The sequence below is a fragment of the Mesorhizobium loti genome, assembly GCF_013170705.1.
GTDB classification, from domain to species: Bacteria; Pseudomonadota; Alphaproteobacteria; order Rhizobiales; family Rhizobiaceae; genus Mesorhizobium; species Mesorhizobium loti_D.
The window spans coordinates 114,147-171,053 of record NZ_CP033334.1 but is presented as its reverse complement, the minus strand read 5'-3'; the positions used below and the strand labels follow the sequence as shown (position 1 = coordinate 171,053).

Below are 56,907 nucleotides of genomic sequence, written 5' to 3'. Positions count from 1 at the left end.
GAACCGATGAACCTTATCTAGGCCTTTACCCTCTCCGCCGCTGGATCGTACATCGGCTCGAGATGGATCTTGGCCGGCGTCCGCTCCATAGCGACCACCAGTTCATAGTCGCCCGAGGCGAGGAAATCGTCGCTCACCCCGTCGCCGTTGCGCACATAGCCGTAGCCGATATTCCTGCCGATCGTGTAGCCATAGCCGCCGCTGGTCAGGTAACCGACCGGCTCGCCATCGCGCAGGATGGTCTCCCGGCCGAGCAGCACGATCTCCGGATTGTCGACCGTGAAGCCGGCAAAGCGCTTCTTCAAAGGCATGCCATCGAGTTTCTCGAGCGCGCGCCGTCCGACGAAATCGGTGTTCTTGCGCAGCTTGACCGCCCAGCCGAGCCCGGCTTCCTGCGGCGTGTCGTTGGGCGTGATGTCGGAGCCCCAGGCGCGGTAGCCCTTTTCCAGGCGCAGCGATTCCAGCGCCCGGTAGCCGACCGGGCGGATGCGGTGCTTCTCGCCCGCCGCCGTCAATGCGTCGAAGACTTCACCAGTGGCCGCGATCGGCACATGCAATTCCCAGCCGAGTTCGCCCACATAAGTGACGCGCAGCGCCCGCACCGTGTGGCCGGCAATGGCGATCTCGCGCACATGGCCGAACGGGAATGCCGTGTTCGACACATCGGCCTCGGTCACCGCGGAAAGCACATCGCGGGCGCGCGGTCCCATCAGCGACAGCGTGCCGAATTCCTCGGTGACATCGGTCAGGTTGGCATCGAGGCCCTCGTCGATATGGTCGCGGATCCAGGAGGCGTCATGCGTGCGGAAACCGGTGCCGGTGACGATATAGAATTTGTCCTCGGCCAGCCGCGCCACGGTCAGGTCGGCCTCTATGCCGCCGCGCGTGTTGAGAAGCTGGGTGTAGGTCAGCCGGCCGACCGGCTTGCTGACATCGTTGGCGCAGATCCAGTCCAGCGCCTTGGCCGCATCGGGTCCGCTCAGCTCGTATTTGGCGAAGGACGACTGGTCGAAGATGCCGACATGCTCGCGCACATGCCGGTGTTCGTCGCCGACCGCCGCGAACCAGTTCTGCCGGCCCATGGAATAGATGTCGTGTGGCTCGACGCCTTCGGGCGCGAACCAGTTCGGCCGCTCCCAGCCGAGCTTGGAGCCGAATACCGCGCGCCGCTGCTTCAGCCTGTCGTAGAGCGGCGAGATGATGCGCGGCCGGCCGCTGGCATATTCCTCGTGCGGGAAGCCGATCGTATAGTGCTTGCCATAGGCCTCCAGCGTGCGCTCGCACACCCATTGCCGGTCGCGGTGCAGGGCGGAAAACCGTCTGATGTCGACCACCCACAGGTCGAGCGGCGCCTCGCCGTCGACCACCCACTGCGCCAGCACCCAGCCGGCGCCGCCGCCGGACGCGATGCCGAAGGCGTTGAAGCCGGCGCCGACGAACATGTTGGCGCATTCGGGTGCCGTGCCGAGAATGAAATTGCCGTCCGGCGTAAAGCTTTCCGGTCCGTTGATCATCTGCTTGACGCCGACGGTTTCCAGCGCCGGCACCCGCGCGATCGCCTGTGTCATGTGCTGTTCGAAATGGTCGTAGTCGTCGTCGAACAGCCGGAATTCCCAGTCGTCGGGCACGTCACCCGTCGTCCATGCCTGCGGGTTGGGCTCATAGCCGCCCATCACCAGCCCGCCGACCTCCTCCTTGAAATAGGTGCGCCGGTCGGGGTCGCGCAGCGTCGGCGCGTCGGTCGCCAGTCCATCGATCTTCTCGGTGATGATGTATTGGTGCTTCACCGGCTGTAGCGGGACATTGATGCCGGCCATGGCGCCCACCTGCCGCGCCCATTGGCCGGCGCAGTTCACCACCTTGTCGCAGGCGATGTCGCCTTGATTGGTCTTAACGGCCGTGATGCGGCCGCCCTTCATCTCGAAACCGGTGACGCGGACATCCTCCAACAGCTTCGCGCCATGCATGCGCGCGCCCTTGGCCAGCGACTGCGTGATGTCGGAAGGGCTCGCCTGACCGTCGGTCGGCAGCCAGGAGGCGCCGACGAGATCGCCGGTTTCCATCAGCGGCCACATCGCCTTGACCTCGTCCGGCGACAAAAGATGCATGTCCATGCCGAAGCTCTTCGCCGTCGTCGCCAGCCTTTTGTATTCGGTCCAGCGGTCGGCATTGGTGGCGAGCCTCAGGCAGCCGGTCATCTTCCAGCCGGTGGCAAGACCGGTTTCAGCTTCCAGTCCCTTGTAGAGGTCGACCGAATATTTGAGCACCCGGGTGATCGATGCCGACGAGCGCAATTGCCCGACCAGACCGGCGGCGTGCCAGGTCGAGCCCGAGGTCAGCTTGCCCTGTTCGAGCAGCACGACGTCGGCCTTGTGATCGCGCGCGAGATGATAGGCCGTCGAGCAGCCGATGATGCCGCCGCCGATGACGACGATGGCGGCCTGGCTGGGCAAGGTCATGATTTCAGGATCCCGTATTTTGTCTGGTAGTTTTCCAGCGCCGCGTCGAGCCGCACCAGGTTTTCTTCGGTGTACGCGACGTAGTCGATGCCTGGCGCGTCGAGATAGAGTTCCGACACCATGCTCCACATCGCCTCGCGCAACAGCGAGGCGCATTGCATGGCGGCGTGCGAGCGGCGGATCGCATCGTCTGGTTCCTTCATGAAATAGGCGGTCAGGAAGGCGAAGGATTCCTCGTCGCTCATGCCCGCGTTCGAAGCGACGCCGGCAAGGTCGAACATCGCCGTGTTAAAGCCGGCATATTCGAAATCGATCAGCCACAGCCTGCTGCCGTCGTCGAGAATGTTTGCCGGCAAAAGGTCGTTGTGGCCGAAGACGATCGGCAGCAATTTCTGCGCCCGCTCCAACTCGTCTGCCAGCGTCAGCAGCCGTGGCAAGTCACCGCGCTTGCGGCTGCCGCCTTCCTCGAGCGTGCGCGCGTAGTCGCGAATGACGTGGAAGACCCAGAACATGAAGCCGGCGCCGGAAATATGGTTGGGCATCTCCCGATGGAAGCCGCGCATCAAGGCCGCGACGCGGCCGAGATTGGCGCGCACGTCCTCGGCAAGATAGGTCCTGGCGCCAAGGAACGCCGTCACCATGATGCCCGGTTCGGCGTAATGGACCGCCGGCGCGAAACCGGCGGCGTGGGCCGCGCGCGCGGTCATCACCTCGCGTTCGCGGAAGACATGGTGGAATGGGTAGTCCTGACCGAACCGCACGACATGCCGTCCGGCACCGTCGCTGACTACATAATTGGCGTTGCTCAGGCCGCCGGGCAGCGGGGCGATCTCGATGGCGCCGGTCCAGCAGGGCAGGGCACGGATGCGGTCTTCGGCAATCACGGGATCATCCCTGGTTTGCTGGGCTTCGACAAGGCGCCATGGACAGCGCAGCGACGGCGGGGAGAAGCGCAAATAATCTCGCCGGTGCGGGACGCCAGGATCGGTATCCCGCACCGCACCGACGAGCCCCTTGGCCAGGTTTTTGATCCCGGCATCCGCCCCCGCGGATCTGAAAATTCCTTGCGCCAGGCACGTTCGAGACTGCCCGGCCAGTGAGTTGCGGCTCTGCCATCGCCCTCCCGTTGCAGCTCCGAAACGCCTGTCGATCAACGGATTTCACGCCAAGGTTGCCCGGTTGTCAACAAAAAGATGTGACTTTTTTTGGGTATTTTGCCCGAAACCAGAAGTCGATCCCTTTAAAAGCGCTTGAATTACCTTAAAACCGGTCAAAAGCCTAAGTCTGGGAAACCCAATGGTCCATTCCAAACGCCACGGCGAGATCCTTCGGCTGCTGCAGGAAGAGGGAACCGTCACCATTGCCAGCCTCGCCGACCGGCTGGGTGTTTCGCTCGAAACCGTGCGCCGCGACGTCAAGCCGCTCACCGCTGATGGGTCGGTGCTGAAGATGCATGGCGCGATAGGCCTGCCGTCGATGATCGGCGAAGCGCCGTTCGAGCGACGCATGCGTGAGAATGCCGATGCCAAGCGCGTCATCGCCCGCATGGTCGCCGCCACCATCCGCGATGGCGAGTCCATCATGCTCGATACCGGCACCACGACCTCTTTCCTGGCGCGGGAACTGCTCGGCCACCGGCGGCTGACGGTCGTCACCAATTCGTCTGATATCGCCCGCACGCTGGCCACGATCAACGGCAACAAGGTCTATATGGCCGGCGGCGAACTGCGCAGTGATTCCGGGGCCGCGTTCGGGATTTCGGCCATCGAGTTCGTCAGCCGCTTCTCCGTCAGCCATGCCATCATCTCCACCGGTGCCGTCGATGCCGTGACGGGTGTCATGGACTATGATCTGGAGGAGGCGGAATTCGCCCGCATGGTGCTGTCACGCGGCCAGCGCTCGCTCGTCGTCACCGACCACACGAAATTCGGCCGCCAGGGCCTGGTCCAGGTCTGCGGCTTCGACGGCTTTTCCGAACTCGCCACCGACCGCGCGCCGCCGCACGATGTAGCCGCGGCGCTGGCGCAGGCGGGCGCGCGGCTCAGCATTGCCGGCGGCGAAGTCGCTTTTTAGCCGAACACCAAGGATTGGTGGGCGCACACGCCAGCGAAAGTCCCGCCCGATACGGCAAAGGCGATGTTGTGCATGGCGCGCGCCGCGTCGCCGGCAGCGTAGACGCCGGCGACTGTCGTCTGCTGCCGGTCATCGACCGTGATTATCGGGCCGAGGAAGCCGTCGGTGAAGCCGCAGCCGAGTTGTTCGGCCAGCGGGCTCGCCATCGTGTTGCGCGGTGCGGTGAACATCGCCCTGACACCAACCTGTCGGCCGCCGTCGAGGTGGACGATCAGGCCGCCGGAGCGGTCCTCGCTGAGTTCGCTGACCGTGGCGGGTTCGAACCTGATGGTCTTGGCCTCCATGGCGTGCATCTGCTCGGTGTCGGGCTCCATCTGGCCGTTGCCGAACAGCGTGACGTCGCCCCAGTCGGCAATCAATTGCGCCTGATGCATGGACATCGGGCCGGTTGCGAGCACGCCAAGTGGCCCGCCGGAAACCTCGAAGCCATGGCAATAGGGGCAGTGCAGCACGGTCTTGCCCCATTGCCCGGCAAGCCCGGGAACCTCCGGCAGGATGTCGCGCACGCCGGTGGCCAGAACCAGTCGCGCGGCGCCGAATGCCTCGCCGCCATCGGTGGTGATGTCGAAATCGCTGCTGCTGTTGGCGACGGCGTTGTTTGCCCGCGCCTGGATGAGCTTGGCTGTCGGATAGGCCAGCAATTGCCGCCTTGCATCGTCGAGTATGGCGCCGGGTGCGCGCCCGTCCTGGCCGAAAAAGCCATGCGAATGCGCGGCAAAGCGGTTGCGCGGCTGGCCGGCGTCGATCACCAGGACGTTGCGCCGGGCCCGCGCCGCCTGGATCGCGGCGGACAGGCCGGCAAAGCTGCCGCCGACGACGGCAAGGTCATATTGCATGGCTGGAGGCTCCGGTGAGGTCGTAACGACGGCGGAAATCGGCGGTCAGGTCGGCCAGCGTGATGCGGCTGAGCTTCTCCGCCAGCAGCCTCTCCGCCGCGATGCGGAAATCGTCGAGCACGGCGATCACGGCTTGCTCGACGAGACAGCCGGGGCTTTCCGGCTCGGTGCTGAACGGCAGCAGCGTCTCGCCAAGTGCCGCGCTGATCTCGGCCAGCGAGATTTCTTCGGGCGTGCGCCCGAGCAGCCAGCCGCCGCCATGCCCACGTGACGAGGTGACGATACCGGCGTCACGCAAGCCGGCGATGGTGCGGCGCACCACCACCGGATTGGTGTGGATGAAGGTGGCAAGCTGCTCGGAAGTCAGCGCCTGTTCGGGCTTCTCGGCCATGTGGACGAGAATGTGCAAGATGGATGAGAGCCGGCTGTTGCGTTTCATGCAACTTAATTAGTTACGATTTCGGCGATGTCAAACCCGCCAACGCTTTTTTTCGTCAAGGCAAAGCTATGTCGGCGAGGCGCGAAAACTCATCCGGAAGCAGGCGCCGCTCGGCTTGCCATCGAAAATCTCGATGTGCCCGCCATGTAGTTGCATGATTTCCTGCACGAGGTTGAGGCCGAGCCCCGCGCCGTGATCTTGAGGGCGCAGCCGGTAGAACGGCTCGAAGATGCGTTCGCGCTCGGCTGGCGGCACTCCGACGCCTTCGTCCCGCACCTCGATGACGGCCGGAGCGGTGACGCTGACGGTGATCTTGCCCGCGCGGCCGCCATGCTCGATGGCGTTCAGGACGATGTTGGTCACCGCGCGCTCGATGGCGGTACGGTCGCCGGTCGCGAAAACCGTGTCCTTTGCCGGCTCGAACGACATTTCATACCCGGCAGAGAACGCCATCGGCGCGAGATCGACGACGACGCCGCGCGCGATTGCCACGAGATCGACTTTCTCGAAAGGCAAAGTCTGCCGGTCGAGCCGTTGCAGGTCGAGCAATTGGTCGGTCAGCGTCGAAAGCCGTGCCGCGTCCTGCAGCAGCCGGGCCCGCTCGGGTGTTGCCGGCAGCGAGGCCAGGCGCGTGTTGAGGATGGCGACCGGTGTCCTGAGTTCATGGGCGGCATCGGTCAGGAAGCGCTTGTGGCGTTCATAGCCTTTGTCCAGGCGTGCGAGGGCGGCGTTCACCGCCTTGACCAGCGGCGCGACCTCCTTTGGCACATCCTTCAGCGGCAGCTGCACACCGCGCTGGTCGATGTCGATGCGCTCGGCCTCGGCCGCCGCATGGCCAAGCCCCGACAGCGCGCCGCGCACCACCCAGGGCGTCGCGAACAGCGTGGCAAGTGCCATCAATCCGGCCAGCGGCAATATGCCTTGCAGGAAGAATTGCGGCGCCTGTCCGAGCAGGCGCGGCAGCGAAAGCCCACCCTTGGTGCCGGTGAAGATCTGGACATTGCCGGCGGCCGTCTCGGTCCAGCGGATCTTTGCATCCGGCGGTGCGCTCTCGCCGATGGAATTGTCGATACGCGCGTCGCTGATGGTGTCCAGCAGGTCGGCGAAGGGCTGGAAGATGGCCGGCACCGTGCCTTCCTGCAGCCGCTGCCCCTGCTTGTCGCGGATGATGAACCACAGGCCGGGGATATCGGATCGCAGCTTCGTCAGATCCGAAGTCTCGCGCAGCACAAGCTTGCCGCCCGTATCGCGCGCCACGGCATCCGCCAGCACGTCCATCGTGCCGTCCTCATAGTCGTGCGGAATGAGGCCGGTGGCGAGCAACGCGCCGAGAATACCGACGATGATCAGCGTCAGCATCGCGCATTGCAGCAAGGCGATGCGCAGCACCAGGCTCCATTTGAGCGAACGCGGGCGTTTGAGGCTCATCGCTCGACACTCATGGCGTTTCGCGCAGGAGATAGCCGACGCCGCGAATGCCGTTGATCGTCACGCCGCTCTCCGCGTCGGCGAGCTTGCGGCGCAGGCGCGAGACATGGGTGTCGAGCGCGTTGGACTGGATCTCGTCGTCGAGGCCGAACACCGCTTCCATCAGCGCCTCGCGCTGCACCATGCGGCCGGTGCGCCGCATCAGCGCCTCCAGCACCAGCAGTTCGCGGCGCGGCAGGCTGAGCGGCTCGCCGCGGATCGCCGCCTCGCGATGTCCGACATCGAGCACCAGATGGCCGGCACGGATGAATTGCGACTGCATCGGCGCCGGCCGCCTGAGCAAAGCGCGCAAACGGGCCAGCAATTCCTCGAAGGCGAACGGCTTTGCCAGATAGTCGTCGGCGCCCATGTCCAGCCCGTCGACCTTGTCGGACGTTTCGCCCTTGGCCGTCAGCACCAGTACGGGCGTGGTGTTGTTCGCCGCGCGCAATCTCGGCACCAGCGACAGCCCGTCGCCATCCGGCAACTGGCGGTCGAGCAGGATGGCGTCGTAGCCGTCGACGGCAACGAAGCCTTCCGCATCGAGCAACGTGCCGGCGTGATCGACCACCATGTCGTGGCGCTTCAGCGCCGCACGCAGCGCCGAGACCATTTCGGGCTCGTCTTCGACCAGCAAGATACGCATCCACACTCCCCCGGCAACGAGCACACCGTATCGGGCGCTACCGCGCCAACATTGCGTAGACATGGCAAAGCCGAATGGCCCGAGACCGGCAAGTCCTTTCTTTGCGTCCGCGCTATTGCGCAATGTCTATGCAATCCAGCCACGGCAAACAGCGCCGGCCGGCAGGAATCGCCATGCCGGCATCAAGGTGTCGGGCCCGGATATGCAACGGATTCGGGTCCGACGCTGAAACGAAATCAAGCGGCACGCCAAATTGGTTGGGGTGCTGTTGTCCGGGATTGAGGTTTGCTTATGCCTGCACATGATGCCCTGTCTTTTCTCATGGCGTGGACCTTCGCGCCGTTCCGGGTCGGCTCCGTCACGCCGTCCAGTTCCAGCCTGGCGGCCTTGATGACGCGCGATATCGGTCCCGAAACCGGCCCCGTGCTGGAACTCGGTCCCGGGACCGGCCCGTTCACACGGGCGCTGCTGTCACGCGGGGTGAGGGAAGAGGATCTGACGTTGATCGAATCCGATCCGGATTTTGCGGCACTTCTCATGCGCCGCTTTCCCGCCGCCCGAATTTTCGAGACGGATGCCGTCGGTCTGCGCCATCTGTCGCTGTTTCCCGGGCCGGTGGTTGGCGCTGCCGTCAGCGGGTTGCCCTTCCGACTGATTTCGCCGCGCAAGACGCTTGCCATTCTCGAAGGCGTTTTCGCGAACCTTCGCCCGGGCGGGGCGCTCTATCAGTTCACGCTCGGCCGGCGCTGTCCGTTCGACCAGTCGTTGCTCGACCGGCTCGATCTCGAGGTCACGCGGGTCGGTCATACCTTTCGCAATTTCCCGCCGGCAACGGTCTATCGCGTCGCCAGGATCAAGACTGCTACGTCCTATGACTGGCGCTTCGCATGACCGGGCCGCTGTCGGCCATTCTCGGCTTCGGCCTGTTCGGCGTCTTCTGCCTTGCCTTCACCGAGAAGATCCTGCCGGTTCCGCCCTCGCATGTGCTGCTGCTGTTCCTCGGCATGACGGCTGCACCGGATGGCTTCACACTGGCGATCCTGCTGGTGGTGACGACGCTTGCCTCCTTCCTTGGCTGCCTTGTCTGGTATGGGGTTGGCCGCCGGATCGGATTCGACCGTGCCGATCGCCTGATCGAACGGGTCGGCAGATATGTCTTCCTGCGCCCCGCAACCTACCGCAAGCTCGGCCAGGCCTATCGCTGCAATCATGTCCGCGTATCGCTGCTGGCGCAGTTCATCCCGACAGTGCGCAACTACCTGCCGATCGCGGCGGGCGCCCTCAGTCTGCCGGCGTTGCCCTTCGCGATCGCGACGCTGCTCGGCGCCACCATTTGGAATGCGGGCTTCCTCCTGACAGGCTATCTCTTGCGCGGCAGCAGCCAGGATTCCTTCACGGTGGGCTTGCGCATCATCGTTATTGTCGTGGCGCTGGAAACGGCGTTCATGCTGGCATTGCGCTATGGGCCCGCATGGCGGCGGCGCATCCGGCTGGTGCTCGGCTGAGCGCGCTGCCCCAGTCTCCGGTCATGGGATAAGTTCCGCCGTCGGCTTTTCTTCGCCCGGCCGCCGGTGTTTAGTCCGGCGATGGCTTTCACCATCCGACAGTTGCAATTCTTCATCGCCGTCGCCGAGCAAGGCACGGTGTCGGGCGCGGCACAGAACCTCTCCATCTCGCAATCCTCGGTCACCGAAGCGATCAAGGAACTCGAAAGCGATCTCGGCGTCGAGCTGTTCGAGCGCCATCCCCGTGGCCTCAACATCACCCACAAGGGCCATCAATTCCTGCGTCATGCGACCAAGATCCTCGCCGACGTGTCCGATGCGCGACGCTCTTTCTCTGGCGAGCAGGCCGTGGCGGGCGGCCGGCTGCAGCTCGGCGTCACCTCGCTGGTCGCCGGCTATGTGCTGTCGGACCTGCTCGCCCGCTATCGCCGCGCCTATCCGGGCGTCGAGGTTTCGGCCATCGAGGACAATGGCGACTACCTTGAACATCTGCTGATCGGCGGCAAACTCGACATCGCCGTCATGGTCACTTCCAATTTGCGCGATCGCACGGCGCTGCAGTCCGAAATCCTCGAGGTCTCGGCCTACCGCCTGTGGCTGCCGCTCGGCCATCCGCTCGCCGGCGCCGACATCATCGGCATTGGCGACATCGCCGGCGAACCGCTGATCATGCTCACCGTCGACGAGATCGAGGAGAACACCGGCAAGCTGCTGACGGCGATCGGCGCCAAGCCGCATGTCGCCTTCCGCACCCGCTCGGTCGAGGCAGTGCGCAGCCTGGTCGCCACCGGGGCCGGCGTGGCGCTGCTGCCCGATCTTGTCTACCGGCCATGGTCGCTGGAAGGCGACCGCATCGAATCGCGCGATATTTCGGGCTCCTTGCCGGTGGTTCAGGTCGGCATGGTCTGGCGGCGCGGCTCCGGCCTGCCGCAGGCGGCACGGGACTTCGTCGGCCTTGCCCAGTCGCAGCGCACGGTCCGCCAACGCCCCTGATTGAAGAGCGTTCATCTATCGGAAAAACCGATATCGCCTTTCTGATAAATGAATTTGCGAAACCGGAATTTTCCAAGCACCTTCCGTTCCACGGACCAAGCCGCCACCAGAGCGACATCAAGTCCATAGGACGAACCGGCAGTTTTTCAGTCCGCGCTTGATCTGGCGAAAACCGGAGCGGTTTCGGGATCAGGCGCCAAAATGGGAGATCGATGATGAATTCATTCCTGAAGTCATGCACTGCGCTGACGGTCGCGCTGACCTTCTCGGGTCAGGCCATTGCCCAGGTCAAGGAACTCGGCAAGGGTGAAGGCCAGGTCAACATCGTTGCCTGGCCGGGCTATATCGAGCGCGGCGAGACCGACAAGGGCTATGACTGGGTTACCGCCTTCGAGAAGGAGAGCGGCTGCAAGGTCAACGTCAAGACCGCCAACACGTCCGACGAGATGGTCTCGCTGATGAACGAAGGCGGCTTCGACCTCGTCACGGCTTCAGGCGACGCCTCGCTGCGCCTGGTCGCCGGCAAGCGCGTGCAACCGATCAACACCGATCTCATCCCGAGCTGGAAGGCGGTCGACGATCGTCTCAAGGATGCGCCCTGGTTCACCGTCGACAAGGTGCACTACGGCGTTCCCTATCAGTGGGGCCCCAACATCCTGATGTACAACACCGAGGTGTTCAAGGAAGCGCCCAAGAGCTGGAACGTCGTCTTCGAGGAGATGAAGCTGCCGGACGGCAAATCCAACAAGGGGCGCGTCCAGGCTTACGACGGGCCGATCCACATCGCGGACGCCGCCAACTATCTGATGTTCCACAAGCCGGAACTCGGCATCAAGGACCCCTACGAGCTCAACGAAGACCAGTACAAGGCCGCTCTCGACCTGCTGCGCGTCCAGCGCACGCTGGTCGGCCGCTACTGGCACGATGCCGCCATCCAGGTCGACGATTTCCAGAATGAAGGCGTCGTGGCATCCGGTTCGTGGCCTTACCAGGTCAACACACTGGTCGCCGCCAAGAAGCCGGTCGCCTCGACCGTGCCGGAAGAAGGCGTCACCGGCTGGGCCGACACCACCATGATGGAAGCCGACGCGGCTCATCCGAACTGCGCCTATATGTGGCTTGAGCATTCGCTGTCCCCGAAAGTGCAGGGCGATGTTTCGGCCTGGTTCGGTTCGCTGCCGGTCGTGCCTGCGGCCTGCAAGGGCAATGAATTGCTCGGCGAGGAAGGCTGCAAGACCAACGGCTACGACAATTTCGACAAGATCAAGTTCTGGAAGACGCCGGTCTCGAAATGCGTCACCCAGAACGACCAGTGCGTGCCTTACTACCGCTGGGTGTCGGACTATATCGGCGTCATCGGCGGACGGTGATCGTCTTTACCCTCCCCTTGTTGGGAGGGCCGACGCGCAACGTCGGGTTGGGGGCAGCGCGGGCGTTCGTGCCGGATCACCCCCACCCGCGGCTTCGCCGCGACCTCCCCCATGGATGGGGGAGGTAAAGTGGCCCGCGAATTTGCCATCCAAGCCATGATTTGCAGGCGAAGATGATTCAATAGAACAAAACCGGCAACAGACTGACAGCCCATGACCTCTGCCGTCTCCTTTCATAAAGTCTCCCGCCATTTCGGCAGCGTTCGCGCCGTCGACGCGGTCGATCTCGACATAACGCCGGGCGAGTTCTTCGCCATGCTTGGGCCGTCGGGTTCGGGCAAGACGACCTGTCTGCGCCTGATTGCCGGTTTCGAACAGCCGACCGCTGGTTCGATCTCGATCTTCGGCGAGCGTGCCGAGGGCGTGCCGCCCTACCGCCGCAACGTCAACACCGTCTTCCAGGATTATGCGCTGTTCCCGCATCTTAATGTGCTGGACAACGTCGCTTATGGGCTGATGGTCAAGGGCGTCGGCAAGGCCGAGCGCCACAAGGCGGCCGAGGAAGCGCTGTCGCTGGTCAGGCTGCCCGGCTACGGCGCCCGCCGGCCCGGCCAGCTTTCCGGCGGCCAGCGCCAGCGTGTCGCGCTCGCCCGCGCGCTGGTCAACCAGCCCAAGGTGCTGCTGCTCGACGAGCCGCTCGGCGCCCTCGATCTCAAGCTGCGCGAGAACATGCAGGAAGAGCTGAAATCGCTGCAGAAGGCGCTCGGCATCACCTTCGTCTTCGTCACCCACGACCAGGGCGAAGCGCTGTCGATGGCGGACCGCGTTGCCGTCTTCAATGACGGCAGGATCATGCAGATCGGCACGCCGGAGGATATCTATCAGCGGCCGAGAACCCGTTTCGTCGCCGATTTCGTCGGTTCCTCCAATGTATTGCCGCCGGATTTTGTCCAGCGCTATTCCGGCCAGCATCGCTGGGGCAGTCTCCGTCCCGAATCCATTCGTGTCGGCCGTGCCGCAAGCGGCGAAGGGGTTTCTGCCCGCCTCGTCTCGACCAACTATCTCGGCGCCACCACTAGGCTGGCGCTCGATGCCGACGGATTGAAGCTGCACGCCGTGGTGCCGGCCGGCACTGCCCTGCCGGCGGAAGGCGAGGCGGTGGTGCTCACCTTCAACCGCGAGCACCTGCATCTGATGGACGAGCCGGCATGAGCGTCGACGCCACCATGCCGCGCGCCACGGCTCCCGCCATCCTGCCGGGCAGCGGCGGCATGCGCGGTGCGCTGTCGGACCTGTTCTGGCGCCGGCCGCGACTGCTTCTGCTCCTGATGCTGTTGCCGCCGGTGCTGTGGCTCGGCATCGTCTATATCGGCTCGCTCTTCGCGCTCTTGGCGCAGAGCTTTTTCTCCATCGACGAGTACTCCGGCCTGATCAACCGCCAATTCACGCTGAAGACCTATGGCGACCTGTTCCAGGCCGCCAATCTCGACATCATCCTGCGCACGGTGACGATGGCGGCACTCGTCACGCTGGCCTCGGCCGTCGTCGCCTTTCCGATCGCCTACTATGCGGCGCGCTATGCACGCGGCCGCTGGAAAGCGCTGTTCTATCTCGGCGTCATGCTGCCGCTGTGGTCGAGCTACCTGGTCAAGATCTACGCGTGGAAGCTGATCCTGGCCAAGGAAGGCATTTTGACCTGGCTGCTCGCCAAGTTGCATCTGCTGTGGCTGCTTGATGCCTGGCTGTCGCTGCCGGTCGTCGGCGGCAACTCGCTGTCGGTGTCGTTCACCGGCACCTTCATCGTCTTCGTCTATGTCTGGCTGCCCTTCATGATCCTGCCGGTTCAGGCAGCGCTTGAGCGCGTGCCCGGCAATCTGGTCGAGGCCTCGTCCGACCTCGGCGCGTCGCCGGGGCAGACCTTCCGCAATGTTTTGTTCCCGCTGGCGCTGCCCGGCATCGTTGCCGGCTCGATCTTCACCTTCTCGCTGACGCTGGGCGACTACATCATCCCGCAGATCATCGGCACGTCGCGCCTGTTCATCGGCCAGGCCGTCTATTCGCAGCAAGGCACGGCCGGCAACATCCCGCTCGCCGCCGCCTTCACCGTGGTGCCCATCGTCATCATGGGTTTCTACCTCTGGGGCGCCAAGCGCATGGGGGCTTTCGATGCGCTCTGATCGTGGTCAATCCGCTCCGCTCGGCCTGAAGATCGCCGCGGCCTGCGGCCTGCTCTTCCTGCACCTGCCGATCCTGCTGATCTTCGTCTATGCCTTCACCACCGAGGAAAAGAGCTTCGTCTGGCCGCCGCCGGGGCTGACCACGCAGTGGTTCGCCGTCACCTGGAACCGGCCTGACGTCTGGGAGGCGCTGTCGCTGTCGGTGCGCGTCGCCGCCATCTCGACGGCGATCGCACTGGTACTTGGCACGCTGTGTGCCGCCGCGGTGTCGCGCACAAGATTCTTCGGCCGCGAAACCATTTCGCTTTTGGTCATCCTGCCGATCGCGCTGCCCGGCATCATCACCGGCATCGCGCTGCGCTCGGCCTTTGCGCTGGCCGATATTCCCTTCTCGTTCTGGACGATCGTGCTCGGCCACGCCACCTTCTGCGTGGTCGTGGTCTACAACAACGCTGTCGCCCGCTTCCGCCGCACCTCCGGCTCGATGATCGAGGCCTCGATGGATCTCGGCGCGGATGGTTTCCAGACCTTCCGCCATGTCGTGCTGCCCAACATCGCCACCGCACTGCTTGCCGGCGGCATGCTGGCCTTCGCGCTGTCCTTCGATGAGGTCATCGTCACCACCTTCACCGCCGGCCAGCAGCAGACTGTGCCGATCTGGATGCTGGAGGAACTGATCCGTCCGCGCCAGCGCCCGGTCACCAATGTCGTGGCCATGGTCGTCGTGCTGGTGACGCTGTTGCCCATCCTGTTTGCCTACTACCTGACCCGCGACGGTGATCAGATCGCGGGTTCGGGCAAATGAGAACAGTGAGTAGTGAGTAGGGAAATCCACAGCCGGAGCCTGCTCATCACTGACTACCAACTACTCACTATTCACTACTCACCTCGGTTCAAGGAGAAACCCGATGGACACCCAGATGCTGATCGGCTCGAAGTTCGAGAAGGGCGCCGAGACCGAGGAGCCGATCCTCAATCCCAAGACAGGGGCAACCATTCTCAACCTGCCCGAGGCCAGCCAGGCGCAGATCGAGGCGGCTGTCAGTGCCGCCGAACAGGCGTTCGTCTTGTGGTCGCGCACCACGCCGGCGCAGCGCTCCGGCTATCTGCTGAGGATCGCCGACCGCATCGAGGCCGAGGCCAAGGATTTCGCCACGCTCGAGGCACTGAACTGCGGCAAGCCGATCAATGCCGTGCTCAATGACGAGATCCCGGCGATCGTCGACTGCTACCGCTTCTTTGCCGGCGCGGTGCGCTCGATGCCGGGCGTTGTCGCCGGCGAATATCTGCCTGGCCACACCTCGATGGTGCGGCGCGACCCGATCGGCATCGTCGCCTCGATCGCGCCCTGGAATTACCCGCTGATGATGATGGCCTGGAAACTGGCGCCGGCGATCGCCGGCGGCAACACGGTCGTCTTCAAGCCCTCCGAACAGACGCCGCTCACGGCGCTGAAGCTGGCGAAAATCCTGGCCGAGATCCTGCCCGAAGGTGTCGTCAATGTCGTGCTTGGCCGTGGCGACAGCGTCGGCAACACGCTGATCAACCACCCAAAGGTCAACATGATCTCGATCACCGGTGACGTCGCCACCGGCAAGAAGGTGCTGCAGGCGGCCGCCAAGTCGGTCAAGCGCACCCATCTCGAGCTTGGCGGCAAGGCGCCGGTCATCGTCTTCGACGACGCCGATCTTGGCGCCGTGGTCAATGGCCTGCGCGCCTTCGGCTACTACAATGCCGGCCAGGATTGCACCGCCGCCTGCCGCATCTATGCCGGCAAGAAGATTTACGACAAGCTTGTCGCCGATCTGTCCTCGGCGGTGTCGACCATCAAGTACAATTTGCCCGACGATACCGAGAACGAGATCGGGCCGCTGATCTCGCGCCGTCAGCGCGATCGCGTGTCGAGCTTCGTCGAGCGCGCCTCGGAACTGAAGCACATCGAGATCACCACCGGTGGCAAGCCGGGCGAGGGCACCGGCTTCTACTATCAGCCGACAGTCGTCGCCGGCGCGCTGCAGGAAGACGAGATCGTGCGCCGCGAAGTCTTCGGCCCGGTCGTCTCGGTCACCCGGTTCTCGGAAGTCGACGAGGCGGTGAACTGGGCCAATGACAGCGACTACGGCCTGGCCTCATCGGTGTGGACGAAGGATGTCTCGCGCGCCATGGCGACGGCCGCCCGCCTACAATATGGCTGCACCTGGATCAACACCCACTTCATGCTGACCAACGAGATGCCGCATGGCGGCCTCAAGCAGTCCGGCTACGGCAAGGACATGTCGCTCTATGCGCTGGAAGACTACACCGCCGTCCGCCACGTAATGGTGGCGCATGGATAGGCTGGGAAGGAAGGCAAGCATTCAACGAGAGGGAGAAAGACAATGCAGCGCCGACAGTTTCTGACATCCGCAGCCATCGCCGCCACGTTTCTTGCCGTGGCGCCGTCCTTCGCCGCCGATACCGCGCAGTCGGTGGTCGAAGCCTATGTCGCGGCCTGGAATGCGCATGACTCGGCCAAGGCCGCCGGCTATTTTGCCGACGACGTCACCTACTACGATGCTTCAGTCGGAAAGCCGGTCGCGGGCAAGGACGCCGCCAAGACAGGCGTCATCGACAATTTCCTGAAGGCTGTTCCCGACGCCGTCTGGACGATGAAGGGCAAGCCCGTCGTCGACGGCGACCGCGTCTCGTTCGAATGGGAATTTTCCGGCACCAACACCGGGGCCTGGGGTGACGGCACGGCTGCGACCGGAAAGAAGTTCTCTTTCACCGGTGCCTCGATGTTCTCGATCAAGGATGGCAAGATCGCGACCCAGAGCGACTACTACGACGCGCTCGGCTTCTACAAGCAGCTCGGTCTCATGTAACAACGGTGTGTCTGCACCCTTCTCCCCGTTGCCGGGGAAAAGGGTGTCGGCCGCTACTCGACAATACGATAGATGTTCCACAGGCTGGTGCCTGACACGACGTAGGGCTCCATCTCCTTGCCCCATTTGGCGTGTGCGTCGATCTTGCCGATCTTGGCGAAAAACGCCTCCAGCTGGGCCAGGCTCTCGACCTGGTGATGGGATTCGACCGTCGCCTCCCGCGCGCCGATCGATCCGGTCATGATCTGGAACTGGAGGTCGGCGAGACCGACCTGTGAGCCAATCTCGCGTTCCCATTTCTTCAGCAATTCGAGCACGGTCTGCTTGTGGCCGAATTTGGCGTCGATCTGCCATCTGGCGCTGAACATGGCGGCCTCACTCGTCCCAGGCCTGCACGACCGTCTGGCGTGCGATCTGCCCGTTCTTCAGTTCCAACATCGCCGCGGCGAACACTTTTGTGCCGTCCGGATAGGCGCACGCCTGGGTAAAGGCCAGGCTGTTGCCGTCGGCGATCGTTGTATCGACCTTGTGGGTCATTGCCCGGCTGCAGATATCATCCCAGAAGGTGGTGATCGCCGCCCGCCCACGGATTTCGCGCGGTTTGCTCGGCGGGTTGTTGCGGTCGATCACCCGCACCAGCGCGTCATCGGCATAGAAGCTCGACAGCATCTTGCCGTCACGGGTTTCGATCGCCTTCTTGATGGCCGCGCCATCCACGGCTTGGGTCTTGGTCAGCATTTTATCCTCCATGGCCCGTCTTCACGATCGGGCGGTTGACGTTTGCAAGTCTGCCCGGCGCTTATCGGCGGGCAGGGTCTTTCACTGCGACTTCGCCTTGACGGCCGCGAAGACGTCGTCGGTCTGCTTCTTGAAAGTGGCGAGATCGACCTGGCTGCCATTGAGCATCGTCGACCAATGGCGAACGATCGCCGCCATGGCGATCGCCTCCTTGATCTCCTCGTCGCTCGCGCCATTGAGCTTGGCCGCCTCGGTGTGGAAATAGATGCAGTACTGGCAGGGGATCTGGGAGGCCACCGCAAGGCCCATCAGCTCCTTGGTCTTGCCGTCGAGCGCGGTCTTGGGGTTGAGCTGCACCCCCTTGATCTCGGCCCAGGCACCGGCGACCGCGACGTCGGGCAGTGTCCTGAACATGTCCGGCACCGAGCCGAGCGTCGCCTGGATGTCCTTGTAGGCGGCTGTCGCCGATGCATCCTCGGCCTTTGCGGGAGCGATCGCGGACAGCGCGCCAATGCCTGCCGCGATCACAAATGATCTGACATTCGGTTTTGACTTGAGCATTTCCTCCTCCGTTCGCAGCGCCTTCCCGGCGGCATCCGCCTGGCCTGCATGGGGGAAATTGATAGCGCTACATCGGCATGCCCGCTTCGCCCGAAAGCGCCATGGCTCTCATGGCCCGTCCGGGCCAGTGTGCCTGACGGAAAATGCCGCCGCCGCGGCTCGCGATGGCAGGTCGAGTTTGAGCAATATGTTGGCGACGTGGCGCTTGACCGTGTGCTCGCTCAGCCTGAGCTCGGCGGCGATCGCGGCATTGCTCTTGCCGTCGGCAATCAAGTTCACCACCTCGCTTTCGCGCGCCGTCAGGCAGGCAGGCTCGGTCGCCTTGGCCTTTGGGCGGCAAGCCGGTTCCAGATGCTGTTCGGACATCGCCAGGACAAGCGCCAGCGGCTCGTCCAGTTCGTCGATGCCGATGCGGCCGGCGTCGGTGAAATGAAGCCCTGACCCGGCGGCCAGGTCGGCGACCAGCCGCGACGCCAATATGTCGCCGCGCCCGGCATGCGTGGCGAGGTGCATCGTGACGCGGCCCGTCAATCCGGTCGGTGGCCCGCGCAACTCGATCTCGCCGACATGCGCCCCCTGGGCGCTCGCCACGCCGATCTGCTGCGCCGCCTCGCGCAACGACGCCGCGCAACGCAAGGCGCGCCCTGGCCCATCGAAGCGCGAAATCATCGTTTCACCATGCATGTCCACGCAGCGCCCGCCATGGCGCCCGACAAGCGTCCGCCATGTTTCCTGGAAACGCTCACAGCGTTCGCTCCACATCCGGTCGCCAAGCCGCGCGGTGTCGTAGATGCGCGTCACCAGAAGCGCGGCCAGGACGCGTTCGGCTTCCGCCACGGCGCACTCGCCGGTCAGGAATTCCTCGATCAGGTCGGCCACCCGGTCGACATCGCCGGTCCAGATCGGATGGTCGCGTCCCGGGATTTCGGCCAGCCGCGCATTCGCCATCTTCCTGGCCAGGAAGCGGCTGGCGTCGGGATCGACCCGGGCATCGTTGCGGCGATGGATCAGCAGCGTTGGCGCGCTGATTGCGGGCAGCACGCCGCGCACGTCGATCTCCGCGTTCATCCGCGCCAGTGCCGCCGCTGCTGTCGGGCTCGCCGACAAGCGCTCGAAGCGCGCCCACCAGGTCGAAAAACGGGTGTCATCCACCCGTCCCGGCGCGAAGCTGGGCAAGGTGGCGCCGGTGCCCCAGGCCGTTTCGGCCGTCGCGATGAAGGCATCGAGGCGTTCGGGCGACATCACCCATTTGTGGAAATGCGCATAGCCGCCATAGAGCGCCAGCGCCCGCGTCCGTTCCGGATAGGTGGCGGCGAACAGCATTGCCATCGGCGCGCCTTCGGAAGCGCCAAGCAGTGCCGCCCGGCCGCTGCCGGCCGCGTCCATCACCGCGCGCACATCGTCCATGCGCATTTCGAGACTGGGCAAGTGATGGACATCGACACGATCGGAAAGACCCGTGCCGCGCTTGTCGAACAGGATCAGCCGGGAGAATGCCGACAGCCGTCTCAAGAGCCTGGTATAGCCCTCGTCTTCCCAATGCAGGTCGAGATTGGAAATGAAGCCCGGCACGAAAACGAGATCAAGTGATCCCTGGCCGACCACCTGGTAGGCGATCCGCACCTCGCCACTGAGGGCATATCGGGTCTCGATCGGCCTCACGAGTTCTTCCGCCCGGCCTGACGATTTCTGATCGTCGAACATAGCAGAGCCGCATCGATAGCGGCAGCTCAAACTTTAGCAAAAGGAAATATAAGTCCGTGCGATCCGCAGGCTACTTTTGCGAGGCGGTAAGGTCGGCTGGGGAGGGATTCAGTCCGAGCTTGATGTCGGCCTCGGCCGGCGAGATCGGGCGCTTGATCCTGGCGGATGCGGCCACGACGAGTTCGTCGAAGCCTTCGCCGCTGTCCAGCATCTCGAAGAACTGCCGCCGCATCCTGGGCTCCCAGAACTTGTTGATATGCTCGGCGACGCTCGCGACACCTTCCTCGCGCGGCCTCGAATGAAAAAAGGTCGCGATCTGATTGGCCATGCGCACCAGCTTTTCGCTCGTGCTCGTGATGTGGTCTTCGTCATGCGACATGCTGGGCGGCTCCATAGATCACCCGGTCGGGGTGAGTGAAAACATCGAAATCGTCGCCGCGCACCAGCGCCACCAACGTCATGCCCGCCTCCTGCGCCGTGCGGATGGCAAGCGCGGTCGGCGCCGAGACGGCAATGATGAAGGCCGAGCCGATCGCCGCCGTCTTCTGCACCATCTCGACCGAGACGCGCGACGTCACCACGACAGCGCCCGACGCGCCGTCGATGCCGGCTTTGGCCAACGCGCCGGCCAGCTTGTCCAGCGCATTGTGGCGGCCGACATCCTCGCGTGCCATCACGACGCCCTTGCCCGGGATGTAGAAGCCGGCGGCATGCACGGCTCCGGTTTCCGTGTGCAGCGGCTGCACCTTCGACAACAGCCTGACGGAGCGCACGATGTCATCGGCATCAAGCGTAAGTTTTGACGCACCAACGGCGTCAGCCGACCGCAGTGCTTCCTCGATGGATTCAATGCCGCACAACCCGCAGCCGACCGGCCCGGCAAGCCTGCGGCGCCGCGCCTCGAAGCGCGTATTGGCAAGGTCCTTCAGCCGGATCTGGATATCGATTCCGGCGCCATGATCCTCGACCTCGATCGCCTCGATCTCTTCAGGGGAAGCAATGATGCCTTCGGTCAGCGAGAAGCCGAGCGCGAAATCCTCGAAGTCGGCCGGGCTTGCCATCATTACCGCATGCGTGGTGCCGGCGAAGGAGAATGCCACCGGCGTCTCCTCCGGCACCATGCGGTTGGCCGCAGCCGTGCCACTGGCACGGTGCGCCAGCCGCGATATCTCAGTCGTTGCTTTGCGGCGCGCGGCCAAGGTTACTCCGCCGCTTGCAGCGAGGCGATGCGGCGGCTGTTTTTTGCCTGTTCATCGTACTCGCGTTGCCATTCCGACGGCCCGTTGGAGGCACCGACTTGCACGGCGGTGACCTTGTATTCGGGACAGTTGGTCGCCCAGTCGGAGAAGTCGGTGGTGATGACGTTGGCCTGCGTGTCGGGATGGTGGAACGTCGTGTAGACCACGCCCGGCGACACCCGGTCGGTAATCAGCGCGCGCAGCGTCGTTTCGCCGGAACGGCTGGTCAGCCGCACCCAGTCGCCATCGCGCAGGCCGCGGTTCTCGGCATCGTGCGGATGGATCTCCAGCCGGTCTTCCGAGTGCCACATGACGTTGTCGGTACGCCGCGTCTGCGCGCCGACATTGTACTGGCTGAGGATGCGGCCGGTGGTCAAAAGCAGCGGGAAGCGTGGCCCGGTTCTCTCGTCCGTCGCCACATATTCGGTGCGGATGAACTTGCCCTTGCCGCGCACGAAACCATCGACATGCATGATCGGCGTGCCGAGCGGAGCCTTCTCGTTGCAGGGCCATTGCACCGACCCGACACGGTCGAGCAACTCGAAGGAGACGCCGGCGAAGCTTGGCGTTGTCTTGGCGATCTCGTCCATGATCTGCGAGGGATGCTCATAGTTCCAGTCCAGCCCGATCGCGCGGGCGAGCTCCTGCGTTGCTTCCCAGTCGGCGTAGCGTGCCTTCGGCTCCAGGACCTTGCGCACCATGTTGATGCGGCGCTCGGCATTGGTGAAGGTTCCGTCCTTCTCCAGGAAGGTCGAACCCGGCAGGAAGACGTGCGCGTAGTTCGCCGTCTCGTTCAGGAACAGGTCGTGCACGACCACGCATTCCATCGCCGCAAGGCCGGCGGCGACATGCTTGGTGTCGGGATCGGACTGCAGGATGTCCTCGCCCTGGATGTAGATGCCCTTGAACGAGCCGTCGACGGCGGCATCCAGCATGTTGGGGATGCGCAGGCCAGGTTCGTCGTCGAGCTTCACGCCCCACAGGCTTTCATAGATGTCGCGCACGGCTTCCCCGGAGATGTGGCGATAGCCCGGCAGTTCATGCGGGAAGGACCCCATGTCGCACGAACCCTGCACGTTGTTCTGGCCGCGCAGCGGGTTCACGCCGACGCCTGGGCGGCCAATATTGCCTGTCGCCATCGCAAGGTTGGCGATCGCCATGACGGTGGTCGAGCCCTGGCTGTGCTCGGTGACGCCGAGGCCGTAATAGATCGCGCCATTGCCGCCCTTGGCGTAGAGCCGGGCAGCGCCACGGATCAGCTCGGGATCGACGCCGGAAAGCTTGCCGACGGTTTCGGGGCTGTTTTCCGGCAAGGCGACGAACGACGCCCAGTCCTGGAACTCCGTCCAGTCGCAGCGTTCGCGGATGAAGGCTTCGTTGAAAAGGCCCTCGGTGACGATGACATGGGCCAGCGCCGTCAGCACCGCGACATTGGTGCCGGGCTTCAGCGGCAGATGATAATCCGCTTCGACATGTGCCGATTTCACCATTTCGGTGCGGCGCGGATCGAGCACGATCAGCTTGGCGCCCTGGCGCAGACGCTTCTTCAGCCGAGAGGCGAAGACCGGATGGGCGGAAGCCGGATTGGCGCCGATGATGACGGCGACGTCGGTGAACTCGACGGAATCGAAATCCTGCGTGCCGGCCGAGGTGCCATAGGTCTGGCCGAGCCCATAGCCGGTCGGCGAATGGCAGACGCGTGCGCAGGTGTCGACATTGTTGTTGCGGAAGCCCTGCCGGACCATCTTCTGCACGAGATAGGTCTCTTCGTTCGTGCAGCGCGACGAGGTGATACCGCCGATCGCGGTGCGTCCATACTGGTACTGGATCCGGCGGAATTCCTTGGCCGTATGGGCGATTGCCTCTTCCCAGCTCACTTCACGCCAGGGATCGCTGACCTTTTCCCGGATCATCGGCGACAGGATGCGGTCCTTGTGGGTGGCGTAGCCATAGGCGAAACGGCCCTTCACGCAGGAATGGCCATGGTTCGCCTTGCCTTCCTTGTAGGGCATCATGCGGATGACTTCGTCGCCCTTCACCTCGGCCTTGAACGAGCAGCCGACGCCGCAATAGGCGCAGGTGGTGACGGCGGAGCGCTCGGGCATGCCCTTCTCGAGCACGGTCTTCTCACGCAGCGCATCCGTCGGGCAGGCCTGCACGCAGGCACCGCAGGACACGCATTCGGAGGCGATGAAGTCCTCATGCATGCCGGCAACCATGCGCGACTCAAAACCGCGGCCCTCGATCGTCAGGGCGAAGGTGCCTTGCACCTCCTCGCAGGCGCGCACGCAGCGCGAGCAGACGATGCACTGTGCCGGATCATAGGTGAAATAGGGGTTGGATTCGTCGCGGGCGATATAATCGACCGCCAGCGAACCATGGCCGGGCGCCACGCCATCTTCCTGCTTGACGTGGTTGCGGCCCTCGATGCCGTAGCGGTTCTCTGTCAGGCCGACCGACTTCGCCACCGCGTCGAACTCGCTGGCGCCGGTTCCGGCCTTCTCGTTCCAGCCGGTCGGATGGTCGGAGACGTAGAGTTCCATGACGCCGCGACGGATGGCGTCGAGCCGGTCGGATTGTGTGCGCACCACCATGCCTTCGCCGACCGGCGTCGTGCAGGACGCCGGCGTGCCGCCGCGTCCTTCGATCTCGACCAGGCAGACACGGCACGAGCCGAACGAGTCCAGCATGTCGGTGGCGCAGAGCTTCGGGATCTCAACCCCGCCTTCCATCGCCGCCCGCATGATCGAGGTGCCTTCCGGCACGCTGATGCTGCGGCCGTCCACGACCAGCGTGACCTGCTTTTGCGCCTTCGATTCCGGGGTCCCGTAGTCGAGTTCTTCGATGAGTATCGGGAAGTCGGCCTTGATGTTCATCTGCCAGCTCCTATTCAGCAGCCACGCGCGCAGGCGCGGGCTTGAAATCCTCGGGGAAATGGGTGATCGAGCTCATCACCGGGTAGGGCGTGAAACCACCCAGCGCGCAGAGCGATCCGAACTTCATCGTGTTGCAGAGATCGGTGACCAGAGCGAGGTTCTTTTCCGGCTCGATGCCGGCGGCGAGCCGGTCGATGGTCTCCACCCCACGCGTCGAGCCGATGCGGCAGGGCGTGCACTTGCCGCAGCTTTCGATGGCGCAGAACTCCATGGCGAAGCGCGCCTGCTTCAGCATGTCGGCCGTATCGTCGAACACGGTGATGCCGGCATGTCCGATCAGCCCGTCCTTGGCGGCAAAGGCTTCGTAGTCGAAGGCGGTGTCGAACAGCGAGCGCGGGAAATAGGCGCCGAGCGGGCCGCCGACCTGCACGGCCTTCACCGGCCGGCCAGTGGCGGTGCCGCCGCCGATATCGTCGACGATCTCGCCCAGCGTCAGGCCGAAGGCCGTCTCGAACAGGCCGCCATGCTTGACGTTGCCGGCGATCTGGATCGGGATCGTGCCGCGCGAGCGGCCCATGCCGAAATCCTTGTAGAACGCCGCCCCCTTGTCCATGATGATAGGGACTGAAGCCAGCGAGATGACATTGTTGATCACCGTCGGCTTGCCGAACAGACCCTGGATCGCCGGCAGCGGCGGCTTGGCGCGCACGACGCCGCGCTTGCCTTCGAGGCTGTTGAGCAGCGATGTTTCCTCGCCGCAGACATAGGCGCCGGCACCAACACGGATTTCCATGTCGAAGGCGTTGGGTGAACCCATCACGTTGACGCCGAGCACGCCTGCCTTGCGGGCGATCTCGACGGCCTTGTTCATCGTCGCCACCGCATGCGGATATTCCGAGCGGATATAGACGAAACCCTTGGTGGCGCCGGTCGCGACACCGGCGATCGTCATGCCTTCGATCAGCACGAAGGGATCGCCCTCCATGATCATGCGGTCGGCGAAGGTGGCGCTGTCGCCTTCATCGGCGTTGCAGACGATGTATTTTTGGTCTCCCGCCGTATCCAGCACCGTCTTCCATTTGATGCCTGTCGGGAAACCCGCGCCGCCACGGCCGCGCAGGCCCGACTCGGTAACCTGCTTGACGACATCGGCGGGCGCCATGGCCAGCGCGTTCTGCAGGCCTTTCAGCCCGCCGAGCGACTTGTAGGCGTCGAGCGACAACGGGTCGTTGATACCGCAGCGCGCAAAGGTCAGCCTGGTCTGCTTGGCCAGGAAAGGAATCTTGTCCGGCGCGCCCAGCCAGCGCTTGTGATGGCCGCCGGTGAGGAAGCCGCTATCGAACAGGCTCTTGACGTCCGACGTCTTGACCGGTCCGTAGGCGACACGGCCGTTGGCGGTCGCCACCTCGACCATGGGCTCGAGGAAATAGGCGCCGCGCGACCCGTTGCGCACGATCTTGGCCTCGATGCCGCGTTCGGCGAGTTCAGCGCGAATGGCGTTGGCGACCTTTTCCGCGCCGAGCGCCAGCGCGCCGGAATCGCCGGGAATGTAGATGCGGGGGATCATGAGCGCACCTCGGCAACGATCTCGTCGATCTTGTCGTCATCGAGCCGCCCGATCACCTCGCCGTCCAGCATCGCCGACGGCGAACAGGCGCAAAGCCCGAGGCAATAGACCGGCTCAAGCGTGACCGATCCATCGCGGGTCGTCTCATGGAAATCGATGCCGAGCAGCTGCTTGACCCTGGCGGCCACCGCATCCGAACCCATCGACTGGCAGGCTTCCGCCTGGCACAGCTTGAGCACGTGCCGACCGGCCGGCCGCGCACGGAAGTCATGATAAAAGGTCACGACGCCATGCACCTCGGCCCTGGACAAGTTCAGTTCATCGGCGATGACGGGCACGGCGTCCTGCGGCACATGCCCGAATTCTTCCTGGATGCCATGGAGGATCGGCAGCAGCGGGCCTTCGAGGCCTTTCAGCTCGTGGATAATCGCGGCCGTGCGCGATACGATCTCGGTACTTGCAGGCTGCATCGTCAAGCAGCGCCCTCCCTGGTCGGTAGCGCTCGAGCGCTAAGTCGTTACAAAAACAGAGGAAACCCGCGAAATCAATAAAGCTGATCCGTTGCTCGATAGAAATCTTCTATCGATGACGGTCAGCTCACCGTGTCTAAACTAGCGATGGGCGCGGAAATCGTCTGCCAGCGCCATTGCCTCGTCCAGCAGCGCCTGCACCAGCGGCGTGTGCGGTTCGCGCGGCGCGGCCACCAGGCCGACCGTATGGCTGGCATCCGGCTCGACGATTGGAATGGCCCGGATCGGCTCCGAAAAGCCGAATGTTTCCGCGAGGTTGAGCGGCATGATCGACGACCATTTGCCGGTGCGGATATGCGAGAACAGCACAATCATCGAATTGGATTCGAGCGTCGGCCGCACCTGCACGCCGGCCTCGGCCAGATGCTGGTCGATGAGGCGGCGGTTCTGCATGTCAGGCGTGAGGAGGCACAGCGGCAGCTGACTGATCTCGGCCCATGACACTTTGTCGCGATCCGAATAAGGGTTGCCTATGGCTGTGATCAATTGATAGCGCTCGTCGTAGAGCGGTACGCTGGTCACCCGCCCAAGCGGCTCGTTGTCGAGATAGGTAATGCCGGCATCGATGTCGAAATTGCCGAGCAACGACAGCACCTCGATCGAAGTGCGCGACAGCACCGAGAAGGTGACGCCCGGGTGCTTTTCGCGAAACGGCGTCGTCAGCCGCGCCACCATGGCGAGCGCGGTCGGAATGGCGGCGATGCGGATGCGGCCGGAAAGGCCGTGCCGCGCCGCCCGCATCTCCTCGCGCATGGTCCTCGAATCGCCGACGATGCGGCGCGCCCAGACCAGCACCTGCTTGCCCTCCGGCGTCAGCCCCTGGAAACGCGACCCGCGGTTGACCAGCATGACGCCGAGCTGCCCCTCCAGCTGTTTGATGCCGGCCGACAGGGTCGGCTGGGTCACGCCGCATGCTTCCGCCGCCCGGCCGAAATGCTCTTCCTTGGCCAGCGCGATGAAGAATTCGAGTTTGTCGATCATGCTATCTTTCCGGTCGTCGCGCACAGGCTCGGGGAAATCGTCCTTTGCCGCAAGCGGTATGCGCAATCGTTTCGCATCCACATCTTTCAGCCGGCTTACTGTTTCCCGCGGCTTCGCGCGGCGTTATGTCAATGAAACGGTCGTGGGCCGGGCGCGATGGGAGACTGACATGCTGGGCTGGTTTCACAAGCTGCTGCCACGCGAAGATCGTTTCTTCGACCTGTTCGAGCGGCATTCCCGCACGGTGGTCGGCGGCGCGGAGGCGCTGCAGCAGCTTCTCCAGGGCAAGGACATCGATCGCTGGTGCCAGAAGATCGTCGATCTCGAGGACGAGGCCGATCACGTCACCGCGGAAGTCCTGCTCGCCGTGCGACGCTCCTTCATCACCCCTTTCGATCGCGGCGACATCAAGGATCTGATCCAGTCGATGGATGATGCCATCGACATGATGCACAAGACCGTCAAGACGGTAAGGCTGTTCGAGAAGCGGGAGTTCGATCCGCTGATGCAGGAAATGGGCGCCGTCATCGTCGACGCAGCGCGGCTGGTCGCGGAGGCGATCCCGCTGCTCGCCAAGGTCGGCGCCAACAGCGCCCGCCTGAACGTTCTCGCCGAGGAAGTCATGCGCGCCGAGGGCCGGGCCGACGACTTGCATGAGCAGGGCCTCAAGGATCTGTTCAGGCGCCACGGCCGCGGTGACGCGATGGCCTACCTGATCGGCTCGGAAATCTATGGTCAGCTGGAGAAGGTGGTCGATCGCTTCGAGGACGTCGCCAACGAGATCAGCGGCATCGTGATAGAGAACGTCTAGGCGATGGACGTCGCGATCGCCTTCCCCCTGCTGGCCGGCCTTGTCGCCGTCGCGCTGTTCTTCGATTTTCTCAACGGCCTGCACGATGCGGCCAATTCCATCGCCACAATCGTCTCCACGCGCGTACTCAGGCCGCAATATGCGGTGCTGTGGGCAGCCTTCTTCAATTTCATCGCCTTCATGTTCTTCGGCCTGCATGTCGCCGAGACCGTGGGGAAAGGCATCGTCGATGTCAGCATCGTCACGCCGGCGGTGATCTTCTCGGCTCTCGTCGGCGCCATTGTCTGGAACATCGTCACCTGGATTGCCGGCATCCCTTCGAGCAGCTCGCACGCGCTGATCGGCGGGCTGGTCGGCGCCGGGGTTGCCAAGGCGGGCATCGGTGCCATCGTCTGGTCGGGACTCGGCAAGACGGTCGCCGCGATCGTGCTCTCGCCGGCGACCGGTTTTGTCCTGGCGCTTGTCCTGATCCTGGTGGTTTCGTGGCTGTTCGTGCGCCAGACGCCGTTCGCCGTCGACAGCACCTTTCGCGTCCTGCAGTTCTTTTCCGCCTCGCTCTATTCGCTCGGGCACGGCGGCAACGATGCGCAGAAGACCATGGGCATCATCGCCGTGCTGCTTTATTCGCAAGGCATGCTCGGCGAGAAATTCTACGTGCCGCTCTGGGTTGTCCTCACCTGCCAGTCGGCACTGGCGCTCGGCACGCTGTTCGGTGGCTGGCGGATCGTCCACACGATGGGTTCGAAGATCACCCGGCTCAATCCGATGCAGGGCTTTTGCGCCGAAACCGGCGGCGCCATCACGCTGTTCGCCGCCACCTGGCTCGGCGTTCCCGTATCGACCACGCATACGATCACCGGTGCCATCATAGGCGTCGGTGCTGCCCGCCGCGTCTCGGCGGTGCGCTGGGGCATCGCCGGTAACATCGTCATCGCCTGGATCATTACCTTGCCGGCGACGGCGGCGATTTCGGCTCTTACCTATCTCGCCGTCAACCTGACGGGTTGACCGCAGGCATCGTGGCGCTTGGAGTCGGCTTCAATCTGCACTATCTGAGCGGCAGCCCAACGCCAGGATAAAATCATGTCCGTCACCAAGGAAATCGTCACCGAGCGTCTGAAGACGGTCAATGGGCCGGATTTCACCGGCAACATCGTCGACCTCGGCATGGTTTCCGAGATTTTCATCGCCGATTCGAAAGTGTTCTTCTCGATCACCGTTCCCGCCGCCAGGGCGCAGGAGATGGAGCCGCTGCGCGCCGCCGCCGAACGTGTCGTCAAGGCAATTCCAGGTGTTGCCGGTGCCGTTGTCGCGTTGACGGCGGAAAAGAAGGGCGGCGGCATGGAGGCGCCTGTTCCGACGCGTCCCGCGCCCAGGCCGGCTCCGCCCGCCGCACCACGTTCCGCTCCGCATGCCCCCGCTTCGCACAGCCAGGGCAAGCGCGGCGTGCCCGGCATCGAGGCGATCATAGCGGTTGCTTCCGGCAAGGGCGGCGTCGGCAAGTCGACCACCGCCGTCAACCTGGCGCTTGGCCTTGCCGCCAATGGCTTGCGGGTCGGCGTGCTCGATGCGGACATCTACGGCCCGTCCATGCCCAAGCTGCTCGACATCCATGGCCGGCCGCAGACGGTTGACGGCAAGATCCTCAAGCCGATGGAGAATTACGGCCTCAAGGTGATGTCGATGGGCTTCCTCGTCGATGAGGAAACGCCGATGATCTGGCGCGGGCCGATGGTGATGTCGGCACTCACACAGATGCTGCGCGAGGTTGAATGGGGCCGGCTCGACGTGCTTGTGGTCGACATGCCGCCCGGCACCGGCGATGCGCAATTGACCATGGCGCAGCAGGTGCCGCTGGCCGGCGCCGTCATCGTCTCGACGCCGCAGGACCTGGCCCTCATCGATGCCCGCAAGGGGCTGAACATGTTCAAGAAGGTCGACGTGCCGCTGCTCGGCATCGTCGAGAACATGAGCTATTTCATCGCGCCGGACACCGGCAAGCGCTACGACATTTTCGGCCATGGCGGCGCGCGCCGCGAAGCCGAACGCCTCGGCGTCACCTTCCTCGGCGAAGTGCCGCTGGAAATGGGCATCCGCGAAAGCTCGGATGCCGGGGCGCCGGTGGTCGTCTCGAAGCCCGACGGCGCCGCGGCGAAAACCTATCGCGACATCGCCGCCAAGGTCTGGGACAGGGTCAATGAAGAGCGCGGCGCGGCCGAAGCGGCGGTGCCGAGCATCGTCTTCGAGTGACCTCCCGGGAGGATGGTCAGCCGCCGACCTTCTCGCCAAATGTCGAAAAGAACTGCCCGGCCAGTTTTTTCGACGTCGACTCGATCAGCCGGCTGCCGAGCTGGGCGATCTTGCCGCCGACTTCGGCCTTGGCGGCATATCTGAGCACCGTGGCGTTCGGCCCATCCGCCGTCAGCGTCACGTCGGCGCCGCCCTTGGCGAAGCCGGCGATGCCGCCCTTGCCTTCGCCCTGGATCGTGTAGGAATGCGGTGGCTTGAGGTTCTTTAGCGTCACCTCGCCATTGAAGGTCGCCTTGATCGGTCCGATCTTCAGCACGACCGTCGCCGCCATCTCGGTGTCCGACGTCTTCTCCAGGCTCTGGCAACCGGGAATGCTCTCCTTGAGCACCGCCGGGTCGTTCAGAGCTTCCCATACTTTCTGGACGGGCGCCGCGATGCGTTCCTCGCCTTCGATCACCAAAGCCATCAAGACCTCCCGTGCAATTGATGTCGATTGGTCCTAGCGCGCGGCCCGATACATGTCTATCGCACCAAAGTCCGGATTCAGATCGCGCGTGCCCCTTGCCTGCATCCGCGCGTTGTCATATCGATTTGTCATACAAATACGGAGACCATGATGGCTGGCGCCCCCACAGGAAAGAAGAAATTTCGCTCGCAGGAGTGGTTCGACAATCCCGATAATCCGGGAATGACGGCGCTCTATCTGGAGCGTTACCTGAACTACGGGCTGACCCGCGCCGAACTGATGTCGGGCAAGCCGCTGATCGGCATTGCCCAGACCGGCTCTGATCTGTCGCCTTGCAACCGGCACCATATCGAGCTCGCCAAGCGCGTGCGCGAAGGCATCGTCTCGATGGGCGGCATCCCTTTCGAGTTCCCCTGCCATCCGATCCAGGAGACCGGCAAGCGCCCGACCGCGGCCCTTGACCGCAACCTTGCTTATCTCAGCCTGGTCGAGGTGCTCTACGGCTATCCGCTCGATGGCGTCGTGCTCACCATCGGCTGCGACAAGACCACGCCGGCGCTGCTCATGGCGGCGGCCACCGTCAACATTCCCGCCATCGCGCTGTCGGTCGGCCCGATGCTCAACGGCTGGCACAAGGGCAAGCGCACCGGGTCCGGCACCATCGTCTGGGAATCGCGCCAGCGCCTGTCGGCCGGCGAGATCAATTATGACGAGTTCATGGACATCGTCGCCTCCTCGGCGCCCTCCACCGGCTACTGCAACACCATGGGTACCGCCACCACGATGAATTCCCTGGCCGAGGCGCTCGGCATGCAGCTGCCGGGCTCGGCCGCCATCCCCGCGCCATACCGTGAGCGCGGCCAGATCGCCTACGAGACGGGAAAGCGCATCGTCGACATGGTGCATGAGGATCTGAAGCCATCAGACATCATGACGCGCAAGGCCTTCGAGAACGCCATCGTCGTCAATTCGGCGATCGGTGGCTCCACCAACGCACCGATCCATCTCAATGCCATCGCCCGCCATCTCGGCGTGCCGCTCGACAATGACGACTGGCAGAAGGTCGGCCTCAAAGTGCCCCTCATCGTCAATCTGCAGCCGTCCGGCGAGTATCTGGGCGAGGACTATCATCATGCCGGCGGCGTGCCGGCCGTGGTTGCCGAACTGATGAAGGCCGGGCTGCTGCCCTATCCTGAAGCCATGACCGTCAACGGCAAATCGATCGGCGACAATTGCAAGGGTGTCGCAAACGAAAACGCCGACGTCATCCACAGTGTCGACAAACCGCTCAAGACCAATGCCGGCTTCATCAATTTCAAGGGCAATCTGTTCGATTCCGCGATCATGAAGATGAGCGGCATCTCGCCGGAATTCCGCGAGCGCTATCTGTCCAACCCCAACGACCCGGAAGCCTTCGAGGGCAACGCCATGGTCTTCGACGGTCCGGAGGACTACCACGCTCGCATCGACGATCCGGCGCAAGGCATCGACGAGCACACCATCCTGTTCATGCGCGGCGCCGGCCCGGTCGGCTATCCCGGCGGCGCCGAGGTCGTCAACATGCAGCCGCCGGCCTATCTCATCAAGAAGGGCATCCACTCGCTGGCCTGCATCGGCGACGGCCGCCAGTCGGGCACGTCGGGCTCGCCATCGATCCTCAACGCCTCGCCGGAAGCCGCGATCGGCGGCGGACTGGCGCTGCTCAAGACGGGCGACCGCGTGCGCATCGACTTGCGCAAGGCCACCGCCAACATGCTGATCAGCGATGAAGAGCTTGCCAGGCGGCGCGCCGAGCTGGAGAGCGATGGCGGCTATCACTACCCCAAGCACCAGACGCCGTGGCAGGAGATCCAGCGCGGCATGGTCGACCAGTTCTCCGAAGGGATGGTTCTGAAGCCGGCCGTGAAATACCTGGACGTCGCCCATACCAGCGGCGTTCCCAGGGACAATCATTGATTGCTCCGGGGACAATCACTGACATCGGATCGACGGCTGGCAGCTTGATCAATCAGGCCGCCAGCCGTTCTTCCATTTGGCATTGTGCGTCCTGACCGTGGTTCGAGACCGGTCACCATCCTTGACAAGCGTGCCCAACAAATCCACGATCACGCCAAGGGGTGCATCGCGACGACCCCGTGAGGCGTCAGCCCAACGTTCGCGTCCAGGCTTCTCTATCAGGAGGTGGACGCCATGCCGTCAACAACCGCTATCACCGTATCGCAACTCTCCCGGCTGGTCGGCCTGCCGGGCGCGCCTGCAATCGTCGACGTCCGCATTGATGAGGATTTCGACGCCGATCCGCGCCTGCTGCCGGCCTCGGTCCGTCGCGATTTCAAAACCGTTTCGACGTGGGCATCCGACTTCGCCGGCAAGCCCGTGGTGGTGGTCTGCCAGAAAGGCCGGAAACTCTCGCAAGGTGTAGCCGCATGGCTGCGCCACGGGGGGATTCCCGCCGAAACCCTCGAAGGTGGCTTCGAAGCCTGGCGCGATGCGGACGCGCTTCTGGTCCGCACCGACAAATTGCCGCCGCGCGACGAAAAGGGCCGCACGGTCTGGGTGACGCGCGCCCGCCCCAAGGTCGACCGCATCGCCTGCCCCTGGCTGATCCGGCGTTTCATCGATCCTCGCCCTGTCTTCCTGTTCGTCGAGGCGGCCGAAGTGCCTGCCGTGGCCGACCGCTTTCAGGCCGAGCCGTTCGACATCGACAACGTGTTCTGGAGCCATCGTGGCGAACGCTGCACCTTCGATACGATGATCGAGGAATTCGGCCTGGAATCCGCCGCACTCGATCGCCTTGCGGTGATTGTGCGCGCGGCCGACACTGCAAGTCTCGATCTGGTGCCCCAGGCCGCCGGCTTTCTGGCTGCCTCGCTTGGCCTGTCGCGGATGTTTCGCGACGATCTGGAGCAACTGGAAGCAGGCATGCTGCTCTACGATGCGTTCTTCCGCTGGTGCCGTGATGCCACCGAGGAAACGCACAATTGGCCCGGTGCAGGTAAACCGTCATGAGCGCCGTTGTGCCTGCACACAGGTCGGGGAACGCCGAAGCGCCGGCGGCACCGACCCTTGCCGAAGCCGTGAAGGTCTGGGCGGAGATCGGGCTGCTCAGCTTCGGCGGGCCGGCAGGGCAGATCGCGCTGATGCACAAGGAACTGGTCGAGGAACGACGCTGGATCGGTGAACAGCGTTTCCTGCATGCACTGAATTACTGCATGCTGCTGCCCGGCCCGGAAGCCCAGCAACTCGCCATCTATATCGGCTGGCTGCTGCACAGGACGATCGGTGGCCTTGTCGCCGGCATCCTGTTCGTCCTACCGGGCGCGCTCGTCATGCTCGTCTTGAGTAGTCTCTACGTGCTCTATGGCGACATGCCGCTCGTCGCGGCACTGTTCCTCGGGGTGAAGGCGGCGGTGCTTGCCATCGTCATCGAGGCGGTGATCCGCATCGGACGGCGTGCGCTGAAAAACCCCGCCATGGTGTCGATCGCGGTTGCCGCCTTCTTCGCCATCTATGCGTTAAATGTGCCGTTTCCGCTCATCATCCTGCTCGCGGGCCTGACAGGATGGCTGGGAGACCGCGTTGTTCCCGGCCTGTTTTCCGGCGCCGCGCACGGCAAGGGCGATGTTGCCGACATCAAGGGAGCCGTCGACCTGATGTTCGAGCGCGGCGAACTGACCCATGTCGAACCGACCAGATGGCATGCGCCGCGCACTGTCGCGATCTGGCTGCCGATCTGGCTCGGACCGGTTCTTGTTATCTGGTGGTTCACTGGCTCCGCCAGCGTGTGGACGGAGATAGGCCGGTTCTTCAGTCTGATGGCGGTCGTCACCTTCGGTGGTGCCTATGCGGTGCTTGCCTATGTCGCGCAGGCGGCTGTCCAGTCCTTCGGCTGGCTCGCGCCCGGTGAGATGGTCGATGGTCTTGGGCTTGCCGAGACCACGCCTGGTCCACTCATCCTGGTGTTGCAGTTCGTCGGCTTCATCGCCGCGTTCCGTCACGCCGGGTCACTGAACCCGTTGCTTGGCGGATCGCTTGGCGCGCTGCTGACTTTGTGGGTGACGTTCACGCCGTGTTTCTTCTGGATATTCCTTGGCGCGCCCTACATCGAGGCCTTGCGCGGCAACAGGGTGTTGTCGGCCGCGTTGGGGGCGATCACCGCCGCTGTTGTCGGCGTCGTCATGAACCTCGCACTTTGGTTTGCCTTGCACGTCGTTTTCCGCGAGGTGCACGCGATGGGTCTCGGCATGAATGTCCCGGTGCTTTCGTCGATCGACTGGCGGGCGGCGCTGCTTTCCTGCGCCGCGATGATCGCCATCCTGAGGCTGAAGATCGGCGTGCTGCCGACGCTCGCCGGATCGGCCCTTGCCGGTGTCTTGCTGCTGGCGGCGAGGGGATAGAGGCTCGCCTGCCTTTGTATTCCGCTCGCCGACCATTTAAGTGGTTGGAAACGGATTGGAACATCATGGCGCAGCGACGCTCTTCCCTCGGTTTCCTTGGCATGTTCGGACGATCGGGCGATCTGAGGCAGCTTGATGCGGCATTGCGTGACGCCGACCTTCATCCCGCGCTTGTGCCGGAGGGGGTGAAACTCACCCTCGTCAATCTGATGAAGGATCGCTGGTCCGACGAGCCGCCGCCACAGGCCTACCCGGATGTGGCGCGACTGTTCAGCTACTGCGTTGCCGGACCGGAGACGTTCGAGCGCTCCCACGGCTTGCAGCAGCGGCAGGACGTGGAGCGCCGTATCGAGGACGCGGTCGAGGCCGGCGACAGTTTCGACGCCCGGATCGTGTTGATGACGCTGCACGCCAAGCTGATCAACGCCGAAGTCGTTGAACGCTACGGCCTGGGCGCCGACTGACTGCTTTGACGAGGCTCAGCCGCCCATATTGGCGCGCGGCAGCTTGATCATGTCGCCGAAGCGCGCGCGCAGCCTGTCGTCGAGCAGCTTCGGCACATGGCGCGGGAAGCGTTCGGCAAGGACGCGCTTCTTCTCGATGATCGCGCGCTGCAATATGTCGGGCCGGCCCTTTTCGTTCCATTCCTTCGGCGAAAACCGGTCGCCGACAGCCGGATAGAAATACTCGGTTTGCATCAGCCGAAGCGTCTGCTCGTTGCCGAGATAATGGCCCGGTCCCTTCAGGCAGACTTCGGCGATGGTGTCGATCGACAGCGCCTCATCGGTCACCTCGATGCCGCGGACGCAGCGCAGGCAATGTCCGAGCATGTCATTGTCGATGATCAGGCTTTCCAGGCAGAAGCCGAGCAGCGAGGCATGCATGCCGGCCGATTCGTAGACCAGGTTGAGCCCGGCAAGGCCGGCCATCACGTCGGTGATGCCTTTTTCATAGCCGGACTGGATGTCGGGCAGTTTCGAATCCGTCATGCCGGCGGCCGAGCCGCCGGGCAAATCGTAGAACTGCGCCATCTGCGCGCAGGCAGCGGTCAGCACCGCCTGCTCGGCCGAGCCGCCCGACATGGCGCCGGTCCTCAGATCCGACACGAACGGCCAGGTGCCGAAGATCGCCGGGTGTCCCGGCTTGATGGCGTTGACATAAACCAGACCGGCCAGCACTTCGGCCACCGCCTGCACGACCGCGCCGGTAATCGCCGCCGGGGCGGTCGCACCGGCCTGGCCAGCCGACAGAAGCAGGATCGGGATGCCGCCCTCGACACAGGCCTCGAGCACGCCGCACGCGTCCTCGGCGAACTTCATCGGCGGCACGACGAAGCAGTTGGAGTTCGAAACGAAAGGCCGGGCGCGGAAATTCTCCTCGCCGCCGGCGATGGCATAGAGCATCTCCAGCGCCGGTTGCACGTTCTCGCGCACCGTGAACGAGGTGCCGACATGCTTGGACGTGCCCATCACGCAGGCATAGAGCGTGTTGAAGTCCATTTCGAGCGGATCGGGAATGTCGCGCGGCACCATCGGCCGCTGGAAGAAATGGATGTTGTCGAGCCCCTCGACGATGCGGGCCGCGTCATAGATGTCCTGCAGCAGCGATTCGCGATATTCACGCTTCTCCACATCGACCAGATGCACGGCGGCACCCGCCGTGCCGTAGTGCACGCGCTTGCCCTGGATCACCATGTCGTGTTTCGGGTCCTGGCCGTGCAAGGTGAAATTGCGCGCTGCCTTCTTGATGGTGTCGAGCACCAGCGCGCGCGGAAAACGGATGCGGCCATCATCGCCATGGGTGGCGCCGACCTTGGTCAGTGCCTCGATGCAGGAAGGGATGGCATTGGCGAAGCCGACCGTCTCCAGCAGCGTCAGCACGGCCTCGTGGATGCGCTCCTGATCGTTCCCACGCAAGGGCCCGTAGCTGCCGCCCTCGAGGCCGGCGCGCACCGGCCTGATGTCGTCGGCGAGCGGCGCGGCCCGCATGGCGCGGCGCGCTTCGCGTCCACCGGAGCGGCGCGAGCGCTGATCCGCCGCCGCTTCCTGCTTTTCAAGAACCACTGACATGGAGACACTCCAGCTTTCTCAGAAGCAGGGCGGCGGTTGGTCCACCATCGGCTGCTTCTTCCCCTTTGTGCCACGACTATGCCGCCGGCTTTGGCACAGCCTATGGGCCAGCCTGTTCGGGTGCATGTGCCAGAGCTAAAGGAACCGGAGCCGCCTTTGGGGTTCTGGTCCAAGCATCGGGTGGATGGATCAGGCAGCCGCCGGCCTGCGTCCGGCCGCGGTGGCGAGCTCGCGGATGCCGGGCTCGATGTGCTGCAGCGCGATCGAGGAAATGCCCAACCGCATGAAACGCGAAGGCTTTTCGGTGCGGTCGAAGAAGCGGTCTCCCGGCTCGATGATGACGCTGCGTGAGGCGGCGGCCTCGGCCAAACCACGGGAATCGGTGCCCCGCGGCCCCTCGAGCCAGAGCGACGTGCCGCCGGCCGAATCGGTCGAACGCCATTCCGGCAGGAAAGCGGAAATCGCATGGACCAGACGCTTGCGCCGCTCGTCAAAGGCGCTCGACAGACGCCGCACCAGGGCCTCGTGATGGCCGAGCGACAGGAACAGCGCCACGGCGCGCTGATTGTTGGCCGGCGGATGGCGCAGCATGAAACGGCGCAATGCCCTGAGTTCCGCGATTAGTCCAGCCGACGCGACGATGTAGCCAAGCCGCAGGCCTGGAGCCAGCGTTTTCGACATCGAGCCGACATAGACGACGCGGCCGGAGCGATCGAGGCTCTTCAATGCCTGCTGCGGCGCCTCGTCGAGTAGCTGGCTGTCATAGCCGTCCTCGATGATGATCTGGTTGTGACGGTTGGCACGTGCCAGCAGATCCTGCCGCCGCTCGGCCGACAACGGCACCATGGTCGGGCAATGATGGCTGGGCGTGACGAACACGAAGCCGGAATCATTGGGGATAGAAGAGGTTACGATGCCGGACTGGTCGACCGGCACAGGCTGGATCTCGGCGCCCGCAAGGCGGAAGATCGAGCGCGCGTCGGGGTAGCCCGGGTCTTCCATTGCCACCTTCGAGCCCTTGGTCATCAACAGCGAAGCCAGCATGTAGAGCGCGTTCTGGGCGCCCAGCGTGACGATGATCTCGTCGGGATTGGCGAAGATGCCGCGCCGGGGCAGGAGCCGCGCCTGGATCTGCTCGATCAAGAGCGGATCGTCACGATCGACCATGTCGGACGCCCAGTTGCGGATCTCGAGCACGGCCAGCGCCATGCGGTTGCACTCGCGCCATTCGGCGGTCGGGAACAGCGCCGGGTCGAACTGGCCATAGACGAAGGGGTAGGACGACTTGATCCAGTTTTCGTGCTTGGCCGGCGGCGGCATGTCGCTGGCGGCGATCTGCCGGCGCGCCTTCCAGTCGATCTCATTGGCCTGGTCAGGCGCCTTCTGATGCGGCTTGGCCGGCGTCGCCAGCACGTCTGGATTGACGAAATGGCCGCGCCGTTCGCGCGCCACCAGGAAACCCTGGTCGACGAGCTGCTGGAAGGCGAGAACCACGGTTCCGCGCGCCACGCCGAGTTTCTCGGCCAGGATCCGGCAGGAGGGAAGCGGCATCGAAGCGGCGATCTGTCGGTCCAGGATGGCGGCCACGATGGCTTGGCGGATCTGCGCCTGCAGGGTCTGGCCGGATTCAGCCGAAATCCGGAACAGGCCGGACCATATCGCCGTGTCGTTTCTCTGTGGCATGGAAGATGTTCCTCGATGGCCAGCTTTTTTCGCTTTGCTGGACCAGTCGAATGTAACGGTGGCACAAGGGGTTGCGCCAATCAATTTTTCTGATCTTTGGGATTTATACCAGTGATCCTTCCAGCCGAAATCGGGCGCTGTATCGTTCCTGTGACAATCCATGCCATCACTTCGTGACGCGCTGCGTCATCGCCGCGTATTGACCGGACGGAATTCGGCTCAATAGTTTTGTCGCGACGACACGCGCCGGAAACATCCGGTCTGATAGAGTGCGTCGAAAAACGCCAGGAGTCCCCGCCAGTGGATAAGTCAGCCTTCCAGAAACAGCTTGCCGCCTTGCGCGATCATCGCGCCGGGGCGCCAGCCGACATGCGCCAGGCCTTCGCTGCCGATCCACAGCGGTTCAAGACATTCTCCGCCACCGATGGCGACCTTTTGCTCGACTGGTCGAAATGCGCCGTCGACGCCACCACCATGGATCTGCTGGAAAAGCTGGCCGCCGCCGCCGATCTCGAGGGGCGCCGCGCCGCCATGTTTGCCGGCAAGAGGATCAACATCACCGAAGACCGCGCCGTGCTGCACACGGCGCTGCGCAACCTCAGCGGCAAGGGCGTCACGGTCGACGGCCAGGACGTCAAGGCGGATGTCATTTCCGTGCTCGACGCGATGGGTGCCTTTGCCGACGCGATCCGCTCTGGCAAGGCAGCCGGCGCCACCGGCAAGAAGATCACCGATATCGTCAACATCGGCATTGGTGGCTCCGACCTCGGCCCGGCCATGGCGACGCTGGCGCTCGCCCCCTATCATGACGGACCGCGCGCGCACTATGTCTCCAACATCGACGGCGCTCATATCCACGACACGCTGAAGGGCCTGTCCGCCGAGACCACGCTGTTCATCATCGCCTCCAAGACCTTCACCACGGTCGAGACGATGACCAATGCGCAGACGGCGCGCGACTGGGTGCAGAAGGCGCTCGGCAAGGAAGCGGTCGGCAAGCATTTCGCCGCCGTCTCGACGGCGCTCGACCTGGTGGCCAAGTTCGGCATCGAGCAGGATCGCGTCTTCGGCTTCTGGGACTGGGTCGGCGGCCGCTATTCGGTCTGGGGCGCGATCGGCCTGCCTGTCATGATCGCCGTCGGCCCAAGAAATTTCCGCGCCTTCCTCGACGGCGCGCATGAGATGGACGAGCACTTCCGCAGCACCCCGCTGGCCGGGAACCTGCCGGCGCTTCTGGGGCTGGTCGGCTGGTGGCATCGGGTCATCTGCGGCTATCCGGCGCGCGCGGTCATCCCCTATGACCAGCGCCTGTCCAGGCTGCCTGCCTATCTGCAGCAGCTCGACATGGAATCGAACGGCAAGGGTGTCACCCTCGACGGCACGCCCGTTACGACGCCGACCGGGCCGCTGGTCTGGGGCGAACCCGGCACCAATGGCCAGCACGCCTTCTTCCAGTTGCTGCACCAGGGCACGGACCTCATCCCGGTCGAATTCCTCGCCGCGGCCGTTGGCCATGAGCCGAACCTGCGGCATCAACACGATCTGCTGCTCTCCAACTGCCTGGCGCAGTCGGAAGCCCTGATGAAGGGTCGCACGCTGGACGAAGCCCGCGCGCAGATGCTGGCCAAGGGCATGAAGCCGGCGGATGTCGACAAGATAGCACCGCATCGCGTCTTCTCCGGCAACCGGCCGTCGGTGACCATCCTCTATCGCAAGCTCGACCCGCGCACCTTCGGCCGGCTGATCGCGCTCTACGAGCACCGCGTCTTCGTCGAGGGCACGCTGTTCAACATCAATTCCTTCGACCAGTGGGGTGTCGAGCTCGGCAAGGAACTGGCGACCGGCCTGCTGCCTGTCGTTGAAGGCAAGGAAAGCGCCGCAAACCGCGACGCCTCTACAAGGGGCCTTGTGGAACGCATCCACCAATTGCGTGGTTCGGAGTGAACGACTTGGCAGACATCAAGGGGATATTGTTCGACAAGGACGGGACACTTGTCGACTTCAACGCGACCTGGCTCGGCGTTGCCGACTTCATGGCCATGGACGCATCCGATGGCGACCGCTGGAAGGCCGACAGGCTGCTCGCGGCCGCCGGCTTCGATTTCGCCAACCGGCGCTTCAAGCCCGACTCCATATTTGCTTCCGGCACCAATCTCGACGTCGTCGAACTTTGGTTTCCGCGCCTTTCGAACGAAGACCAGATGCTGGCCGTCGCCCGCTTCAACGAGATCACCTCGGTGCAGGGCTCGGCGATGGCGGTGGCCCTGCCGGGCGTCGTCGACACCTTGGCGGTGCTGCACAAAACATCCTACCGGCTTGGCGTCGCCACCAATGATTCGACCAGCGGCGCGGAAAAGACCTTGGTCACGCTCGGCGTCGCGCAGCTCTTCGACGCAGCCTATGGCTACGACGCGGTCGCCAATCCCAAACCCGCGCCGGACACCATCCAGGCCTTCTGCGACCTCACTGGGCTGAAGCCGGCGCAGATCGCCATGGTCGGCGACAACCGCCACGACCTCGAAATGGCGCGTGCCGGCGGTTGTGGCCTGGCGGTCGGCGTGCTTTCCGGCACCGGTACGCGCGAATCGCTGGCCGAGATCGCCGACGTCATCCTGGATTCGGTTGCCGACCTGCCGGATTTCCTTTCAACGCGGGTCAAGGAGACGGTTTGATCGCCTCCACTGATGCATGTCGCCCAAGTGACCCCGGTTTTGGGAGAACGACATGCATGGAGCAAAGACCCGAGGTGCGCGGCACGAGTCCGGTTCACGGCGATGCGCTTCAGGCAGGCGCGGTCTCGGCCTCGAGGCGAAAGACGCCGCTCGGCGTCAGCGCGGCGTCTCTTGTCTCTCCGAAGTCCGGCACCTTGTATTCCGCAAGCAGGCGCAACCGCGACCGTGGCAGATAGGCCCGGCCCGGATCGCCGACAAGGATCTCGACGCCGGCCGCGAGGCAGCGATCGAGAAAAGGCATGACGCGCGCCGCGACGTCTTGTCCGTAGAACACATCGCCGGCAAGCACGAGGTCGACCAAGGGGGGCGGGCCCCCGGTGATATCGCCGTCCACCACCGTGATGGCGACGCCGTTGGCGGCTGCGTTGAGGCCGAGCGCGGCGATGCCGTTGCGGTCGATTTCGGCGGCAACCACCTCGCACGCGCCGGCCTTCGCGGCGGCGATGCCGACCAGGCCGGACCCTGCGCCCAGGTCGAGCACGCTGCGGCCCGCCACGCTCATCGGATGGTCGAGGATATAGCGCGCCAGAACGGCGCCGCCGGCCCACGCATAGGCCCAGTAGGGCGGCTGCGGTTCTGGCGCGTCAGCGTCCGCGCCGGCGTCGTCTTCAGGCTCGACCAGCCGTCTCAATCCGCTGCCCGGATGGGCGGTGTAGAGCCGGATTTCAGGAAGTGCGGGCACCGGGACAAGGTGCATGTTGGCCTTGATGAATTCCGCCGCATCGAGGCGAAGGCTCCGGTCCGGTGCATCATTGTCGGCAAGGATCACTAGCCGCGCAGCGCCCGCCGCAGGATCTTGCCCACCGGCGTCTTCGGCAATTCGGTTCTGAACTCGATGTATTTGGGCCGCTTGTAGCCGGTGAGGTTCTCGCGGCAGAAAGCGGTGATGGCTTCCACGGTCAGGGCTGGATCCTTCTTGACGATGAACAGCTTCGGCACTTCTCCCGAATGCTCGTCCGGCACGCCGATCGCCGCGACCTCAAGCACGCCCGGATGCATGGCCACGACCTCCTCGAGTTCGGTCGGATAGACGTTGAAGCCGGAGACCAGGATCATGTCCTTCTTGCGGTCGACGATCTTGGTGTAGCCGCGCTCGTCCATGAAGCCCATGTCGCCCGACTTGAAGAAGCCGTCCTTGGTCATCACCTTGGCGGTCTCGTCGGGCCGGTTCCAGTAGCCGGCCATCACCTGTGGCCCCCGGATGCAGATCTCGCCAACCTCGCCCAGCGGCAAATTGTTGCCGTCATCGTCGCGGATGACGATTTCGGTCGAGGGCAGCGGCAGGCCGATGGTGCCCGTGAACTCACTCGATGTGAACTTGTTGGCGGTCGCCACCGGCGAGGTTTCCGACAGGCCATAGCCTTCCGAGACCGGACAGCCGGTCAGCGCCTTCCAGCGCTCGGCAACGCCCTTCTGCACCGCCATGCCGCCGCCCAGCGTCAGGATCAGCGGCTTGAAGTCGAGCTTGCGGAAATCCTCATTGTTGAGCAGCGCATTGAACAGCGTGTTGAGACCGGGAAAGATGTGGACCGGATATTTCCCGAGTTCCTTGACGAAGCCCGGAATGTCGCGCGGGTTGGGAATGAGGATGTTCTGGGCGCCTTGCTGCATGCCCATCAGCGCGTTCACCGTCAGCGCGAAGATATGATAGAGTGGCAGTGCGCAGACGAAGTTGAGATGCGCGGGCTTCGGCTTGATCGTGTAGGCGTCTTCGACCCAGAGCGAGTTCTGCGCGACGTTGGCCAGCACATTGCTGTGCAACAGGGTCGCGCCTTTCGAGATCCCCGTTGTGCCGCCGGTATATTGCAGGAAGGCCACATCATTGGCGGCCACCGTGGCCGGCTTGAAATTCATGCCGCGGCCTGCCTTCAGCGCCGCGTTGAACTTGACATGGCCGGGTAATGACCAGGCCGGCACCATTTTCTTGACGCGGCGCACCACCAGATTGACGATCGTGCCCTTAAGCCCGCCGAGCATGTCGCCCATGGAAGCGACCACGACATGCTTGACCAAGGTCCTGGAGACCACGGCCTGCAGTGTACCTGCGAAGTTCTCGAGGATGACGATGGCCTGCGCCCCGGAATCCTTGAGCTGATGTTCCAGTTCGCGCGGCGTGTAGAGCGGATTGACGTTCACCACCGTATAGCCGGCGCGGGCCACCGCCATCATCGCCACCGGATACTGCAGTACGTTCGGCATCATCAGCGCGACGCGCGCGCCCTTCTGCAGTCCCGTCGACTGCAGATAGGCGCCGAATGCCGCCGAAAGCCGCTCGAGCTCCGCATAGGTGATCGACTTGCCCATGCAGGTGAAGGCCGGCTGGCCGGAAAACTGCTTGCATGCGGCGACAAGGAAATCGCCGATGGAACTGTGGGGAAGGGGACCGATCTCGGCCGGCATGTTCTTCGGATAGCTTTTCAGCCATGGTTTTTCCGGCAGGCCGGCGACGAGTTCGGTGAGTGCCTTCGGCAGTCGCCGGCCTGGTGCGGGCGCCGGTGTCGGTGTCGCTTTCGCTGGCGATGCGGCCTTCGTTGCGCCGGTCTTGTTCGCCGCTGCCTTCATCGGAGCCGCTTTTGTGGGAGAAGCCTTCGGCGAAGTCTTTGCGGGGGCGGCTTTCACGGTCGGCTTGGTGGCGCCCTTGGCCGTGGTCGCCGCCTTTGCCGCTGGTGCTGTCTTGGCGGGCTTTGCGCCTGCCTTGGCGGTCGCGGCCTTGGCGGCAGCTTCACCTTGACCGTCGGCGGCGGCGGCTGGTTTCGAAACCGCCTTGGCCGACACTTTCACCGGCGCCTTCGATGCTTTAGCCACCCGTTCCTCCCTAGCAATTCTTGTTCGCCCGTCTCTTGGTCGCCTGGTGCCGCACCCGCCTCCAGATAACAGAGACGTCCTCCGCTGCCGCCAGCCAGACCATCTATGTATTGCCTCTATCGGCGGGGGTGCAAGTCTTGCCCTTGCGGCAAGGCGCCGAAAGATTTGCCGTCGAAAATCTTCCCCGCCGGCGACACTGGAACGGTATCTTTCCGCGTCCGCGGCCGGCTGAAGACGCGACGCGGCAATGATGGCGCCAGATGCCGGATCAATAAAAAAATGCGGTTGTTAACAATATCGTGAATGGAAAAAACTGCTAATTTTTTCTGCCATTTAGCAAAATTACGGATTTTTTTCCTGCTTCCCGCGGGGTAAGCAAACGGGGTGTTCCAAAGCCGGAAAAACGGTGCTTATATGCGCGCTTCGCGAGCCTGATAGAGGGGCTTGGAAGAACATCAGGGAGTGCTCAATGAAGAAGAAATTGACTTTTGCAGCCGCGTTGCTGGCTGCAAGCGTCCTGGGAGGCGTGGCCAACGCGAAAACCCTGGTCTATTGCGCGGAAGCATCGCCGGAGGGTTTTGATCCGGCGCCGTACACCGCGGGCCAGACGTTCGACGCGTCCTCGCGTACCGTTTTCAACCGTCTCGTCGAATTCGATCACGGCAAGACCACGGTCTCGCCCGGACTGGCTGAAAGCTGGACGATCTCCGACGACGGCAAGGAGTATACGTTCAAGCTGCGCAAGGGCGTCAAGTTCGCCGCCACCGACTATTTCACCCCGACGCGCGATTTCAACGCCGACGACGTGGTGTTCTCGTTCCAGCGTCAGGTCGACAAGAACGGCCCGTGGTTCCAGTACATTCCCGGTATTGCCTACCAGTATTACAATGACCAGTTCGGCGACAACATCACCAAGGTCGAGAAGGTCGACGACATGACGGTGAAGTTCACCCTCAAGGAGCCGGCGATCACCTTCATTCCGACGCTGGGCATGGACTTCGCCTCGGTCGTGTCGAAGGAATATGCCGACAAGCTGCAGGCCGACAAGACGCCTGAACTGTTCAACCAGAAGCCGGTCGGCACCGGCCCGTTCATCTTCGTCGACTACCAGACCGACGCCGCCATCCGCTACAAGGCCAACCCGGACTATTGGGGCGGCAAGCAGAAGATCGACGACCTGGTCTTCGCCATCACCACCGACCCGGCGGTGCGCGCGCAGAAGCTCAAGGCCGGCGAGTGCAACATCATGTCGTACCCGGCCCCGGCCGACATTGCCGGCCTGCAGGCGGATGCGAACCTGAAGGTCGACGAGCAGGAGGGCCTCAACGTCGGCGCGCTGATGTACAACACCCAGCAGAAGCCGTTTGACGATGTGCGCGTCCGCAAGGCGCTCAACATGGCCATCAACAAGAAGGCCATCATCGACGCGGTCTTCCAGGGTGCCGGCCAGGTGGCGATCAACCCGATCCCGCCGACCATGTGGTCCTACAACAAGGACGTGAAGGACGATCCGTACGATCCGGACGCTGCCAAGAAGCTGCTTGAGGAAGCCGGCGTCAAGGATCTCAAGATGAACGTCTGGGCGATGCCGGTTTCGCGCCCCTACATGCCGAACGCGCGCCGCACCGCCGAACTGATCCAGGCGGATTTCGCCAAGGTCGGCGTCACCGTCAACATCGTCAGCTATGATTGGGGTGAGTACCTCAAGCGCGCTTCGGCGGTCGATCACGACGGCGCCGTCATCGTCGGCTGGACCGGCGACAATGGCGATCCGGACAATTTCCTCGGCGTGCTTCTGAGCTGCGCTTCCGTCGGTTCGAACAACCGCGCGGAATGGTGCAACAAGGACTTCGATGCGCTCATCAACAAGGCCAAGACGGTTTCCGACCAGGCCGAGCGCACCAAGCTCTACGAACAGGCTCAGGTCATCTTCAAGGAACAGGCACCGTGGGCAACGCTCGCCCATTCCAAGGTGTTCATGCCGATGCAGAAGACCGTCTCCGGCTTTGCGATGGATCCGCTCGGCATCCATCGCTTTGACGGCGTCGATATCGCCGAATAAGGTTCGCGAAACGGGGCGGCGCCACAAGGTGCCGCCCCACCTCGCCCGCCATGCTGCGTTATATCCTCGGCAAGCTCGCCCTCATCATCCCGACCTTCATCGGGATAACCATCCTCGCTTTTGGCTTCGTGCGCATCCTGCCCGGTGATCCGGTGCTGGTGCTCGCGGGCGAACGTGGCCTGTCGCCCGAACGTCACACGGCACTGATGCACCAGTTCGGTTTCGACCTGCCGATCTGGCAGCAATATCTGACCTATCTGACCAACATCCTCAGCGGCGATTTCGGCACCTCGTTTTCCACCAAGACGCCGGTGCTGAAGGATTTCTTGGTGCGGTTCCCGGCAACGGTCGAACTCGCCATCTTCGCCATGATCTTCGCCGTCGTCTTCGGCGTCGCCTTCGGCATCTTCGCCGCGATCCGCCGTGGCTCCTGGTTCGACCAACTCACCATGGGCACCGCGCTGGCCGGCTATTCCATGCCGATCTTCTGGTGGGGGCTGCTGCTGATCATCGTCTTTTCCGGCACGCTGCACTGGACGCCGGTCTCCGGCCGCATCGACCTACTCTACTTCTTCAAGCCGGTGACCGGCTTCATGACCATCGATTCCCTGATTTCCGGGCAGAAGGGCGCATTCCGCTCGGCGGTGTCGCACCTCATCCTGCCGACCATCGTGCTCGGCACCATCCCGCTGGCGGTCATCGCCAGGCAGACGCGCTCGGCCATGCTCGAAGTGCTGGGCGAGGATTATGTTCGTACCGCGCGTGCCAAGGGCCTGGCGCCGCGCCGCGTCATCGGCCTGCATGCCTTCCGCAACGCGCTGATCCCGGTCGTCACCACCATCGGCCTGCAGGTCGGCACGCTGCTCACCGGCGCCATCCTGACCGAGAGCATCTTCTCCTGGCCAGGCATCGGCAAATGGATGATCGACGCCATTTCCAAGCGCGACTATTTCACCGTCCAGGGCGGGTTGCTTCTGATCGCGCTGATCGTCATGTCGGTGAACCTCATCGTCGACGTGCTCTACGCCGTCATCAACCCGCGCATACGGGCCAATTGACATGACCAACGAAGGCCCAGCCACCGTCGAAGCCGCCACCGTCGTCAAGCCGCAGGACGCGCGGCTGCAGATGTTCGCGGAATTCTGGCATTACTTCTCCATCAACAAGGGCGCGGTGATAGGCCTCTTCGTCTTCGCGCTGCTGATCCTGGTCGCGCTCTTCGCGCCGCTGCTCGCCCCGCATTCGCCTGACGATCAGTTCCGTGACTTCTTCCTGACGCCGCCGGCCTGGCAGGCGGGCGGCAATGCGCAGTTCCTGCTCGGCACCGACGCCGTCGGCCGCGATATGCTGTCGCGCCTGATCTACGGCTCACGCTTCTCGCTGGCCATCGGCTTCGTCGTCGTGACCACGGCGCTGATCTCCGGCGTCATCCTCGGCCTGCTCGCCGGTTATTGCCGCGGTTGGGTCGATACGCTGATCATGCGCATCATGGACATCATCCTGGCCTTCCCGTCGCTGCTTCTGGCGCTGGTGCTGGTCGCGGTCCTTGGCCCTGGCCTCGTCAATGCCATGATCGCCATCGCCTTCGTGCTGCAACCGCATTTCGCGCGGCTCACCCGCGCCGCCGTGATGGCGGAAAAGAACCGCGAATATGTAATCTCGGCCAAGGTTGCCGGCGCCAGCCATCTCAGGCTGATGCTGGTTACCATCCTGCCCAACTGCATCGCGCCTTTGATCGTCCAGGCGACGCTGTCCTTCTCCAACGCCATTCTCGAGGCGGCCGCGCTCGGCTTCCTCGGCATGGGCGCGCAGCCGCCGACGCCGGAATGGGGCACCATGCTTGCCGAAGCACGTGAGTTCATCCTGCGCGCCTGGTGGGTGGTGACCTTCCCCGGCCTCGCCATCCTGATCACCGTCTTCGCCATCAACCTGATCGGCGACGGTCTGCGCGATGCGCTCGACCCCAAGCTGAAGAGGTCGTGAGCATGCCCCTGCTCGAGATCAAGAACCTCACCGTTTCCTTCGACACCGCGGCCGGACCGTTCATGGCCGTGCAAGGCATCGACCTTTCGATCGAACCGCGCGAGGTGCTGGCGATCGTCGGCGAGTCCGGTTCCGGCAAATCGGTGTCGATGCTGGCGGTGATGGGGCTGTTGCCCAATACGGCGACGGTCAGGGCCGACCGCATGGCCTTCGACGGCGTCGATCTGTTGAAGCTCAGTCCGTCCGAACGGCGCAAGATCGTCGGCAAGGACATTTCGATGATCTTCCAGGAACCGATCGCCAGCCTTAATCCGTGCTTCACGGTCGGCTTCCAGATCGAGGAGGTTCTGCGCTTCCACATGGGCATGGATCGCGCTCAGCGCCGGGCGCGGGCCATCGAACTGATGAAGCTGGTCGGCATTGCCGATCCGGAGGAACGGCTGAGCTCGTTTCCGCACCAGATGTCGGGCGGCCAGTGCCAGCGCGTCATGATCGCCATCGCCATTGCCTGCAATCCCAAGCTGTTGATCGCCGACGAGCCGACGACCGCGCTCGACGTCACCATCCAGAAGCAGATCCTCGATCTCCTGGTCTCGTTGCAGGCCAAATACGGCATGGGCCTGATCATGATCACCCACAATATGGGCGTGGTCGCCGAGACCGCCGACCGCGTCATCGTCCAGTACAAGGGCCGCAAGATGGAAGAGGCCGACGTGCTGTCGCTGTTTGAATCGCCGAAGAGCAACTACACGCGCGCGTTGCTGTCGGCTCTGCCGGAAAACGCCGTCGGCGACCGGCTGCCGACCGTGTCCGACATGCTGTTCGAGCCGGCTCCCTCTGCCGCGGGAGCCTCCGCATGAGCACTACGGTTCTCGAAGGCAAGAACATCGTTCGCGACTATCACATCGGCGGCGGCCTGTTCACCGGACCGCGCACCGTGCATGCGGTCAAGGGCGTCTCCTTCACCGTGGACAAGGGCAAGACGCTCGCCATCGTCGGCGAAAGCGGCTGCGGCAAGTCCACGCTTGCCCGCATCATCACGTTGATCGATCCGGCGACGGCGGGCGATCTGTTCATCGACGGCAACAAGGTCGACATCGCCAGGGGCGGATTGACCAAGGAGATGCGCCGCAAGGTGCAGATCGTCTTCCAGAACCCCTACGGCTCGCTCAATCCGCGCCAGAAGATCGGCGACGTGCTGGGCGAGCCGCTGCTGATCAACACCGACAAATCGGCCGCCGAGCGGCGTGACCTCGCCATGAAGATGCTGAAGAAGGTCGGCCTCGGTCACGAGCATTACAACCGCTATCCGCACATGTTCTCGGGCGGCCAGCGCCAGCGCATCGCCATCGCCCGCGCGCTGATGTTGAACCCGAGCCTCTTGGTGCTAGACGAGCCGGTCTCAGCGCTCGATCTTTCGGTGCAGGCGCAGGTGCTCAATCTGCTCGCCGACCTGCAGGACGAATTCCAACTGACCTATGTCTTCATCAGCCACGATCTGTCCGTGGTGCGCTACATCGCCGACGATGTGATGGTGATGTATTTCGGCGAGGCGGTCGAATACGGCTCGCGCGACGAGGTGTTTTCCGACCCCAAGCACAGCTACACCCGGACGTTGTTCGCCGCGACCCCGCGCGCCGACGTCGCTTCGATCAAGGCGCGGTTGGCGAAGAAGAAGGCGGCCGCCTGAGGCTGCGAGCCGCAGCCGTCAGGCGCCCTTCGTCCATCAGGAAAGCTTTGTGATGATGGCGCGCAGCGCCTCGCCGAAGCGGTGGATCTCCTCGACCGTGTTGTAGTGGACCAACGAGGCGCGGATGGCGCCGCTGTCCATCGACAGGTTGAGGCGCTTCATCAGGCGTGGCGCGTACATGTGTCCGTCGCGGATGCCGATCTGCATTTCGGCCATCTCCTCGACGATCCTTTGCGGCGACAGCTTGCCGATGTTGAAGCAGAAGGTCGGCACGCGCTCGTTGATGCGCGCCTCGTCCGCGACGCCGTAGATGGTCGCGCCGCAGCCCTTGAGCACGCCAAGCATCTCGCGCGCCAGAACCAGCTCGTAGTCGCGGATTGCTGTCATGCCGGCAACGATGTTTTCGCGCCGCGAGCGATTGTTGGAGGGCGCGAGATTGCGGCCGATCAGTTCCAGATACTGCACGGCCGCGTCCATGCCGGAGACATTCTCGTAGATGAAGGTGCCGGCCTCGACCTTGTAAGGTGGTTCGTCCGGAATGAAATCCTCGCGGAAGGTCGGCAGCCGCTTCAGCGTGTCGAAGCGGCCCCAGAGGAAGCCCATATGCGGCGAGAAGTTCTTGTAGCCGGAGCAGACGAGGTAGTCGCAATCCCAGGCCTGCACGTCGATCAGCCCATGTGGTCCGTAATGCACGCAGTCGAGGAACACTTCGGCACCGGCCGCATGCGCGATCTTGGCCACGGAAGCCACATCGACGATCGAGCCGATCGAATGCGCCGTCACCGTGCAGGCTACGAGGCGGGTGCGGTCGGAAACCAGCGGGCGCAGATCGTCGACATGCAGGTTGCCGTCCTCGCGCATGCGCCACCACTTGAATTTCGCCCCGGCCGATTCCAGCGCCAGCCAGGTGGCGATGTTGGCGTCATGGTCCATGTCGGTGATGACGATCTCGTCGCGTTCTCCAAGCATCTGGCCAATGCCGAGGCTGACGAGGCGGATGAAGGAGGTGGCGTTCATGCCGAAGCAGATTTCCGCCGGGCTGTAGGCGTTGATCAGCAGCGCTACGCTTGTGCGAGCATCGGCGACCGACTGGTCGACGGTGACGCTGCGGCCATAGCGGCCGCCGCGCTGCACATTGTGCGAGACAAGGTGGTTGGTCACCGCGTCGAGCACGCTCTGCGGAATCTGCGCGCCGGCGGCGTTGTCCAGGAAGATGAAATCGCCGGCCCGCTGCAGGGCGGGAAACATGGCCCGGATTGTGGCGACGGGGAAGCCGTCGGTGGCGTGGGGATTGCTCAAGGGATGTCTCCTGCGGAGTGCTATGGCGAACGGTCTGATGGTCAGCGCGTCTTTTCGGTCTTGAAGCGGGCTTCAAGCAGGCTGACGAGGCGCACCATCGGCCAGAGGAAGATGAGATAGACGAGTGCCGCGCCGATCAGCGGCGAGGGGTTGGCGTAGAGCGACTGCGCGTTGGTCGCCTCCTTCAAGAGTTCCGGCAGCGCCACGGTCGAGGCGAGCGAGGTGTCCTTGAACATCGAGACGCAGTTGCTGGTCATCGGCGGGATGACCACGCGCACCGCCTGCGGCAGCACCACCTTGCGCAAGGTCAAAAGGAACGGCAGGCCGAGCGCTTGCGACGCCTCGAACTGGCCGCGCGGAATGCTCTCTATGCCGGATCGGAAGACTTCCGCCGAATAGGCCGACATGATGATGGCGAACGCCGTCACCGCGGACGCCCAGGACGACAGGCGTATGCCGAGGAAGGGCAGCGCGTAGTAGATCAGGATCAGCACCACCAGCACCGGCAAGGCGCGGAAGATGTCGGTGTAGCCGACGGCCAGCCACCGCAGCGGCTTTGGCGCATAGAGCCGCAGCAGGCTGATCACCAGGCCGATCGGAATGCCGATGCCGATGCTGAGCAGGCCGAGCAGCAGCGTGTTCAGGAAGCCGCGCAGCAGCGCGGGCAGGCTCGACGCGATGACGTCGGCGTTGAAGAAGGTGTCGATCAGCGACATGGGAGCGTTCCCGAACCGTTTTGCGTCCCGTGACGCTGGAGCAGGGCCCGGAAACACCGAAAGCGGCTTTGCCGCGCTGACCTGTGGCTCCGGGGAAGGATCATCAATGAAAACGAGGCGTGCCGGCCTTTTGAGCCGGCACGCCCCTGTTCTCGGTCGCCGCTCAGGCCTTCGGCATCGGCATTTCCTTGACGGTCGACGAGTCGGCCGGCGCGTCGCTGCCGAACCACTTCTTGTGGATCGCGGCCAGCGTGCCGTCCTTCTTCATCGCCGTCAGCGCGTCGTTGAGCTTGCCGAGCAGCGGGTGGTCCTTGGTCATCATCAGTCCGTACTGTTCGCCGGTCTTGATGCGCTGCTTCACCTTCAGGTCCTTCATCTTGGTGAAGGAGTATTCCATGCCCGGAATGTCGCTGACGGCGGCATCGACGCGGCCGGCGCTGAGGTCGAGCAAAAGGTTCTGCTGCGTGTCATAGCCCTTCACGTCGCTGAAGCCATCGGCTTCCTGATGCGCCTTGACCCAGGTCTCGCCGGTCGAGCCGGACAGCACGCCGACGATCTTACCCTTGAGGTCGGCCTCGGTGTTGACAGCGCTATCGGTCTTGGTGGCGATGCCCATGTCGGAATCATAATAGGGCTGCGTGAAGGACTGCGACTTCAGCCGCTCCGGGGTGATGGTGATCGAGGAGATGGCGACATCGATACGCTTCGAGGTGGTGGCCGCAAACAGCGCCTGGAAGCCGAGATCGGCGATGTCGGTGGTCATGCCGATGCGCTTGGCCGCTTCGTTGACGATATCGACTTCAAAGCCCTCGAAAGTGCCGCTCTCGTTCTTGTATTCGAAGGGCGGATTGGTCGGGTAGGCGCCGACATTGAGCACATCGGCGGCATGGGCGGTGGCGGGGCCGGCGGCGATGCCGATGGCTGCAGCGAGCAGGATGAGATTGCGACGGGTGAGCTTCATTGGTCGTCCCTCTGGGGTATTCCCTCTGGTTGTTGATCGGGCGGGCTGGCCCCGCACGGTTTCTTGCCGTCCCACCTCCCAGCGGGGCGTCAATTCATGGCAGCGACCATGCGGTCGAGCGCGGTCGCTATCTGGTCGCGGTCACGGCAGACGCACATGCGCAGGAATGCCGTCGCCGAGCTTCCAAAGAGATGGCCGGGCGCCAGCCCGACGCGCGCCGTCTCCAGGATTTTGGCGCAGGCGCGACTGGCATCGCTTTCGCCTTCCATGGCAAAGAAGGCATACATGCCGCCACGCGGTTTCGTCGGCAAAATGACGCCCGGAATCTGTGCCAGCCTGATATAGGCGAGGTCGAGGCCGGTTCTGATCCGCTGCCGAATTTCTTCGACCAGTGGCTCGCCCTGGCGAATTGCGGCAACGGCGCCAGCCTGGATAGGAGCGGCGGTGCCGCTGTTGACGTATTGGGTCATGGCGCCGAGCTGGTCGGCCACTCCCGATGGATGCGTCAGCCAGCCGATACGCCAGCCGGTCATGGCCCAGGCCTTGGAGAAGCTGTTGACCGACAGCACCCGGTCGCCGTCCTCGGCGATCTGCAGGATCGAGGGCGCGACGTCGCCGTCGAGATAGAGCCGGCCATAGACCTCGTCGGAAATGATCCAGATGCCGGTGCGCCGGCTGAAATCAAGCAGGGCCCGCATCTCCTCGGCCGAGGCGGTCCAGCCGGTCGGGTTGGACGGCGTCGACAGGAAGATGGCGCGGGTGCGGGCGTCGCAGCTGGCGAACAGCCTGTCGAGGTCGAGCCGCCAGTCACCCTCGAAGTCGAGCGAAAACGGCCGTGGCTCGCCGCCGATCAGGTGGATGGCGTTGTGGATGTTGGGCCATTGCGGCGCGACGTAGACGACGTTTGTGCCGGTATCGACCAGCAGTTCCAGTGCAAGGTACAGCGCCTGCATGCCGCCCGGCGTGACGGTGGTTCGTGTGATCGGGATCGGCCGGCGGTGGATGCGCGTCTGGTATTCCGACAGCGCTTCATTCAGAGCCCCGAGCCCGCGCATGTTCGGCACGTAGAAAGTCTGACCTTCGTCGAAGGCCGCCTTGGCCGCGTCGCGGATGAAGGCGGGCGTCACCATGTCGCCTTCGCCGTACCAGAGCGCGATGACGTCGCCCAATTCACGCGCGCGCACGGCAAGGTTGGCGATGTTTTCGGTATGGAGATCACGGATCTGCGCGCGGACGCCATCAAAAGCATAGCGCGCGCTGGACGATGACTGGGGCAGCATGAACGACAAGGACTGAACCCCTCCCACCCGAAGCACTGCGATGAACTGGCCGGCAACCCCTCCGGCATCGCGGTCGCCATCGATCCTTGGATGCTATCCAAAGTGCGGCACTTTTCAAGGCGAAAGTTTTAAGCTTAAAAAGTTTGGGCGGCCTGTTGCCCTGCCGATACGCCTTTTTTGCCCCGATGCGCACGTTTCATGCCAATTCGTCGCGCGCCGCGGCAAAGTTGGCCGCCGCGCCGGCACCCAGAAACATCGTGTCGCTGGCCAGCACGAAGAAACTCGCACCGATGGCTGCCCAACGGCCGATCGTCTGTGGACTGGCGCAAAATATGCCTGCTGTCTTGCCATGTGCGATCGTGGCAGAAATGATCGTCCGGATCGCCGCATTGAGCTTATCGGCGCCTTGCGGTCCGATCGCGTCGATCGACACCGAAAGGTCGCCGGGGCCGACGAAGATCACGTCGACGCCGTCGACCGCCGCGATCGCGTCGATGTTGGCGAGCCCCTCCGCTGTCTCGACCTGGACCGCGACGACGGTTCTGTCGTTGGCACCGGCAAGATATTCGGGAATACGATAGCCATAGCCGGCGGCCCGACCGGGTCCGACGCCTCGCTCGCCCTGTGGCGGATAGCGCGAGGCTTTCACTGTTGCTTCGGCCTGGGCAGCGGTCGAGACGCGCGGCACCAGCACGCCTTGCGCGCCGCTGTCCAGCGCCGCCTGGATGGCTTCCGGCGCATGGCCGGGAACACGCACCATCGCCGGCACGCGATGCACGTCTGCGGCTCGCACCATGGTCTCGATCATGTCGCGCGAAATCTGGGCGTGCTCCCAGTCGATGCAGAGGAAGTCGAGGCCGGATAGCGCCATCACTTCGACCGCAACGGGATGGGGAATGGCGGCAAAGGAACCGACGAGGCCCGTCTTGCCGAGGCATTTCTGGCGGAACTCGCTCATGTCCATCCTCTTTTTCGACCTGCCCAAATCCATATCCGCAAACGACCGCGAGGCGAAGCTATTTCAGGCTTGAAATATTCTGGCGCGGGCCTAGCGTGTAGCCTCCCGCCACGAGTTCCCGAGATGATCAAAGCGCATCCCTTGCACCGCCCGAACAAACTGAAGCTCGGCGTCTTCTCGACCAATGCCGACGGGGGGCTTGCGATCACCGATGTGCCGGAACGCTGGACGGCGAGTTGGCAGGACAATCTGACGGCGGCGCAAATCGCCGATCGCGCCGGGCTGGAGTTTCTGCTGCCGATCGCCCGCTGGCGCGGCTTTGGCGGCCGCAACAAGGTGCGCGAATGGTCGTTCGAGACCTTCACCTGGGCGGCGGCTCTGGCGGTGGCCACTGAACAGATCGGCCTGTTCATGACCGTGCATGTGCCGCTGGTGCATCCGCTTTATGCCGCCAAGGCGCTGGCGACCGTCGACCACGTCAGCCAAGGTCGCGCCGGCCTCAACATCGTCTGCGGCTGGAACCCGAAGGAGTTCGGCATGTTCGGCACGCCGCTCGTCGAAAAGGGCTACGACCAGGCGGCCGAATGGATCGAAATCCTCGAAAAGCTTTATGCCTCTCCCGAGCCTCTCGACTATGAAGGCACCTACTATCGTCTCAAGGAAGCGGTCAGCCGGCCGGCCAGTGTGCAGACCCCGCGTCCGGTGACCATGAACGCCGCATTCGGCGGTCCGGGCCGCGATTTCGCCGCCGCCCGGTGCGACTATCTGTTCACGACTTTTTCCGAAATGAGCGATGCCGGCAAACATGTCGCCGACATCCGCGAACGGGCCGACAAGGTCGGCCGCGATGTCGGTGTCTATACGGTGGCGCACGCCGTCTGCCGCCCGACGATGGAAGAGGCGCAGGCCTATTATAACAGATACGCGGTCGATCTGGCCGACCATGACGCGGTCGATGCCCATATGGCCGGCAAGAAGGAATTCTCGCAGTCGCACGACCCGCACGCCTATGACCGCTACCGCCAGCGCTTCGCCGGCGGCGCCGGCACCTATCCCCTGATTGGAACCCCGGAAACGATCGCCGCCGACATGGCCGCCATTGCCGGCCACGGCTATCAGGGCATCGCGCTTTCCTTCGTCAACTACACGCAGGAACTCCCCTATTTCTGCGACCACGTGCTGCCGCTGCTGAGGCAGACAGGCCTTCGCGGGTAATGACGACAGATTAATCCGGTATGACCGCGGTCGCCTGGATCTCCACCTTGGCGCGATCCTCGACCAGTGCCACCACCTGCATGGCGGCCATCGCCGGAAAATGCCGGCCGATCACCTCGCGATAGGCTTCGCCGATGCCCCTGAGATTGGCCAGATATTCGGTCTTGTCGGTGAAATACCAGGTCATCGAGGTGATGTGCTGAGGCGTGGCGCCCGCCTCCGCCAGCACCGCAACGATGTTTTCCAGTGTCTGTTTCGCCTGGCCGACAAAGTCGTCGGTCTCGAACTGGCACTGCCCGTTCCAGCCGACCTGTCCGCCGACGAAGATGAGACGCCCACGCGCCGCGACGCCATTGGCGTAGCCGACCGGTTTGGCCCAGCCTTCCGGCTGCAGAACCTCGTGCATTTCAAGCCTCCCCGTATTCCAGAAACCAAGTGTCAAAATT

General features: G+C 63.9%; 52 protein-coding genes. 25 read left to right on the top strand and 27 right to left on the bottom strand.

Translation table 11 applies throughout. The annotated features are described in order from the left end of the window. Positions 1–17 precede the first annotated feature (17 nt). Complete coding sequence (locus EB815_RS00790; protein ID WP_056569639.1) at positions 18–2,459, bottom strand: GcvT family protein; 2,442 nt, start codon at positions 2,457–2,459, stop codon at positions 18–20. Continuing rightward, on the bottom strand, positions 2,456–3,343 hold the full coding sequence (locus EB815_RS00785; RefSeq protein WP_056570409.1) for a phosphotransferase family protein: 888 nt from the start codon (positions 3,341–3,343) through the stop codon (positions 2,456–2,458). Before EB815_RS00785 ends, EB815_RS00790 begins: the two co-directional genes overlap by 4 nt. Before the next feature lie 412 nt (positions 3,344–3,755). Here EB815_RS00785 and EB815_RS00780 point away from each other — a divergent pair, with 412 nt between their 5' ends. Further along, positions 3,756–4,532, top strand: a complete 777-nt coding sequence (locus EB815_RS00780) for a DeoR/GlpR family DNA-binding transcription regulator (RefSeq protein WP_056569642.1) — start codon at positions 3,756–3,758, stop codon at positions 4,530–4,532. Here the strand turns inward: EB815_RS00780 and EB815_RS00775 are convergent. The 4 genes from EB815_RS00775 to EB815_RS00760 all read right to left on the bottom strand — a co-directional run bounded on the left by EB815_RS00775 (position 4,529) and on the right by EB815_RS00760 (position 7,980). Further along, positions 4,529–5,428 (bottom strand): NAD(P)/FAD-dependent oxidoreductase, encoded by a 900-nt coding sequence (locus EB815_RS00775; protein WP_056569644.1) that lies wholly within the window; start codon positions 5,426–5,428, stop codon positions 4,529–4,531. The genes EB815_RS00780 and EB815_RS00775 overlap by 4 nt on opposite strands. After that, positions 5,418–5,867, bottom strand: a complete 450-nt coding sequence (locus EB815_RS00770) for an RrF2 family transcriptional regulator (protein WP_056569647.1) — start codon at positions 5,865–5,867, stop codon at positions 5,418–5,420. The genes EB815_RS00775 and EB815_RS00770 overlap by 11 nt, the downstream gene beginning before the upstream one ends. 66 nt (positions 5,868–5,933) lie before the next feature. Continuing rightward, positions 5,934–7,295: a sensor histidine kinase gene (locus tag EB815_RS00765; protein ID WP_065005409.1), complete on the bottom strand. Its 1,362-nt coding sequence runs from the start codon at positions 7,293–7,295 to the stop codon at positions 5,934–5,936. Positions 7,296–7,305: 10 nt separating this feature from the next. Further along, entirely contained in the window at positions 7,306–7,980 is a 675-nt protein-coding gene (locus tag EB815_RS00760; RefSeq protein ID WP_056569652.1) for a response regulator transcription factor, read from the bottom strand. 291 nt (positions 7,981–8,271) lie between these two features. On the opposite strand from EB815_RS00760, the gene EB815_RS00755 reads away from it, so the two are divergent. The 9 genes from EB815_RS00755 to EB815_RS00715 all read left to right on the top strand — a co-directional run bounded on the left by EB815_RS00755 (position 8,272) and on the right by EB815_RS00715 (position 16,889). Then, the gene (locus tag EB815_RS00755) at positions 8,272–8,871 is read left to right on the top strand and encodes a class I SAM-dependent methyltransferase (RefSeq protein ID WP_056569655.1); all 600 of its coding nucleotides are present in this window, start codon (positions 8,272–8,274) and stop codon (positions 8,869–8,871) included. Beyond that, complete coding sequence (locus tag EB815_RS00750; RefSeq protein ID WP_056569657.1) at positions 8,868–9,485, top strand: DedA family protein; 618 nt, start codon at positions 8,868–8,870, stop codon at positions 9,483–9,485. Before EB815_RS00755 ends, EB815_RS00750 begins: the two co-directional genes overlap by 4 nt. 81 nt (positions 9,486–9,566) lie before the next feature. Next, on the top strand, positions 9,567–10,478 hold the full coding sequence (locus EB815_RS00745) for a LysR substrate-binding domain-containing protein (protein ID WP_056569659.1): 912 nt from the start codon (positions 9,567–9,569) through the stop codon (positions 10,476–10,478). 215 nt (positions 10,479–10,693) lie between these two features. Continuing rightward, positions 10,694–11,848: an ABC transporter substrate-binding protein gene (locus EB815_RS00740; RefSeq protein ID WP_056570411.1), complete on the top strand. Its 1,155-nt coding sequence runs from the start codon at positions 10,694–10,696 to the stop codon at positions 11,846–11,848. Positions 11,849–12,061: 213 nt separating this feature from the next. Beyond that, positions 12,062–13,060, top strand: coding sequence for an ABC transporter ATP-binding protein (locus tag EB815_RS00735; RefSeq protein WP_056569662.1), 999 nt, complete (start codon positions 12,062–12,064; stop codon positions 13,058–13,060). Further along, entirely contained in the window at positions 13,057–14,025 is a 969-nt protein-coding gene (locus tag EB815_RS00730) for an ABC transporter permease (RefSeq protein ID WP_056569664.1), read from the top strand. Before EB815_RS00735 ends, EB815_RS00730 begins: the two co-directional genes overlap by 4 nt. Next, positions 14,015–14,830, top strand: a complete 816-nt coding sequence (locus EB815_RS00725; protein ID WP_056569667.1) for an ABC transporter permease — start codon at positions 14,015–14,017, stop codon at positions 14,828–14,830. The genes EB815_RS00730 and EB815_RS00725 overlap by 11 nt, the downstream gene beginning before the upstream one ends. Positions 14,831–14,933: 103 nt before the next feature. Then, positions 14,934–16,361, top strand: a complete 1,428-nt coding sequence (locus tag EB815_RS00720; protein WP_056569669.1) for a gamma-aminobutyraldehyde dehydrogenase — start codon at positions 14,934–14,936, stop codon at positions 16,359–16,361. Between the two features lie 42 nt (positions 16,362–16,403). After that, complete coding sequence (locus EB815_RS00715; protein ID WP_056569672.1) at positions 16,404–16,889, top strand: ester cyclase; 486 nt, start codon at positions 16,404–16,406, stop codon at positions 16,887–16,889. 53 nt (positions 16,890–16,942) lie between these two features. Here EB815_RS00715 and EB815_RS00710 read toward each other — a convergent pair whose 3' ends face one another. The 10 genes from EB815_RS00710 to EB815_RS00665 form a co-directional block, all read right to left on the bottom strand. Beyond that, positions 16,943–17,257, bottom strand: a complete 315-nt coding sequence (locus EB815_RS00710) for a hypothetical protein (RefSeq protein WP_023775764.1) — start codon at positions 17,255–17,257, stop codon at positions 16,943–16,945. Between the two features lie 7 nt (positions 17,258–17,264). After that, positions 17,265–17,627, bottom strand: a complete 363-nt coding sequence (locus EB815_RS00705) for a nuclear transport factor 2 family protein (RefSeq protein WP_056570412.1) — start codon at positions 17,625–17,627, stop codon at positions 17,265–17,267. An 81-nt stretch (positions 17,628–17,708) separates the two neighbouring features. Further along, complete coding sequence (locus EB815_RS00700) at positions 17,709–18,188, bottom strand: carboxymuconolactone decarboxylase family protein (RefSeq protein ID WP_056569675.1); 480 nt, start codon at positions 18,186–18,188, stop codon at positions 17,709–17,711. A gap of 108 nt (positions 18,189–18,296) precedes the next feature. Beyond that, entirely contained in the window at positions 18,297–19,850 is a 1,554-nt protein-coding gene (locus tag EB815_RS00695) for an alpha/beta fold hydrolase (protein ID WP_056570414.1), read from the bottom strand. A 112-nt stretch (positions 19,851–19,962) separates the two neighbouring features. Then, positions 19,963–20,271 (bottom strand): formate dehydrogenase subunit delta, encoded by a 309-nt coding sequence (locus EB815_RS00690; protein WP_056570415.1) that lies wholly within the window; start codon positions 20,269–20,271, stop codon positions 19,963–19,965. Then, positions 20,261–21,091 (bottom strand): formate dehydrogenase accessory sulfurtransferase FdhD, encoded by an 831-nt coding sequence (gene fdhD, locus EB815_RS00685; protein ID WP_056569678.1) that lies wholly within the window; start codon positions 21,089–21,091, stop codon positions 20,261–20,263. The genes EB815_RS00690 and fdhD overlap by 11 nt, the downstream gene beginning before the upstream one ends. A 2-nt stretch (positions 21,092–21,093) precedes the next feature. Continuing rightward, positions 21,094–24,006, bottom strand: coding sequence for a formate dehydrogenase subunit alpha (gene fdhF, locus EB815_RS00680; RefSeq protein WP_056569681.1), 2,913 nt, complete (start codon positions 24,004–24,006; stop codon positions 21,094–21,096). A gap of 10 nt (positions 24,007–24,016) precedes the next feature. Next, positions 24,017–25,573, bottom strand: coding sequence for a formate dehydrogenase beta subunit (locus EB815_RS00675; protein ID WP_056569686.1), 1,557 nt, complete (start codon positions 25,571–25,573; stop codon positions 24,017–24,019). Further along, the gene (locus EB815_RS00670; protein WP_056569689.1) at positions 25,570–26,049 is read right to left on the bottom strand and encodes a formate dehydrogenase subunit gamma; all 480 of its coding nucleotides are present in this window, start codon (positions 26,047–26,049) and stop codon (positions 25,570–25,572) included. The genes EB815_RS00675 and EB815_RS00670 overlap by 4 nt, the downstream gene beginning before the upstream one ends. Before the next feature lie 135 nt (positions 26,050–26,184). Next, positions 26,185–27,084, bottom strand: a complete 900-nt coding sequence (locus EB815_RS00665) for a LysR family transcriptional regulator (protein ID WP_056569692.1) — start codon at positions 27,082–27,084, stop codon at positions 26,185–26,187. Between the two features lie 169 nt (positions 27,085–27,253). Between EB815_RS00665 and EB815_RS00660 the strand changes: the two genes are divergently transcribed. The 3 genes from EB815_RS00660 (at position 27,254) to EB815_RS00650 (ending at position 30,145) form a co-directional block, all read left to right on the top strand. Then, entirely contained in the window at positions 27,254–27,895 is a 642-nt protein-coding gene (locus EB815_RS00660) for a DUF47 domain-containing protein (RefSeq protein ID WP_056570416.1), read from the top strand. Between the two features lie 3 nt (positions 27,896–27,898). Beyond that, complete coding sequence (locus tag EB815_RS00655; RefSeq protein WP_056569695.1) at positions 27,899–28,903, top strand: inorganic phosphate transporter; 1,005 nt, start codon at positions 27,899–27,901, stop codon at positions 28,901–28,903. 75 nt (positions 28,904–28,978) lie between these two features. Continuing rightward, the gene (locus EB815_RS00650; protein WP_056569698.1) at positions 28,979–30,145 is read left to right on the top strand and encodes an Mrp/NBP35 family ATP-binding protein; all 1,167 of its coding nucleotides are present in this window, start codon (positions 28,979–28,981) and stop codon (positions 30,143–30,145) included. A gap of 16 nt (positions 30,146–30,161) precedes the next feature. Here EB815_RS00650 and EB815_RS00645 read toward each other — a convergent pair whose 3' ends face one another. Continuing rightward, the gene (locus EB815_RS00645; RefSeq protein ID WP_056569701.1) at positions 30,162–30,611 is read right to left on the bottom strand and encodes an SRPBCC family protein; all 450 of its coding nucleotides are present in this window, start codon (positions 30,609–30,611) and stop codon (positions 30,162–30,164) included. 150 nt (positions 30,612–30,761) lie between these two features. Here EB815_RS00645 and EB815_RS00640 point away from each other — a divergent pair, with 150 nt between their 5' ends. From EB815_RS00640 to EB815_RS00625, 4 genes are all read left to right on the top strand, one after another. Continuing rightward, the gene (locus tag EB815_RS00640) at positions 30,762–32,567 is read left to right on the top strand and encodes an IlvD/Edd family dehydratase (protein WP_056570418.1); all 1,806 of its coding nucleotides are present in this window, start codon (positions 30,762–30,764) and stop codon (positions 32,565–32,567) included. A 234-nt stretch (positions 32,568–32,801) separates the two neighbouring features. Then, the gene (locus EB815_RS00635) at positions 32,802–33,620 is read left to right on the top strand and encodes a chromate resistance protein ChrB domain-containing protein (protein ID WP_056569704.1); all 819 of its coding nucleotides are present in this window, start codon (positions 32,802–32,804) and stop codon (positions 33,618–33,620) included. Next, entirely contained in the window at positions 33,617–35,008 is a 1,392-nt protein-coding gene (chrA, locus tag EB815_RS00630; protein ID WP_056569708.1) for a chromate efflux transporter, read from the top strand. The genes EB815_RS00635 and chrA overlap by 4 nt, the downstream gene beginning before the upstream one ends. Before the next feature lie 65 nt (positions 35,009–35,073). After that, positions 35,074–35,472 (top strand): hypothetical protein, encoded by a 399-nt coding sequence (locus EB815_RS00625; protein ID WP_081295039.1) that lies wholly within the window; start codon positions 35,074–35,076, stop codon positions 35,470–35,472. A 15-nt stretch (positions 35,473–35,487) separates the two neighbouring features. On the opposite strand, the gene EB815_RS00620 is transcribed toward EB815_RS00625, so the two are convergent. Together EB815_RS00620 and EB815_RS00615 are read right to left on the bottom strand one after the other, a co-directional pair. After that, on the bottom strand, positions 35,488–37,077 hold the full coding sequence (locus EB815_RS00620; RefSeq protein ID WP_065005408.1) for a trimethylamine methyltransferase family protein: 1,590 nt from the start codon (positions 37,075–37,077) through the stop codon (positions 35,488–35,490). A 189-nt stretch (positions 37,078–37,266) separates the two neighbouring features. Continuing rightward, positions 37,267–38,760, bottom strand: coding sequence for a PLP-dependent aminotransferase family protein (locus tag EB815_RS00615; protein WP_056569714.1), 1,494 nt, complete (start codon positions 38,758–38,760; stop codon positions 37,267–37,269). A 300-nt stretch (positions 38,761–39,060) separates the two neighbouring features. On the opposite strand from EB815_RS00615, the gene pgi reads away from it, so the two are divergent. Next, positions 39,061–40,704 (top strand): glucose-6-phosphate isomerase, encoded by a 1,644-nt coding sequence (gene pgi, locus EB815_RS00610; RefSeq protein ID WP_056569717.1) that lies wholly within the window; start codon positions 39,061–39,063, stop codon positions 40,702–40,704. A 5-nt stretch (positions 40,705–40,709) separates the two neighbouring features. Then, positions 40,710–41,432 (top strand): HAD family hydrolase, encoded by a 723-nt coding sequence (locus EB815_RS00605; protein ID WP_056570422.1) that lies wholly within the window; start codon positions 40,710–40,712, stop codon positions 41,430–41,432. Positions 41,433–41,541: 109 nt separating this feature from the next. Here the strand turns inward: EB815_RS00605 and EB815_RS00600 are convergent, their stop codons facing one another. Together EB815_RS00600 and EB815_RS00595 are read right to left on the bottom strand one after the other, a co-directional pair. Further along, positions 41,542–42,261, bottom strand: a complete 720-nt coding sequence (locus tag EB815_RS00600) for a class I SAM-dependent methyltransferase (protein ID WP_056569719.1) — start codon at positions 42,259–42,261, stop codon at positions 41,542–41,544. After that, complete coding sequence (locus EB815_RS00595) at positions 42,261–44,297, bottom strand: long-chain-fatty-acid--CoA ligase (protein WP_056569721.1); 2,037 nt, start codon at positions 44,295–44,297, stop codon at positions 42,261–42,263. The genes EB815_RS00600 and EB815_RS00595 overlap by 1 nt, the downstream gene beginning before the upstream one ends. Positions 44,298–44,766: 469 nt before the next feature. On the opposite strand from EB815_RS00595, the gene EB815_RS00590 reads away from it, so the two are divergent. The 5 genes from EB815_RS00590 (at position 44,767) to EB815_RS00570 (ending at position 50,032) form a co-directional block, all read left to right on the top strand. Then, positions 44,767–46,359 carry an ABC transporter substrate-binding protein gene (locus EB815_RS00590; protein WP_056569724.1) on the top strand — a complete coding sequence of 531 codons (1,593 nt, stop codon included), beginning with the start codon at positions 44,767–44,769 and terminating at the stop codon, positions 46,357–46,359. Positions 46,360–46,409: 50 nt separating this feature from the next. Further along, on the top strand, positions 46,410–47,417 hold the full coding sequence (locus tag EB815_RS00585; RefSeq protein ID WP_056569725.1) for an ABC transporter permease subunit: 1,008 nt from the start codon (positions 46,410–46,412) through the stop codon (positions 47,415–47,417). Between the two features lie 70 nt (positions 47,418–47,487). Further along, positions 47,488–48,342, top strand: a complete 855-nt coding sequence (locus EB815_RS00580) for an ABC transporter permease subunit (protein ID WP_171883339.1) — start codon at positions 47,488–47,490, stop codon at positions 48,340–48,342. A gap of 2 nt (positions 48,343–48,344) precedes the next feature. After that, positions 48,345–49,202, top strand: a complete 858-nt coding sequence (locus EB815_RS00575) for an ABC transporter ATP-binding protein (RefSeq protein WP_056569729.1) — start codon at positions 48,345–48,347, stop codon at positions 49,200–49,202. Next, positions 49,199–50,032 (top strand): dipeptide ABC transporter ATP-binding protein, encoded by an 834-nt coding sequence (locus tag EB815_RS00570; RefSeq protein ID WP_056569731.1) that lies wholly within the window; start codon positions 49,199–49,201, stop codon positions 50,030–50,032. The genes EB815_RS00575 and EB815_RS00570 overlap by 4 nt, the downstream gene beginning before the upstream one ends. A 36-nt stretch (positions 50,033–50,068) precedes the next feature. Here the strand turns inward: EB815_RS00570 and EB815_RS00565 are convergent, their stop codons facing one another. From EB815_RS00565 to EB815_RS00545, 5 genes are all read right to left on the bottom strand, one after another. Then, positions 50,069–51,280, bottom strand: a complete 1,212-nt coding sequence (locus tag EB815_RS00565; protein ID WP_244494038.1) for a cysteine desulfurase-like protein — start codon at positions 51,278–51,280, stop codon at positions 50,069–50,071. Between the two features lie 92 nt (positions 51,281–51,372). After that, complete coding sequence (locus tag EB815_RS00560; RefSeq protein WP_056569735.1) at positions 51,373–52,047, bottom strand: amino acid ABC transporter permease; 675 nt, start codon at positions 52,045–52,047, stop codon at positions 51,373–51,375. 163 nt (positions 52,048–52,210) lie between these two features. Beyond that, the gene (locus tag EB815_RS00555) at positions 52,211–53,008 is read right to left on the bottom strand and encodes an ABC transporter substrate-binding protein (protein WP_056569737.1); all 798 of its coding nucleotides are present in this window, start codon (positions 53,006–53,008) and stop codon (positions 52,211–52,213) included. Positions 53,009–53,097: 89 nt separating this feature from the next. Then, positions 53,098–54,288, bottom strand: coding sequence for a pyridoxal phosphate-dependent aminotransferase (locus EB815_RS00550; RefSeq protein ID WP_056569740.1), 1,191 nt, complete (start codon positions 54,286–54,288; stop codon positions 53,098–53,100). A gap of 196 nt (positions 54,289–54,484) precedes the next feature. Next, the gene (locus EB815_RS00545; protein WP_081295037.1) at positions 54,485–55,246 is read right to left on the bottom strand and encodes an HpcH/HpaI aldolase family protein; all 762 of its coding nucleotides are present in this window, start codon (positions 55,244–55,246) and stop codon (positions 54,485–54,487) included. Between the two features lie 123 nt (positions 55,247–55,369). On the opposite strand from EB815_RS00545, the gene EB815_RS00540 reads away from it, so the two are divergent. Beyond that, positions 55,370–56,461 carry an LLM class flavin-dependent oxidoreductase gene (locus EB815_RS00540; protein WP_065005407.1) on the top strand — a complete coding sequence of 364 codons (1,092 nt, stop codon included), beginning with the start codon at positions 55,370–55,372 and terminating at the stop codon, positions 56,459–56,461. A 10-nt stretch (positions 56,462–56,471) separates the two neighbouring features. Here the strand turns inward: EB815_RS00540 and EB815_RS00535 are convergent, their stop codons facing one another. After that, a complete protein-coding gene (locus EB815_RS00535; RefSeq protein WP_056569746.1) occupies positions 56,472–56,867 on the bottom strand; it encodes a RidA family protein in 396 nt (131 codons plus the stop codon). Positions 56,868–56,907 lie beyond the last annotated feature (40 nt).

What these genes read in the sequence shown, in the direction of transcription:
- EB815_RS00790 (WP_056569639.1), bottom strand. Translation starts at nt 2,459, where the DNA reads ATGACCTTGCCCAGCCAGGCCGCCATCGTCGTCATCGGCGGCGGCATC.
- EB815_RS00780 (WP_056569642.1), top strand. Translation starts at nt 3,756, where the DNA reads ATGGTCCATTCCAAACGCCACGGCGAGATCCTTCGGCTGCTGCAGGAA.
- EB815_RS00775 (WP_056569644.1), bottom strand. Translation starts at nt 5,428, where the DNA reads ATGCAATATGACCTTGCCGTCGTCGGCGGCAGCTTTGCCGGCCTGTCC.
- EB815_RS00770 (WP_056569647.1), bottom strand. Translation starts at nt 5,867, where the DNA reads ATGAAACGCAACAGCCGGCTCTCATCCATCTTGCACATTCTCGTCCAC.
- EB815_RS00765 (WP_065005409.1), bottom strand. Translation starts at nt 7,295, where the DNA reads ATGAGCCTCAAACGCCCGCGTTCGCTCAAATGGAGCCTGGTGCTGCGC.
- EB815_RS00760 (WP_056569652.1), bottom strand. Translation starts at nt 7,980, where the DNA reads ATGCGTATCTTGCTGGTCGAAGACGAGCCCGAAATGGTCTCGGCGCTG.
- EB815_RS00755 (WP_056569655.1), top strand. Translation starts at nt 8,272, where the DNA reads ATGCCTGCACATGATGCCCTGTCTTTTCTCATGGCGTGGACCTTCGCG.
- EB815_RS00750 (WP_056569657.1), top strand. Translation starts at nt 8,868, where the DNA reads ATGACCGGGCCGCTGTCGGCCATTCTCGGCTTCGGCCTGTTCGGCGTC.
- EB815_RS00745 (WP_056569659.1), top strand. Translation starts at nt 9,567, where the DNA reads ATGGCTTTCACCATCCGACAGTTGCAATTCTTCATCGCCGTCGCCGAG.
- EB815_RS00740 (WP_056570411.1), top strand. Translation starts at nt 10,694, where the DNA reads ATGAATTCATTCCTGAAGTCATGCACTGCGCTGACGGTCGCGCTGACC.
- EB815_RS00735 (WP_056569662.1), top strand. Translation starts at nt 12,062, where the DNA reads ATGACCTCTGCCGTCTCCTTTCATAAAGTCTCCCGCCATTTCGGCAGC.
- EB815_RS00730 (WP_056569664.1), top strand. Translation starts at nt 13,057, where the DNA reads ATGAGCGTCGACGCCACCATGCCGCGCGCCACGGCTCCCGCCATCCTG.
- EB815_RS00725 (WP_056569667.1), top strand. Translation starts at nt 14,015, where the DNA reads ATGCGCTCTGATCGTGGTCAATCCGCTCCGCTCGGCCTGAAGATCGCC.
- EB815_RS00720 (WP_056569669.1), top strand. Translation starts at nt 14,934, where the DNA reads ATGGACACCCAGATGCTGATCGGCTCGAAGTTCGAGAAGGGCGCCGAG.
- EB815_RS00715 (WP_056569672.1), top strand. Translation starts at nt 16,404, where the DNA reads ATGCAGCGCCGACAGTTTCTGACATCCGCAGCCATCGCCGCCACGTTT.
- EB815_RS00710 (WP_023775764.1), bottom strand. Translation starts at nt 17,257, where the DNA reads ATGTTCAGCGCCAGATGGCAGATCGACGCCAAATTCGGCCACAAGCAG.
- EB815_RS00705 (WP_056570412.1), bottom strand. Translation starts at nt 17,627, where the DNA reads ATGCTGACCAAGACCCAAGCCGTGGATGGCGCGGCCATCAAGAAGGCG.
- EB815_RS00700 (WP_056569675.1), bottom strand. Translation starts at nt 18,188, where the DNA reads ATGCTCAAGTCAAAACCGAATGTCAGATCATTTGTGATCGCGGCAGGC.
- EB815_RS00690 (WP_056570415.1), bottom strand. Translation starts at nt 20,271, where the DNA reads ATGTCGCATGACGAAGACCACATCACGAGCACGAGCGAAAAGCTGGTG.
- fdhF (WP_056569681.1), bottom strand. Translation starts at nt 24,006, where the DNA reads ATGAACATCAAGGCCGACTTCCCGATACTCATCGAAGAACTCGACTAC.
- EB815_RS00675 (WP_056569686.1), bottom strand. Translation starts at nt 25,573, where the DNA reads ATGATCCCCCGCATCTACATTCCCGGCGATTCCGGCGCGCTGGCGCTC.
- EB815_RS00665 (WP_056569692.1), bottom strand. Translation starts at nt 27,084, where the DNA reads ATGATCGACAAACTCGAATTCTTCATCGCGCTGGCCAAGGAAGAGCAT.
- EB815_RS00660 (WP_056570416.1), top strand. Translation starts at nt 27,254, where the DNA reads ATGCTGGGCTGGTTTCACAAGCTGCTGCCACGCGAAGATCGTTTCTTC.
- EB815_RS00655 (WP_056569695.1), top strand. Translation starts at nt 27,899, where the DNA reads ATGGACGTCGCGATCGCCTTCCCCCTGCTGGCCGGCCTTGTCGCCGTC.
- EB815_RS00650 (WP_056569698.1), top strand. Translation starts at nt 28,979, where the DNA reads ATGTCCGTCACCAAGGAAATCGTCACCGAGCGTCTGAAGACGGTCAAT.
- EB815_RS00645 (WP_056569701.1), bottom strand. Translation starts at nt 30,611, where the DNA reads ATGGCTTTGGTGATCGAAGGCGAGGAACGCATCGCGGCGCCCGTCCAG.
- EB815_RS00640 (WP_056570418.1), top strand. Translation starts at nt 30,762, where the DNA reads ATGGCTGGCGCCCCCACAGGAAAGAAGAAATTTCGCTCGCAGGAGTGG.
- EB815_RS00635 (WP_056569704.1), top strand. Translation starts at nt 32,802, where the DNA reads ATGCCGTCAACAACCGCTATCACCGTATCGCAACTCTCCCGGCTGGTC.
- chrA (WP_056569708.1), top strand. Translation starts at nt 33,617, where the DNA reads ATGAGCGCCGTTGTGCCTGCACACAGGTCGGGGAACGCCGAAGCGCCG.
- EB815_RS00625 (WP_081295039.1), top strand. Translation starts at nt 35,074, where the DNA reads ATGGCGCAGCGACGCTCTTCCCTCGGTTTCCTTGGCATGTTCGGACGA.
- EB815_RS00620 (WP_065005408.1), bottom strand. Translation starts at nt 37,077, where the DNA reads ATGTCAGTGGTTCTTGAAAAGCAGGAAGCGGCGGCGGATCAGCGCTCG.
- EB815_RS00615 (WP_056569714.1), bottom strand. Translation starts at nt 38,760, where the DNA reads ATGCCACAGAGAAACGACACGGCGATATGGTCCGGCCTGTTCCGGATT.
- EB815_RS00590 (WP_056569724.1), top strand. Translation starts at nt 44,767, where the DNA reads ATGAAGAAGAAATTGACTTTTGCAGCCGCGTTGCTGGCTGCAAGCGTC.
- EB815_RS00585 (WP_056569725.1), top strand. Translation starts at nt 46,410, where the DNA reads ATGCTGCGTTATATCCTCGGCAAGCTCGCCCTCATCATCCCGACCTTC.
- EB815_RS00580 (WP_171883339.1), top strand. Translation starts at nt 47,488, where the DNA reads ATGTTCGCGGAATTCTGGCATTACTTCTCCATCAACAAGGGCGCGGTG.
- EB815_RS00575 (WP_056569729.1), top strand. Translation starts at nt 48,345, where the DNA reads ATGCCCCTGCTCGAGATCAAGAACCTCACCGTTTCCTTCGACACCGCG.
- EB815_RS00570 (WP_056569731.1), top strand. Translation starts at nt 49,199, where the DNA reads ATGAGCACTACGGTTCTCGAAGGCAAGAACATCGTTCGCGACTATCAC.
- EB815_RS00565 (WP_244494038.1), bottom strand. Translation starts at nt 51,280, where the DNA reads ATGTTTCCCGCCCTGCAGCGGGCCGGCGATTTCATCTTCCTGGACAAC.
- EB815_RS00560 (WP_056569735.1), bottom strand. Translation starts at nt 52,047, where the DNA reads ATGTCGCTGATCGACACCTTCTTCAACGCCGACGTCATCGCGTCGAGC.
- EB815_RS00555 (WP_056569737.1), bottom strand. Translation starts at nt 53,008, where the DNA reads ATGAAGCTCACCCGTCGCAATCTCATCCTGCTCGCTGCAGCCATCGGC.
- EB815_RS00550 (WP_056569740.1), bottom strand. Translation starts at nt 54,288, where the DNA reads ATGCTGCCCCAGTCATCGTCCAGCGCGCGCTATGCTTTTGATGGCGTC.
- EB815_RS00545 (WP_081295037.1), bottom strand. Translation starts at nt 55,246, where the DNA reads ATGAGCGAGTTCCGCCAGAAATGCCTCGGCAAGACGGGCCTCGTCGGT.
- EB815_RS00540 (WP_065005407.1), top strand. Translation starts at nt 55,370, where the DNA reads ATGATCAAAGCGCATCCCTTGCACCGCCCGAACAAACTGAAGCTCGGC.
- EB815_RS00535 (WP_056569746.1), bottom strand. Translation starts at nt 56,867, where the DNA reads ATGCACGAGGTTCTGCAGCCGGAAGGCTGGGCCAAACCGGTCGGCTAC.